Here is a 55,114-nt window from a genome sequence, read left to right as displayed (position 1 = left end):
ACCAAGGACGAGTCCGACCGCTACATCGTCTACGGCCAGGGCAAGTCCGCCATGATCTTCGCCGCCGCGTGGGAGGGCGCCACCGCCGAGGACCCGAAGAACGACAAGACCGGCAAGCTGAAGGGCAACCTCGAGAACTTCGTGATGCCCGGCCCGTCCGGCAAGAACATGCCCGTCTTCCTGGGCGGCTCCGACCTCGCCGTGCCGGTGAAGTCCGACGCGCAGGCCCTGGCCGCCGAGTGGATCAACGCGTTCACCGGCTCCTCCGGCCAGAAGGGCCTGATGGCCAAGGGCAACCTGCCCAACAACAAGACCGACCTCGCGACGCTCAAGAACGACCCGAAGACGGCCGTCCCCGCCACCGCGGCCGAGTCCAGCTGGTTCGTCCCGATGGCGCCCGGCTGGGGCCAGGTCGAGAAGGCCCAGGTCCTGCAGACCATGCTGCAGAACATCGGCACCGGCAAGAAGTCCGTCGAGGCCGCCGCCAAGGAGGCGGACGCCGCGATCGACAAGGTCATCAACACCAAGTGACCTGAGCGCAGGGCCCCGTCGCCTCCCCGCAGTCCTCGACGGGGCCCTGCATCTCGTACGGCCTGAGGGATCGTCAAGGAGCGCGCGATGAGTGCCGCAGAGACCACCACCACCGCCAAGGTGCCGCCACCGCGGCAGCCACCACCGCCGCCCCTGGAAAACCGGCGGCCCCGCGGACAGCGCACGCCGGGCGGGGCCTCGGTCCCCTGGCTGCTGCTCGCGCCCTGCCTGCTGATCCTCGCCCTGGTCATGGGCTATCCGCTGGCCCGCCTGGTCACCCTGTCCTTCCAGAAGTTCGGGCAGTCCCAGCTGTGGGGCTTCCAGCCGGCCGAGACGGTCGGGTTCGACAACTTCGCCAAGGTGCTGGGCGACGGCGAGTTCTGGGCCGTCGTCGTGCGCACCATCGTCTTCGCGGCCGGCGCCGTCGTCTTCACCATGGTGATCGGCATGGCGCTCGCCCTGCTGCTCCAGCGGGTCTCCGGCTGGCTGAAGATGCTCATCAACATCGTGCTGGTGGCGAGCTGGGGCATGCCGGTGATCGTGGCGACCACCGTCTTCAAGTGGCTCTTCGACTCGGACTACGGCGTCTTCAACGCGCTGCTCAGCAAGCTGCCCGGCGTCGACATGGTCGGCCACAACTGGTTCGCGAGCGGCCCCCAGGGGCTGGCCGTGATCATGCTGCTGGTGATCTGGGGAGCCGTGCCGTTCGTGGTCATCACCCTCAGTGCCGGTCTCACCCAGGTCCCGAAGGAGCTGGAGGAGGCGGCCCGGCTGGACGGCGCCGGCTCCTGGGGCGTGTTCCGGTTCGTCACCCTGCCCGTCCTCAAGCCGATCATCGTGATGCTCACGACCCTGTCGGTCATCTGGGACATGGGCGTCTTCCCCCAGGTGTTCGTCATGCGGGGCGGCCACCCCGAGCCGGAGTTCCAGGTCCTCAACACCTACTCCTACGACCGGGCGTTCGTGGTCAACGACTACGGCCAGGGCTCGGCCATCGCGCTGGTCACCGTCCTGCTGCTGCTCGGCGTGGTCGCCGTCTACATGCGGCAGATGCTGAAGATCGGAGAGGTCGAATGAGCACGCTCGCCGGAGCCCGCCGCCGCAGGAACCCGCGGCTCGGCTGGAACCTCCTCGGTCTCCTGGTCTTCCTCATCGCGGGCTTCCCGCTCTACTGGATGCTCAACACCGCGTTCAAACCCGCCAAGGACGCCATCGACCCGGATCCCAGCCTGCTGCCGACGGGCTTCACCCTGGACAACTTCGGCCGGGCGCTGGACATCGCCGACTTCTGGGGCCCGGTGGGCCGCAGCATGGTCGTGTCGCTGGCCGTGGTCGTCATCGGCATGGCCGTCGGACTGCTGGCCGCGCTCGCCATCTCCCGGTTCGCCTTCCGCGGCCGCAAGATCGTGATCGTGGGCATCCTCGCGGTCCAGATGGTGCCGCTGGTCGCCATGATCATTCCGGTGTTCCTGCTGCTCAACGACCTGGGCCAGTACGACCGGCTCACCGGCCTCATCATCACGTACCTGACCTTCATCCTCCCCTTCACGGTGTGGACGCTGCGCGGCTTCATCGTCAACATCCCGAAGGAACTGGAGGAGGCGGCCATGGTCGACGGCTGCTCGCGCACCGGCGCCTTCCTCCGGGTCGTCTTCCCGCTCCTGGCCCCCGGCATGGTCGCCACCTCGGTCTACGGTTTCATCCAGGCCTGGAACGAGTACCTGTACGCCCTGATGCTCCTCAGCCAGAAGAACCAGACCGCGACCGTCTGGCTCGGCAACTTCACCACCAAACACGGCACCGAATACGCCCCGATGATGGCCGGCGCCACGATGATGGCCGTGCCGATCGTCGCCCTCTTCCTCCTCGTCCAGCGCAAGATGGCCGCGGGCCTGACCGCGGGCGCAGTGAAGGGATGACCTCACCCGATGACGACACTCGCCGACGGCACCGACACGCTCACCCGCGATGCCCTGACGGTCCTCCAGCCCGGCTTCACCGGCACCACCGCCCCCGACTGGCTGCTGCGCCGGCTCGGCGAGGGCCTCGCCTCCGTCGGACTGTTCGGCCGCAACATCGCCTCGCCGGACCAACTGGCCGCCCTGACCGCCCAGCTGCGGGCCGAGCGTGACGACGTCCTCGTCGCGATCGACGAGGAGGGCGGTGACGTGACCCGCCTGGAGGTGCGCAGCGGATCCTCCGTCCCGGGCAACCACGCCCTCGGCGCGGTCGACGACGTGGAACTGACCCAGCAGGTCGCCCACGAACTGGGCCGGCGCCTCGCCGCCTGCGGCGTCAACCTCAACTGGGCCCCCTCCGCCGACGTCAACTCCGACCCGCGCAACCCGGTCATCGGTGTGCGCTCCTTCGGCGCCGACACCGAACTCGCCGCCCGGCACACCGCCGCCTACGTCACCGGTCTGCAGTCCGCCGGGGTCGCCGCCTGCACCAAGCACTTCCCGGGCCACGGCGACACCGCCGTCGACTCCCACCACGCCCTGCCCCGCATCGATGTCCGCGCCGAGGTGCTCGCCGAGCGCGAACTGAGCCCCTTCCGTGCCGCCATCGCCGCCGGAACCCGGGCCGTCATGAGCGCCCACATCCTGGTCCCCGCGCTGGACCCCGACCGCCCGGCCACCCTCTCCCGCCGCATCCTCACCGACCTGCTCCGCGAGGAGCTCGGCTACGACGGGCTCATCGTCACCGATGGCATGGAGATGCAGGCCATCGCCGGCACCTACGGCATCGAACGCGGCAGCGTCCTCGCCGTCGCCGCGGGCGCCGACGCGATCTGCGTGGGCGGCGGCCTCGCCGACGACGCGACCGTGCTGCGCCTCCGGGACGCCCTCGTCGGAGCCGTGCGGGCGGGTGAACTCCCGGAGGACCGCCTCGCCGAGGCCGCCGACCGCGTACGCGCACTGGCTCGCTGGGCGGGCACGTCGGCTCACCCGGCCGCGAACACCGCCGGCACCGGGATCGGCCTGCACGCCGCCCGCCGTGCCCTCACCGTGACCGCCGCACCCGGCCTCGGCAGTCCCGACACCTTCGAGCCCCTCACGGAACCGCCCTACGTCGCCGCGCTCACCCCCGTGGCCAACATCGCGGTGGGCGACGAGACCCCGTGGGGCATCGCCGCGGAGCTCGCGCACCTCCTGCCGGGCACGGTGACGGGCAGTTTCTCTGCAGGGGACGGCCCGGAGAGCGCGGCCGGCGAGAGCGCCGGCCGGGCGGCACTGGAGGCGGCCGGCCCGCGCCGCATCGTCGCGGTCGTCCGCGACGAACACCGCCACCCCTGGATGGCCTCCGCCCTCGACACCCTGCTGGCGGCCCGCCCCGACACCGTCGTCGTCGAGATGGGCGTCCCTCAGGCCGCCCCGCGCGGCGCCCTGCACATCGCCACCCACGGCGCGGCCCGCGTCTGCGGCCGGGCGGCGGCCGAAGTGATCGCCGGGGTCACAGGGCTGTAAGAGCGCGGGGGCGAACCGGCCGTGCCGTCCGATCCGTGCCGGCACGGATGGGGACGCGGATGGGGACGCCCTTCGCGACAGCGATGGGTTGCGGCCGGGCTTCGGCTCTCTCCTCGGGGCTGCCGCCACGGTGTCGCACACGACGCCGCGGCGGCACGGGACTCCCGCCGCGCCAGGGAACGATCCCGCGGGTCACTGCACCGAGACCCCTGTCGTCGGGCTGGTTCAGCTCCCCTGCCTGGCCGGTCGGTTCAGATCCCCTGCCAGTCCGGCTTGTTGGCGTAGGTGTGGCGGAAATAGTCCGCCAGCTTCAGCTTCGACGCGGCGGCCTCGTCGACGACGACCGTCGCGTGCGGGTGGAGCTGGAGCGCTGACGCGGGACACACCGCGGCGATCGGCCCTTCCACCGTCGCCGCCACCGCGTCCGCCTTGCCCTCGCCGGTGGCGAGCAGCACCAGATGCCGCGCCTCCAGGATGGTGCCGATGCCCTGCGTGATCACGTGGTGCGGCACTTGGGTGATGTCGCCGTCGAAGAACCGCGCGTTGTCGATCCGGGTCTGCTCGGTCAGCGTCTTGATCCGTGTCCGCGACGCCAGCGACGAGCACGGCTCGTTGAAACCTATGTGTCCGTCGGTCCCGATGCCGAGCAGCTGAAGGTCCACACCTCCCGCGTCCGACAGGACCTTGTCATAGGCCTCGCACGCCCCCTGCACGTCCGCCGCCGTGCCGTCCGGGCCCGTGAACTGCTCCATCCCGATCCCGAGCGGCTCCAGCACCTCCCGCCGCAGCACCGACCGGTACGACTCCGGATGATCGGAGGGCAGCCCCACGTACTCGTCGAGCTGCGCGATCCGCGCCCGCCCGACGTCCACCGCGCCGGAGCGCACCTTCGCCGCCAGCGCCTCGTAGACAGGCAGGGGCGTCGAGCCCGTGGCCACGCCGAGCAGGGCGTCGGGCTTGCGCCGGAGCAGCTGTGCCATGGCCTCGGCGATGAGCTCGCCGCCCGCCTTGGCGTCCGGAACGATGACAACTTCCACGCTGGGCCTGCCGATCTGAGAGGACTGCTCAACTGGGAGCCGACCCGGGAGGGGGTCTTGTGGTTTAGACCAATCTAACAGAGCGGTCCTGCCGCTCCCAGGGTGTGTACCGGTGCTCCCGCGCGGATGGCGCTGCAGCGCCGACCAGGTCACCAGAGGATGAACAGCACCGCTGCACAGGGTGCGGACATGCGATCTGGGCATCCCGGGCGGGCGGTGTCCGACCCGGGGGAGTGGAATGGGGTCTGCACCCGCCCCGCCCCCGGAAGGAACCCGCCATGACCGCCGCAGCCGCACCGGACCCCCTCAGCGAACTCCCGGGCCGGACCATGGCCCGTGAGATGGCGGAGCAGCCCGCCGTCCTGCGCCGGATCCTGTCCGAGGGCGCCCCCGCCATCCAGGACGTGGCCCGGCGGATCGCCGCCCGCACGCCCCGCTTCGTCCTGCTGACCGCCCGCGGCACTTCCGACAACGCCGCCCTGTACGCCAAGTACCTCCTGGAGATCCGGCTCGGCCTGCCCTGCGGACTCACCTCGATGTCCACCACCACGGCCTACGGCGCCCGGCCCGACCTCACGGACGTCCTGGTCGTCACCGTCAGTCAGTCCGGTGGCTCCCCCGACCTGGTCGCCTCGACCCGGGCCGCCCGTGAGGCGGGCGCCATCACGCTGGCCGTCACCAACAACCCGGACTCACCGCTCGCCGGTGTCTCCGAGTACCACATCGACATCATGGCCGGGCCCGAGAAGGCCCTCCCCGCGACCAAGACGTACACGGCCTCCCTTCTCGCGCTCTACCTCTTCGTCGAGGGCCTGCGGGGCGGCGACGGCGCTCCTGCGCGGGTGCTGCCGGAGCTCGCCGGGCAACTGCTCGCCCGCCAGGGGGAGGTGCGCACGCTCGCCGCCCGCTACCGCTTCGCCGAGCGCATGGTGATCACCTCTCGCGGTTACGGCTACCCCACGGCCAAGGAGGCCGCCCTCAAGCTGATGGAGACCAGCTACATCCCCGCCCTCTCCTATTCCGGCGCGGACCTGCTGCACGGACCGCTCGCCATGGTCGACAACGTCTCCCCGGTCATCGCCGTGGTCACCGACGGCAAGGGCGGCGAAGCCCTCCAGCCCGTCCTGGACCGGCTGCGCGGCCGCGGCGCCGACCTCGTCGTCATCGGGCCCCGGCACCAGGTGGAGCAGGCCTCGGCCGGCTTCGTGCTGCCCACCGACGGCGTGGCGGAGGAGGTCCAGCCCGTGCTGGAGATCATCCCCCTCCAGCTCCTGGCCTACGAGGTCACCATCGCCCGGGGCCAGGACCCGGACGCGCCCCGGGCACTGGCGAAGGTGACGGAGACCCGCTGAGGGCGAGGGAGGGGCGGGGCCCGCCCGCGTCCCTCCCCGCCGCGGTCAGGTGAGCGAACCCCCCGTCACGTCCACCCAACTCCCCGTTGTCCACCGCCCGCCGTCCGACACCAGGAAGGCCACCACGTCGGCGACTTCGGCGGGCCGGCCCACCCCGCCCAGCGCCGACAGTGCAGCGGCCTTCGCCCAGCCGTCGGGACTGCCGTGCAGCAGGGCCGCCGTGTTGTCCGTGTCTATGATCCCCGGGGCCACCGAGTTCACCGTGATGCCCCGGTGCCCCAGCACCTTGGACAGGTCCCGTGAGAGGACGTCCAGCGCGCCCTTCGTCATCGCGTACGCCACGTTGTCGGGCATCGCCGCCGTCCGGGCCAGCCCCGACGAGATGTTGACGACGCGGCCGCCGTCCCGCAGGCGCGCCATGCCGTGCTTGAGGATGAAGAACGGTGCCTTCACGTTCACCGCGAAGACCTCGTCGTACTCCCGCTCCTCCAGTCGATCGATGGGCCGCGTAGTGCCGATCGCCGCGTTGTTCACCAGGATGTCCAGCCCGTCGGCATGCCGGTCGAACTCTTCCCACAACGCCTCGGCGTCCCCGGGTGTGCCCAGTTCCACCCCCAGTGCGAACGCCGAGCCACCGGCCCTCTCGATCGCCGCGACCGTTTCCTTCGCCGCCGTCTCGTTCCTGCCGTAGTGCACCGCGACCCGGGCGCCGTCGCGCCCCAGCCGCTCGGCGATGCCTCGCCCGATGCCCCTGCTCGCCCCCGTGACGAGTGCCGTCCTGCCCGTGAGCACGCCCATGGCGGCGCCCCCTTCTCATTTTTCTAGCGGTCGCTACAGAAATGACCGTACAGCAGCCGGTCTTCATTTCTCTAGTGCCCGCTATAAAATGCACCCCATGGTGAACGAGGACGGAACCGCGAAGGCGCCGAAGGGGGCCGACACCACGGATGCGACGGCCGCCGGTCCGGCCAAGGCCAGGACCAGGCCCCGCGGTCGCCCCCGCTCCTTCGATCGCGAAACCGCACTCGAGAAGGCCCTCCTGGCCTTCTGGGAGCACGGCTACGAAGCCACGTCCGTCTCCGACCTCACCCGGGTCATGGACATCGGAGCCCCCAGCCTCTACTCCGCCTTCGGCGACAAGCGGTCCCTCTTCGAAGAGGTCGTCCAGGTGTACGGCACGCGATACGGCTCCTTCACCGAGCGCGCCCTCACCGAGGAGCCCACCGCCCGGGCCGCCGTGGAGCGCACCCTGCGCGAAGCCGCCACGGCGTACACCGAACCCGGCCACCCGCACGGCTGCCTCGTCGTCCACGCCGCCGCGAACTGCTCGAACCCGGAGGTGGAGCAGTCGCTGCGGGACCGCCGCAACGCCAACATCGCCGCGTTCGAAAACCGCATCAGGGCCGACGTCGCCGCCGGCGTGCTGCCGCCCGCCACCGACGCCGCCGCACTGGCCCGTCACACCGGAGCGATGATCCAGGGCATGTCACAACAGGCGCGCGACGGGGCGAGCAGGGAGGAACTGGAGGCGGTCGCGGAAATTGCCCTGTCCATCTGGCCCCGCACAGGAACCCACACGGGTTAGGCTGCCTGCTGGACTCCGCTGCGTCCGACGCGTCGCGGAAATGACAACAACGAACAACCTCCCACGCATGGACACCCCCAAGTGGTCTAGTCCACAATGCGTAACGAGAGCGCGAGTGCAACGCGCACCAGCCTCCGTCTTCCCCGCACAGGAAGGCGGACCGAGGAACCGAGGCTCTCTGCCCTGACTGCCCCGGCTCCTCATCCTTCGGCCGACCGGGACCGCACACCCCACGGCCGATGCTGCTCCGGGCTGCGGTGCCGGGAGGGTTGAGGGTCCCTCTCAGGCGCCGCGGCCCGCGGGTGTTTCAGGGCCGTACGAACCCCCGGGTACGCTCGCACACGTGCCCTCCATGAACGAACTCGTACGCCAGCACACCGCCCTCGACGACACCGATCTCGAGTGGCTGCACCTGCTGGTGTCGGAGTGGCAGCTGCTCTCCGACCTCTCCTTCGCCGACCTGGTCCTGTGGGTCCCCACCAGCGACGGCACCCGGTACGTCTCGGTCGCCCAGATGCGGCCCAACACCGGTCCGACCTCGTACCAGGACGACATGGTGGGCCACCTGGTCCCGCGCGGGCGCCGCCCGCTGCTGGACGCCGCCCTCGACGAGGGCCGCATCGTGCGCGAGGGCGACCCCGAGTGGCGCGAGGAGGTGCCCGTCCGGGTCGAGTCGATCCCCGTTCGGCGGGAGGGGCGCGTCCTCGGAGTCATCGCGCGCAACACCAACCTCCTCACCGTGCGCACCCCGAGCCGCCTGGAGCTCACCTATCTGCAGAGCGCCTCCGACCTGGCGCAGATGATCGCAGCCGGGTCCTTCCCGTTCGCCAACCAGCAGCTCGACATGGACGCCTCGCCCCGCGTGGGCGACGGTCTGATCCGGCTCGACGCCGACGCGATCGTCCAGTACGCCTCCCCGAACGCCCTGTCCGCCTACCACCGGCTCGGCCTCGCCTCCGACCTCGTCGGCCAGCACCTGGGCAGGACCACCGCCGAACTCGCCCCGACCCGGGGTCCGGTGGACGAGGCGCTCGCCAAGGTCGCCAGCGGCTGGGCGCCGCGCGAGTTCGAGATCGAGGCCAGTGACGGGGTCATCCAGTTCCGCGCGATCCCCCTCAAGCCGAAGGGCACCCGCATCGGTTCCCTCGTCCTGCTCCGGGACGTCACCGAACTGCGACGGCGCGAACGCGAGTTGATCACCAAGGACGCGACGATCCGGGAGATCCACCACCGCGTCAAGAACAACCTCCAGACGGTGGCGGCCCTGCTGCGCCTCCAGGCCCGGCGCATCGAGTCCGACCGCGGGCGCGAGGCCCTCGAAGAGGCGGTGCGGCGCGTCGGATCGATTGCGATCGTGCACGAGACGCTCTCCCAGAACCTGGACGAGCGCGTGGAGTTCGACGACATCGCCGACCGTGTCCTGGCGATGGTCGCGGAGATCTCCCCGGGCAAGGTGACGGGCCGGCGCACCGGCCGCTTCGGCATCCTCGATGCCGAGGTCGCCACGCCGCTGTCGATGGTGCTGACCGAGGTCCTGCAGAACGCGCTGGAACACGGTTTCCGCGAGGGCGACACCGGCACGGTCGAGGTGTCGGCGGTCCGCGGTGGCACGACCAAGGAAGCCCGACTGCTGGTCACGGTCCAGGACGACGGGGTCGGCCTGCCGGACGGCTTTGATCCGCACACCGCCGGCAATCTCGGCCTGCAGATCGTGCGGACCCTGGTGGAAGGCGAGTTGGGCGGCACCTTCGACATGGTCCCGGCGCCGGAGCGCGGCACCCGTGTGATCCTCGACATTCCGGTGCGGTCGCAGAAGTAGCGGAATCCGAGAACGCCGGTGCGGTCCCGGAAGTAGCGGGATCCGAGAACCCGCGCGGCGGTCCCGGAAGTAGCGGAATCCGGGAACCCGCGCGGCGGTCCCGGAACAGCAATGAGCCCCGGGCCATCAAGTGGCCCGGGGCTAAAGCTCGTTGCTGCTTTACTAAGCGCATCGGGGGAACTGCGCGCTGCGGCTCGGGGGCGGGAGATGCGTACGCGCTGTCTACGGAGTAATGCCGTGAGGCACACGCGCCGCCAAGCTCAGGCTGTCAGCAGGGGTGGGTTGTCAGGCGGAGGCCTGACGGGCCCGGTTGCGGGCGGCGCGGCGCTTCATGGCACGACGCTCGTCCTCGCTGAGACCACCCCAGACGCCGGAGTCCTGGCCGGACTCGAGCGCCCACTGCAGACACTGCTCCATAACCGGGCAGCGACGGCAGACGGCCTTGGCTTCCTCGATCTGCAGCAGCGCAGGACCGGTGTTGCCGATGGGGAAGAAGAGCTCGGGGTCTTCCTCGCGGCAAACGGCGTTGTGACGCCAGTCCATGGCTGCTACCTCTCCTTGGTATTACGTGCAGGTGCTTGTGAATGTGAACGCTTTCACGAATCCCTCAACAAGTGAAGGCCGACCATCAGGGTTACCTGACGAAGGTCCTGTGAGTTGGAGAGGGGTTCTGGTGATCAGTGGAGGCCGGTCTTGCGGGCCGTCCCGATCGCCACGTAGAGACTCGCAAACCTCAGCGGCGGATACAACCCCTTCTGGAAAGTTTTTTTTGATTCTTCGGTGTCGACTAGGTCACAGCCGTACTTCCATGGGGTGGATCCTGGCCTAAACGTTCGAGTGAAAGGACTTTAGCCAGTTCTGCTCACACAATCACACGCAGTGCACGGCGTACGCCTGTGAACGTCACGCTGGTCCGCAGCCCCAGGTGGTCACCGTCCATCTGGAGGGGGAGCGGGACCTTCGAATGCAAGGTGAACTCTGTCAAGTCATGCAGAGAGGTGGCGTGCTTGCCATGGGGTCCACGCTCGGGGGACGAAGTGAGCAACTGGGTGCCATACCGGGCAACCGCCGCAGTGGAGAGACGGCTGAGACCGAAGAGGTCGAGGCCGGTATCGAACGAGGCTTTAGGTGCCGCGTAGATCGGGCGATTCCCCAGAAACGTCCAGGGCGAGGTGTTCGAGACTATGGACAGCACCAGATCGGTGACCGGATCCTCGCCGGCCCGTTCCAAGGTGATCGTCCCGTTGCGGCGGTTCGGCTCGCCCAGGAGCTGGCGCATCACCTGGCGCACGTAGAGAGCGTGTGTGGATTTCCGGCCCCGCTCTCGATGCTGCTCCACACGACCCACCACACCGGCGTCGAAGCCGAGCCCCGCGTTGAAGGTGAACCAGCGGGCCGGCACCGACTCGTCCTCCGTGCCCGGCGTGCCCGAGGTCAGACCCAGGCCGACGGTTCGCTCGCTGCCGTCGCGCAGGGCGTCCAGCAGGGCGCCGGTCGCCTCCACGGCGTCGTTGGGCAGGCCCAGGGCGCGGGCGAAGACATTGGTGGAGCCGCCGGGGACCACGGCGAGGCCGGGCAGATGGCCCGGCGCGGGGCCGGCGTGCAGCAGGCCGTTGACCACCTCGTTGACCGTGCCGTCGCCGCCGAGGGCCACCACCAGGTCGATGTCGTCGCTGTCCGCCGCCTGCCGGCCGAGGTCGCGGGCGTGCCCCCGGTACTCGGTGGTCACCGCCTCCAGCTTCATCTCGCTGGCGAGCGCATGGATCAGTACGTCGCGTGTGCGCGCACTTGTGGTGGTTGCCGCCGGATTGACCACGAGGAGTGCACGCATGACTGGCAGCGTACCTACTGGGTGGTACCGGGCCCATACCGAGGTAGGGATCGGGTAAGAGAGCGGAGGTGAACGGCACCTCGGGGGGCGTGTACGACGAGGGCTACTCTTCAGGGGTGAGCAGCGAGCAGACCCCCACCACCGAGGAAACCACCGGCCCCCGCCCCCGGCGTGTGACGTACGCCGCGCTGCTGGCCGCGCTGGAAGGCCTCGCTCTGGTCGTCGGCGGGGTCTGGATCCTCGTCCTCGGCCTCACGGGGCATCCCGACGACCGGCAGCAGGCCGTGACCGGTGGCATCACGCTGGTCGTGCTCGCACTGCTGCCGCTGTTCGCGGCCCGCGGACTGCTCGCCCTGCGCAGCTGGAGCCGCGGCCCGGCCGTGATCACGCAGCTGATGGCGCTGCCGGTGGCCTACAACCTGCTGCAGGCCGACAGCATGGCCATTCCGGGCGGGATCGCCCTCGCGGCCGTGGCCGTCGCGTCGCTGGTGCTGCTGGTGAACCCCGAGACGACCCGGGCCCTCGGGATCCGCGGGCCCGGCAGCACCAGCAACCCGGAGAAGTAACCGTCACTCCTCGACGAGCAGCTTCTCCCGCAACTGCGCCAGCGTGCGCGCCAGCAGCCGGGAGACGTGCATCTGGGAGATGCCGACCTCCTGCGCGATCTGCGACTGCGTCATGTTGCCGAAGAACCGCAGCAGCAGGATCCGCTTCTCGCGCGGTGGGAGATCCTCCAGCAGCGGCTTGAGGGACTCCCGGTACTCCACGCCCTCCAGCGCCTCGTCCTCGGCGCCGAGGGTGTCCGCGACCGCCGGGGACTCGTCGTCGGTGTCGGGGACGTCCAGGGACAGCGTGGAGTACGCGTTGGCGGACTCCAGCCCCTCCAGGACCTCCTCCTCGGAGATCGCCAGCTTCTCGGCGAGCTCGTGAACCGTGGGGGAGCGGCCGTGCAGCTGCGAGAGCTCGGCCGTGGCCGTGGTCAGCGCCAGGCGCAGCTCCTGCAGCCGGCGCGGGACGCGCACCGCCCAGCCCTTGTCGCGGAAGTGCCGCTTGATCTCGCCGACGACCGTCGGAGTCGCGTACGTCGAGAACTCCACGCCGCGGTCCGGGTCGAAACGGTCGACCGACTTGATCAGCCCGATCGTGGCGACCTGCGTGAGGTCGTCCAGCGGCTCGCCCCGGTTTCGGAAGCGGCGGGCGAGATGCTCCACGAGCGGCAGATGCATCCGGACCAGCTGGTTGCGCAGCTCCGCGTACTCGGGACTGCCGCTGCTCAGCGTGCGCAGCTTGAGGAACATCTCGCGCGCCCCACTGCGGTCCGGCGAGCCGTGCTGCGCGCCCGGTGCGTGATGCGCGCGCGGCGTCTGATCCTCGGAGTGTCGCTCGTGCTCGCTCATCGTCCCGCCCGTCGCCCTTCCCCGAGCCCTCGCCTCCTCCGCCACTCTCGACTTCGCGGGAGTGGGGGGACCCCCCTGGGCCGGGGGTACGGCGATCCCCTCGCCCGCAGACGCGCTCGGCACGGCACCGTCCCGGTCCAGCCGCCCGCCGCCCGGGAGGACGGCCCCCGCGGAGTCGTCCTCGGGATGCGGGCGGGCCTGCTCGGGGATGCCGTCGATGCCGTCCGCCATGCGCCGGGCACCGGCCGGGCCGCTCGTGCCCGTGCCCTCGGCCGGCAGCTCTCGTGTGCCGCGCTCTTCGTCCCGCACCGGCCCGTCCTCGCTCCTCACGCCGGCCCGGGTCCCGCGCCGCGCTGTTTGTAGAGGCTGATCGAAACGGTTTTGTCCTTGTCCACGGCGGAGGAGACCTTGCCCGCCAGCGCGGACAGGACGGTCCAGGCGAAGGTGTCCCGCGAAGGGGCATGACCATCCGTGGTCGGCGCCGAGACGGTGACCTCGAGTGAGTCGTCGACGAGGCGGAAGACACAACTGAGCACCGAGCCGGGCACGGCCTGCTGAAGCAGGATCGCGCAGGCCTCGTCCACCGCGATGCGCAGGTCCTCGATCTCGTCGAGGGTGAAGTCCAAACGGGCCGCGAGACCGGCCGTGGCCGTACGCAGCACCGACAGGTAGGCCCCCGCGGCCGGCAGCCGGACTTCCACGAAGTCCTGCGTCGCGGGCTCGCCTGCGATCTGGGACACCCTCACCTCCATGGTGGTACAAGCGTTTCAGGGCCGAGGGTCGCCCCTCGGGATAACGCGATACGTGGTTCAGCGGTGACGCTACCGCGCTCTCGACGGTCCTGTCCCCGGGACCCCAACCCCTTGTCGTTACTCACAGTAAACCTGTGGATACGCTCCGTGTCTAGGGGTTGGGCGGGCCCAAATGGGAAGAGCGCGCGCCGGGTTGACGTACCCAGACGTCAGACGGTCGAACCGTCCGCCGCCGGGGCCCTGTCGCGTCACACCAGGACGTGGTCGACGAAGCACCAGCGCCAGGTCTCTCCGGGTTCGTGGGTCCGCATCACCGGGTGACCGGACTCCTTGTGGTGCTCCGCCGCATGCCGTCCCGGCGACGAGTCGCAGCAGCCGACGTGACCGCAGCTGAGGCACAGCCGCAGTTGCACCGGATCCATGCCCTCGGCCAAGCACTCCGGACACGTCTCGCTGAGCGGGCCGGGTTCGGGATGCGGCAGCGCGTCGGCATGCGTGCACTGTTTCATGATTGCCAGGTTACGACGGTCGGGCGGAAGACCGTGTCGAAAATTGAGGGCGGGCGAGAACGATGGACGTGATGCCACTGCTGCTGCTCGTGGCGGGCAGTGCCGCGACAGCCGCGGCCGCGCGGCGGACCCCGGTGCCGGCGCCGCTGCTGCTGGTGGCCGTGGCGCTGGCCGTCAGCTACGTTCCGGGGGTACCCGAGTACACGCTCGACCCGCACGTCGTCCTGCCGCTCATCCTGCCCCCGCTGCTGCACACGGCCGCGACCGACAGCTCCTACCTCGACCTGCGGGCGCAGCTGCGGCCGGTCGCGATGCTGTCCGTCGGGTACGTGCTGTTCGCGACCTTCGTCGTCGGCTGGGCCCTGTACGTGATCGTGCCGGGGATACCGCTCACCGCTGCCTTGGTCTTCGGCGCGGTGGTGGCGCCCCCGGACGCCGTCGCGGCCACGGCGGTCGCCCGCCGGGTGGGGCTGCCGTCACGGATCACCACGATCCTCCAGGGCGAGTCCCTGCTGAACGACGCCACCGCGATCACCGCCTACCGGGTGGCCCTGGCCGCCGCCGTCGGCGAGGGCGCGACCTGGGCCGGGGGCATCGGCGAGTTCCTGCTCGCGGCGGTCGGCGGTGTCGTGGTGGGCCTGCTGCTGATGGCGCCGATCCACTGGCTGCGCACGCACCTGAAGGAGGCGCTGCTGCAGAACACGCTGTCCCTGCTGATCCCCTTCGTCGCGTACGCCGTCGCCGAGCAGCTCCACGCCTCCGGCGTCCTCGCGGTCGTGGTCGTCGCGCTCTACCTGGGACACCGCGCATGGGAGGTCGATTTCGCGACCCGTCTGCAGGAGGAGGCGGTCTGGAAGATGGTCGCCTTCGTCCTGGAATCAGCCGTGTTCGCGCTGATCGGCCTCCAGCTGCCGGTGGTGCTGAGGGGACTCGGGGAGTACGAGGGTGTCGACGCCGCCTGGTACGCGATCGCCGTGTTCCTGGTCGTCGTCGCCACCCGGTTCGTCTGGGTGTATCCCGCCACCTTCCTGCCCCGGCTGCTGTCGGCCCGAGTGCGCGAACGGGAAGAGAACCCGACATGGAAGGGGCCGTTCGTGATCGCGTGGGCCGGAATGCGGGGGGTCGTCTCGCTGGCCATCGCCTTCTCCATCCCGCTCACCCTGCACGGCGGGGAGGAGCCCTTCCCGCAGCGCAACCTCATCCTCTTCCTGACCTTCACGACGGTCATCGGGACCCTGGTGGTGCAGGGCCTGACCCTGCCGCCGCTCATCCGGGTGCTGAAGTTCCCCGGGCGGGACGCCCAGACCGAGACGCTGGCCGAGGCCAACGCCCAGGCACAGGCCTCCCGGGCCGCCGAACGGCGCCTGGACGAACTCCTCGCCGACGAGCGCAACGCCCTGCCCGCCCCGCTCGCCGACCGGCTGCGCATCGTGCTGGAGCGCCGCCGCAACGCCGTCTGGGAGCGGCTCGGCCAGGCCAACCCGGTCACGGGGGAATCCGTCGACGACACCTACCGCCGGCTGTCGCGCGAGATGATCAGCGCCGAGCGCGAGGTGTTCGTCAGGCTCCGGGACGGCCGTTACATCGACGACGAGATGCTGCGGACCCTGCTGCGCAGGCTGGACCTGGAAGAGGCGGCGGCGTTCCGGGAGGCGGCGTGACGGCGGGCCGTCGCCGCAGGGAGAGACGGACAACCGCCCTCACGGCAAGAGCGGAGCGGCAGAGCGGCACTTCGAGGAGAGGGGGCAAAGGGGAAGCGGCGCCTCAAGGGAAAGGAGCGCCTCAACGGGGATGGGGCGCCTCAAGGGGATGGGGCGCCTGGAGGGGAAGCGGCGCCCCAGTGGCAGCGGCGCCCCGGGGGGAGCGGCGTTTCACGGGAAGGGGCGACCGGTGATCACGGCCACGACCGCCGTCCCGCGCGGGAAGGCACCCTCACCGGCCAGCGTGACGAGTCCGTACAGCAGCTTGGCGACATACAGACGCTCCACGGGCAGGCCGTGCCGTTGCTCGAAGTCCGCCGCGAAGGCGTCGAGCTCGGCGGGCACGCGCGCGTAGCCACCGAAGGAGAAGCGCTCGTCCAGGCTCCAGGTGCCACACCGGCCACCGAACGCCTCACGCTGCAGGGCCTCCGTCTCTGCGGTCAGGAAGCCGCCCTTGAGCACCGGCACGCCCAGGGCGCGCGCGCCGGGGCCGAGACCGGCGGCCAGCCCCGCGAGCGTGCCACCGGTGCCGCAGGCCACGGCGGCGACCGCGGCCAGGCCCCGCAGCTCGGTGCCGAGCGCGCGGCACCCGCGTACGGCCTCGGCGTTGCTGCCGCCCTCGGGGACGACGTACGCGTCCTCGGCGTCGGCCGCGCGCAGGATGCCGACCAGGTCCCGGGGCGAGGACTTGCGGCGGTAGGCCGCCCGGTCGACGAAGTGCAGCCGCATGCCGTCGGACGCGCAGCGCGTCAGGGAGGGGTTGAGGGGTCGCCCGGCCAGCTCGTCGCCGCGTACGACACCGACCGTGGGGATGCCGAGCAACCGGCCGGCCGCGGCCGTCGCGCGCAGATGGTTGGACCAGGCACCGCCGAAGGTCACGACGGTACGGCCGGCCGCCGCGGTCAGGTTCGGCCCGAGCTTGCGCCACTTGTTGCCGATCAGTTCCGGGTGGATCAGATCGTCCCGCTTCAGCAGCAGCCGGACGCCCCGGTGCTCGAATCGCTCGTCCATGACTTCCTGCACCGGCGACGGCAGCCGGGGACGCAGCGCGGCGAGTCCGGGCGGGTCGGTGCTGGTCATCGAACCATTGTCACCCGCACGTGGAAAGGAGGCGGGCGCGGGGCTGACGCCATCGGTGCCCCCGGGTACCCGGTCCGCATCCTCCGCATCCTCCGCATCCCGGAATCCCGGAATCCCAAAACCCGGAATCCCGGACGCGCCGCTGCCCCGACAGCGGCTTCGAACGCCGTGACGGGTCCCCCTGCCCAGCAACGCGAAGATCCATTCCCGCTCTTTCGGGTAATAGCACCGCCCGGTCGCGTGCGGAAGGCTTGCGGGTGCACATCGATGCCCGAGGCATGGGGCGTCGATCACAACCGGGGAGGGCAGTTCTCTATGTCGGTAGGCGAAGAGGTCCGCACGGAGCAGACCAAGCCGCAGCAGAGTCTCGGCACGGCGGCCGCGCGGAACCTGGCCACCACGACCAAGTCCGTGCCGCAGATGCAGGAGATCAGCTCGCGCTGGCTGCTGCGGATGCTGCCCTGGGTCGACATCCAGGGCGGCACGTACCGGGTGAACCGCCGGCTCACGTTCGCCGTGGGGGACGGCCGGGTGACGTTCGTGAAGACCGGCGACCGCGTCGAGGTCATCCCGGCGGAACTCGGGGAGCTGCCGGCGCTGCGGTCGTACGAGGACGAGGAGGTGCTCTTCGAGATCTCCCGCCGCTGCGAACAGCGGGAGATCCCGGCGGGCGAGGTGATCGCTTCCTTCGGCAGCCCGACCGACGAGGTGTACCTCCTGGCGCACGGCAGGGTGGAGAAGGTCGGCACCGGCCCCTATGGCGACGACGAGTCCCTCGGAGTCCTCGCCGACGGCGCCTACTTCGGCGACGAGGCGCTGCTCGATGAGGACGCGATCTGGGAGTTCACGGCCCGCGCCCTCACCGCGTGCACCGTGCTCGTGCTGCCCCGCCAGGAGTTCGAGCAGATCGCGGAGCGCTCGGACACCCTGCGCGAGCACCTCCGGCAGCGCCGCTCGATCCCCTCGCAGCGCTCCAACCGGTACGGCGAGAAGGAGATCGACCTCGCCGCCGGTCACTCCGGCGAGCCGGACATCCCCCACACGTTCGTCGACTACGAGGCCCGCCCCCGTGAGTACGAACTGAGCGTCGCCCAGACCGTGCTGCGCATCCACACGCGCGTGGCCGACCTCTACAACCAGCCCATGAACCAGACGGAGCAGCAGATCCGGCTGACCGTCGAGGCCCTGAAGGAGCGGCAGGAACACGAGCTCGTCAACAACCGGGACTTCGGGCTCCTGCACAACTGCGAGTACGACCAGCGGATCCAGCCGCACGACGGCGTGCCCAGCCCGGACGACCTCGACGAGCTGCTCAGCAGGCGCCGCGGCACCAAGATGCTCCTCGCCCATCCACGTGCCATCGCCGCGTTCGGCCGCGAACTCAACAAGCGCGGGCTCGTGCCCGAGACCATCGACATGACCGGCAACCGCATCCCGACCTGGCGCGGTGTGCCGATCTTCCCGTGCAACAAGATCCCGGTCTCGGAAGCCCGTACGACATCCATCATCGCCCTGCGTACCGGCGAGGCCGACCAGGGCGTCATCGGTCTGCGAGCCTCCGGCATCCCGGATGAGATCGAGCCGAGCCTGTCGGTGCGCTTCATGGGCATCAACGAACAGGCCATCATCAAGTACCTGGTCACGGCGTACTACTCCGCGGCGGTCCTGGTACCGGACGCGCTCGGCGTCCTGGAGAACGTCGAGATCGGCCGCTGGCGGTGACAGTGCCGACAGGCCGGCCGTGTCCCCGCCCGTCCAGGCGGGTACATCCTCGGGGCACGCACCCGGCGACAGCGGAAGCGCCACCCTCCGCTCATCCTTCGAGGCGGTCCCATGGGTGAGTCCCTCACGGAGTCCGGGACGGAGACGACGCCGCCCGCCCCGGGCGGGCGGCGGCGAGCCGAGCCCCGGCAGGCCGCCGGGACACCGGAAGGACGAGGGACCATCGGGACGCAGCGGGCCGGCCGGCCGGCACCGGCCGAGGGACACGAGGCGGTCGTGCTGCTGGAGCGGGCCCGGGCCGAGGTCGATCCGGTGCTGCGGACCGCGCTCGGCTCGCTGCCGGGGCCGATGCGCCGGATCGCGCTCTACCACTTCGGCTGGGCTCAGGCCGACGGCACTGCTGCGGAGGGGAGCTCCGGCAAGGCCATCCGGCCCGCGCTGGTCCTCGCCGCTGCGGCGGCCGGCGGCGGGTCCGAGGCGCGGGAGGGGGCGGTTCGGGCAGCGGCCGCGGTGGAGCTCGTCCACAACTTCACGCTCCTGCACGACGACGTGATGGACCGGGACACCGCCCGTCGCCATCGCCCCACCGCGTGGACCGTGTTCGGCGACGCCGACGCCATTCTCGCCGGGGACGCCCTGCAGGCGCTGGCCCTTCGGCTGCTCGCCCAGGACCCGCATCCGGCGGCCCGGGCCGCCGCCGTCCGGCTCGCGGACTGCGTGGTCGAACTGTGCGCGGGGCAGCACGCGGACACGGCGATGGAACGCCGCGCTCCGGCGGAGGTCACGCTCGACGAGGTGCTCGCCATGGCGGAGGCCAAGACGGGCGCCCTGCTCGGGAGTGCCTGCGCCATCGGCGGTCTGTACGCGGGTGCCTCGGAGGCGGAAGTGACGGCGCTGGAGGCCTTCGGCCGGGAGGCCGGGCTGGCCTTCCAGCTCATCGACGACGTCATCGGCATATGGGGCGACCCGAGCCGCACCGGCAAGCCCGTCGGTGCCGACCTGGCCGCCCGCAAGAAGTCGCTGCCGGTGGTGGCGGCCTTCGCCTCCGGCCACCCGGCGGCGGCCGAACTCGCCGCGCTGTACGCACGACCCAGCGAGACGGACGACCTGGAGCACATCGCCCTGGCAGTGGAGCGCGCGGGCGGCCGTGACTGGGCCCAGGTCCAGGCGGCCGACCGGATGGCCCGGGCGATGCAGCAACTGGCCCGTGCGGTGCCGGACCCGGAGGCGGCGGGCGGTCTGCTGGCCCTCGCCGAGTTCGTGACCCGACGGACCGGTTGACGCCCCCCGGCAGGCGGCGGCCGTCAGCGTGCCGACGAGCGGCAGCATCAGCGACGCACCTCGGGCCACCGAAGGGCAAGACCCCGGAGCGCCCGGGGCCGTGCGGCTCCTGACCCCGCACGGTCACCGGCCTCCGGTCGGCGGGTCCCGCACTGCCCCACGGTGTGCGGGGCCCGCCTCCCTCCCGGAAACGCCTGCCGGAGCGCCCCATGGACCGACGCCCGGAGCGACGCCCGGAGCGACGCCCTGATCCGACGCCCGGACCGATCCGCTGGACCGACTCCCGAAGCGGTCGAGTTTGAGCAGACGTTCGACTGAATCCCGCCAAGATCCCGCTCGCATCGCCCCGTTCCGGCCAACCCCTCTACGATCAGGGCCCGTCGAGACGAGCGAAGGGGCGGGGCATGGGTGTGGCCATCCGGACGGCGGGCGCGGGGGACAGGGAGCTGATCGTCCGGCTGCTGGACGAGGCGTTCCAGGACGACCCGGTGAGCGGCTGGGTGTTCCCCGGAACCGAGGAGCGCCGTGCCAAGCACCCCGGGCTCATGGCCGCCTTCACCGACATCGTGCTGGAGGCCGGCCGCATAGATGTCACCGAGGACGGCTCGGCCTGCGCCCTGTGGCTCTCCATGCCCGCCGAGGGGGACCACGACGACCCCGCCGGCCGTGACGGCGCCGCCGAGGACGAAGGTCCGGCCCAGGTACGGGAGGCCGTCGACCCCGACAACGAGCGCATCGAGATGATCGGCCGGCTGACGGCCGCCATCCATCCCGCCGGGCGGGCACACGAATACCTGTGGATGATCGGCGTGGCACCCGGCCGCCAGGGCGAAGGCCTCGGCACGGCGCTCATCGAGAGCGTCCTCGACCGTTGCGACCGGGAGGCCCTGCCCGCCTACTTGGAGGCCAGCAGCGCCCGCAGTCGCAAGTTGTACGAGCGCCTCGGCTTCGAACTCGTCGGCCCGGTACTCGACCTCCCGGACGGCCCGGCGATGTGGCCCATGTGGCGCGAGCCCGGACCGCAACGGCGGCCGGCCTAGGCCAGAACGGAGAAAGCGCGGCGCGCTGCGCTGCACTGACTGCGGCGGCACCGGCGCCCGCCCCCCCACCTGGCCGCTCCCGGCAGCACCTTTCCCGGCTCTCCTCCGCCCGGTCTCCCGGGCAACACCGGTGAAGGCCTCCTCCGCCCGGCCTTCTCCCGGCGACACCGGCCCTGGCTCTCCGCGCTCAGCTCCGCCCGGCCCTCCTCCGGCAGCACCGCCGCCACGATCCGTTCCACGAGCCCCTCCGGTACGCCCACCCCGGGCAGGGCGCCCTCCAGGACGCCCGGCAGGGTCAGATGCTCCAGGAGCAGCCCGAGCATGGCCGGATACAGCACGGCGACGGACTCGTCGCCGCCGGGAAGTCCGGCCGTGCGGTGGAACGCCATGGCCTCCTCCAGGTCGCCACGCACCGACTCGGTGTGGGAGGTGAGCAGTTCGGGGCGGCGCGTGGCCTCCAGGCGTAGCCGCCTGAGGGCCAGGTAGCCCGTGCGGTCGCGGGTCGCCCGGGCCATGAGGTCGTACATGAAGGCCGTGACCGGTGCGCGGTCCTTCGGCCGGGTCAACAGGTGGGCGACCACCTCGGGGTCGGGCGCGAGCCGTAGGTGCAGCCGGGTGTCGATCTGGCGCAGCGGGTCGGCCCGCCCCGTGAGGTAGTCGGAGGCGGTGCCCACGGCCACACCGGCCTCGGCGTCCACCGCGCGCAAGGTCAGCCCACGCGCCCCCTCACGCGCGAGCACCTCGACACCGGCGTCGACGAGCGTGGCCCGGCGCCCGGGGTCGCCGACCATGCGGAGTCCCTTCTCTCACTTGCGCTGTCTCCGGGTCGACCCCTTGAAACCACTACATAAGAAGTACTACAACTGAAGTTGTTACAGCGACGGCCTACGGAAAGAGACCGGTTTGCGAAAGCTCACGTACTACATCGCCTGTTCCCTCGACGGCTTCATCGGCGACCCGGGCGGCGACGGTACGGCGATGATGAGCCTCCTCGACGAGGAGTTCCTCGACTTCCTGAAGACGGAATACCCGGAGACCATCCCCACCCACGGCCGCCGGGCCATGGGCATCGACGACCTGCCGAACAAGCGGTTCGACACCGTCATCCAGGGGCGCGGCAGTTACGCCCTCGCCCTCGACGAGGGCATCACCAGCCCCTACGCCCATCTGCGGGAGTACGTCGCCTCCAGCACCCTGAAGGAGTCGCCCGACCCGAACGTCGAGATCATCGCGGACGACCTGGTCGGAAGGGTCCGCGAACTGAAGGCGGAGAAGAGCGGGTTCGACATCTACCTCTGCGGTGGCTCGCGGGTCGCGGGGGAACTGCGCGACGAGATCGACGAGCTCGTCATCAAGACCTACCCGCTCGTCTACGGCGCCGGCATGCCGATGTTCGGCTCCGGGTTCACGATCTCGGAGTTCACCCTGGAGTCGGTGCGCACGTTCGGCAACGGAGCTCTGGTGCGCACGTACAGCAGGAAGCGCTGAGCGTCCGACCGGCCTACGCTGAGGGCATGGGCAGCGAAGAACACGTCTGTCCCGACTGCGGACAGCCAGTGGACACGGTCGTCCGGCGTCACAAGACGCTGGGCACGTGGGTTCCCCGATGGGTGGCGGGCCCGTGCCGCAACCCGGAGTGCGGGTCCTACGACACGGAAGCCGCCGAAAGCGGCCGCCCGGCCGAAGGCGGTCGCAGCGGGGCGGCCCCCGCGACCTCCGGGGAGTCCACCCCGGACGGGCCCGGAACGGCCCCCGGGGACACCGTCGCGAAGAATTCCTGAGCCCGTGTCGAAAGGCGCCGCCCGGCTCCGACGTCCCCTGTGAGAGCCGCCCACCGGGGCGGTGAGAGCCGAAGGAGCGGACTGATGAAGTACCTGGTCACGGTGCAGGGCACGCAGGCGGACTACGAAGCCATGCGGGGTGAGGCGTCGGCGGACTCCCCGGCCTGGAGCGAGCAGGATGTGCAGACCATGTTCGCCTACATGGGCGCCATCAACGAGGACCTCTCCGAGAGCGGTGAGCTCGTCGACGCGCAGGGCCTGGCCGAGCCCGCACAGACCCGGCACGTCACCCTCGGTGACGACGGCAAGGCCGTGATCACCGACGGGCCGTACAGCGAGACCAAGGAGCTGCCGGCCGGCTACAGGGTCCTGGAGTGCGAGAGCCTGGAACGGGTCACGGAGATCGCCGACCGCGTCTCCCGCTGCCCCCAGCCGGCCGGTGCCCCCGCCCATCCGGTCGTGATCCGCCCGATCATGGACGGCTCCGGAGACCTCTGAGGGGCGGCCGGCACCGACGGACACGCCCGTGAGGAACACACCCGCGATCGAGGGCATGCTGCCCGGCAGTGCGCCGCAGGTCCTCGGCGCGCTGGTCCGGCGGTACGGGCACTTCGGCGCCGCCGAGGGACGCCGTGCGGGAGGCGCTGCTCGCGGCGGCCGCGCAGTGGCCGGAAGCGGGCGGGCCCGGCAACCCACGCGGCCGGCGGATCAGGGTCGCCTCGCGGCGGCTCACCGACGCCCGGGCCTCATCGAAGTCGAGGCCTTGGCAGACGAGTTGCGGGGCCACCGCCTGGACGCCGTACGAGGCCACCTCGTGGCGCGCGCGGGCGAGCCCGAAGCCGCCCGGGCCGCCTACGAGTCCGCGGCGGCGCAGACCCTCAGCCTGCCCGGGCAGGGCTATCTCCTGGCCCGGGCAGCCCGGTTGGGCGACTAGCGTGTGAGGCATGGGTGTACTGGGGGAGCGGCGACGCAGAGTGTGGCGCGGGCTGGTGATCGGGTGGGCGCTGCTCGTGGCGGTCGCGGGCTGTCTGACGCTGTGGATGCAGGACTCGGCGGAGCCGAAGGGGCCGTACGTCTGGCAGGAGGCCGATCCCGGCGAGTATCCGGACCTGCCGCCCTGCCCGAAGACCGGAGAAGGCGAACGCGTCGCCTGTGCTTACATCGGCACTCCCTGACCGCGCGACCGGCCCGTCACCGGATCCCGGGTCGTCAGGCAGTACGTGCCACCCGACGGGTCGCGCATCACCGTCCAGCCGGAGAAACCGGCCACGAAGGCGGCCCCGAGTCGCTCGTGGTGGGCCCGGGTCGCCGTGACGTCCGCGCAGGCGAGGTCGAGGTGGGCCGAGGCCGGCCGCTCGTCGCCGAGACGTTGCAGGAGCAGCCGGACCGGCAGGCCGGGCGGCGGCTCGACCACGTGGAACTCCGGCAAGGAGCCCGGCAGCGACTCCCAGCCGTCGAGCAGCGCACTCCAGAAGGCCACCTCGCCCTCGTAGGCCGAGGACGGGACGTCCACGCACACCTGGTCGAGACGGCTGCCCCGCACGACACCCGGCCGCGACGACTGACCGCGCCAGGGATCCGCGCAGAACGACTGCCCGCCGGGTGAACGCAGCACGACGAGTGACCCGAGGTCGGCCACCACACCCGCGCCGAGCCGTACCGCCGCGGCGGCGAACTCCGTCACGTCGTCCACGCAGAAGTCGAGGTGCGCACCGCCGGAACCCGGGCCGACCGCCTGCACTTTCACGCACGCATCGGCGTCATCGGGGAGCAGGGTGACGAACTCGTCGTGTGCGCCGCGCAGTTCGGACAGCCGGGTGCCCGTGACCGCCGTCCAGAAGTCGCAGGCGGCGCCGAAGTCCTCACGCGGGCGGTCGATGAAGGCGTACGTCCATCTGATCCTCATGGGCGCGATCGTAGAGGGGCGCACCACCGCCACCTGCGTGAACCTCGACCGGCCTCCGCCGCACCGATCCCGCTCCGCCCGTCCGCGCTGTTTGCATGCAGCAATGGACCACATCACGTTCCTCGTGGCGGCCGTCATCATCACGGCACTCGCCTTCGACTTCACCAACGGTTTCCACGACACGGCGAACGCGATGGCCACCTCCATCGCCACCGGCGCGCTCTCACCCCGTACGGCGGTCCTGATCAGCGGTGTCCTCAACGTCGTCGGCGCCTTCCTGTCCACCGAGGTCGCCAGGACCGTCTCGGGCGGCATCGTGGACGACACCCTCGTCTCCCCGGGCATGATCTTCGCGGGGCTGGTCGGCGCCATTCTGTGGAACCTGCTGACCTGGCTGATCGGTCTGCCCTCGAGCTCCTCGCACGCCCTGTTCGGCGGGCTGATCGGGGCCGTGTGGGTCGGCGCGGGCAGCCACGGGGTCGACTTCGGCAAGGTCCTCGAGAAGGTGCTGGTGCCGGCGGTGGCCTCACCCGTCGTGGCCGGTGTCGCCGCGCTGCTCGCCACCCACCTCGCCTACCGGCTCACCGACCGGACCGGCGGGGACCGCGTCACCCGGGGCTTCCGCGTCGGCCAGATCGCCTCCGCCTCGCTGGTCTCCCTCGCCCACGGCACGAACGACGCGCAGAAGACCATGGGCGTCATCACCCTCACGCTGATCTCCGCCGGTGCCCTCGGTCACCATGCCGACCCGCCTCTGTGGGTCGTCGCGTCCGCCGGCCTGGCCATCGGCCTCGGCACCTACCTCGGCGGCTGGCGGATCATCCGCACGCTGGGCAAGGGCCTCGCCGAGATCCGGTCACCGCAGGGCTTCGCCGCCGAGACCGCCTCCGCGACCGTCATCCTGACCTCCACGCACCTCGGCTTCGCGCTGTCCACCACCCAGGTGGCCTCGGGCAGCATCCTGGGGGCGGGTCTCGGCCGCAGGCTCGCGGAGGTCCGCTGGGGCGTCGCGGGCCGGATGGCGGTCGCCTGGGCGGTCACCCTGCCCGCCGCCGCGCTGGTCGGCGGACTCGCCGCCGCGATCGTGCGCATCGGCGGCGACATCGGCACAGCTGCCGTCGCCCTGACCGGCGCGGCCCTCGCCGTGGGCATCGTCGCCCTCTCGCGCCGCGACCCGGTGCACGCGCGCAACGTCAATGACGTGCGGGACAACACTCTTCACACCGAGCCGTCGGCCAAGGTCGGCACGGCCGCCTGAGCGACGGGGACCGGACCCGCCCGCGAACCGGACCGCCGCGGACAGAGCCCCGCACCGCAGACCGGTGAACGGTCCTCAGCGACGGCCAGGGACCCGAGCGGGAAGGGACCCGAGCGTGGAGGACCTCCATCTGGCCGGTGCCCGGCGAAGCCGCAACGCCGAAAAGGGGCCCGGCGGTCCGGGGAAGCAGGAAGAGCGCAGGCCCCGTACCCGGCGAGGGGTACGGGGCCCACCGTCCTCTGTCACCCCACCCGCGCCATCGCGGGCCGGGCGACCTGGAGGAAGATCAAGCCTTCTTGGTCTCCCAGAAGATCTTGTCGATCTGGGCGATGTAGTCCAGCGCCTTCTGGCCGGTGGCCGGGTCGGTCGAACCCTTGGCGGCCGAGAGGGCCTTCAGGGTGTCGTTGACCAGCTGGTGCAGCTCCGGGTACTTCTCGAAGTGCGGCGGCTTGAAGTAGTCGCTCCAGAGCACCGAGACGTGGTGCTTCGCGAGCTCGGCGCGCTGCTCCTTGATGACGGTGGCGCGCGCCTGGAAGTGCGGGTCGTCGTTGGCGGCCATCTTCTCCTGCACGGCCTTCACCGACTCCGCCTCGATGCGGGCCTGGGCGGGGTCGTACACACCGCAGGGAAGGTCGCAGTGGGCACTGACCTTGACCTTGGGGGCAAACAGGCGGGAAAGCATGGAGCATTCCTTCCTCGTGATCGTCTTCTCACAGGGGACATTACTCCGTGAGGGACGGCTTTTCGCGGGTGCCCCCATGGGCTTAGGACAAAAGTCCGGGGTGAGACTGAGACTGGTGGAGGAAGAACCGGGGAGGTGCCGGGTGATGCCGGAGCTGTCGCAGGAGTCCGGGCGGGGGAGGCCGGCCCCGCCCTTCGGGGTGGCCGAGGTCACCGGGCCGTCCATGGTGCCCACGCTGTACCACGGGGACCGGCTCCTGGTGCACTACGGAGCCCGGATCAGGCCCGGCGACGTCGTCGTGCTGCGGCACCCCTTCCAGCAGGACCTGCTGGTCGTCAAGCGGATCGCCCAGCGCCGTGACGGCGGCTGGTGGGTGCTCGGGGACAACGCGTACGCCGGCGGCGACAGCACCGACTACGGCGTCGTGCCCGACGATCTGGTGCTGGGGCGGGTCCGGTTCCGTTACCGGCCGCGCAGCTCCGGTCGGCGGTCGCCCTGGGCGCTGGCCGGCTGGGCGCTGTCGGCGGCCAGGCCCGTGCTCTCGGGGAGGTCGGGCCGGGTGGCCTCCAGACGTTTGCGGGCCCGGTAGGCCGCGACGTTGGCGCGGGTCGCGCAGCGGTCGGAGCAGTAGCGCCGGGAGCGGTTGGTGGAGGTGTCGAGGTAAGCGTTGCGGCAGGGCGCGGCCTCGCACAGACCGAGGCGGTCCACGCCGTACTCGGTCAGGTGGAAGGCCAGACCCATCGCGGCGATCGCCGCGAAGCCCGCCGTCGCGTTCGACGGGTGGTCCGCCAGGTGCATGTGCCACAGGGGACGGCCGTCGTCGTCGCGGACGTCGTGCCCGGAGATCTGCGGGCTCACCGGGAACTCCAGCAGCAGCGAGTTCAGCAGGTCGACGGCGAGCCTCTCCTCGCCGGTGTCGGCCGCCTCGAAGACGGCACGCAGCCGGGCCCGCACCGAGCGGAAGCGGGTCACGTCCGCGTCGGTGGCGCGGCGGGCCGCCGACTGACTGGGCCCGAACAGATCGCGGACGGCCTCCACCGACGTCAGGGCGTCCTTGCCCCGGGCCGGTTCCTCGGTGTTGACGAGGCGCACGGCATAGTCCGAGTAATAGGCCAGTTCCACTTGTAGTCCTTACGGTGGGGCTTTAGGGTCGAGGGCACGCACGTGTAAGAGCTGATGACGCTTCCAGGGTATTACGAGGGAGAGGCTCGATGACGGACGCCGACACCACCACGGCCACCGCCGACTGGCACGCCTGGCAGGAGAGCTGGGACCGGCAGCAGGAGTGGTACCTGCCCGACCGCGAGGAGCGGTTCCGGATCATGCTCGACATGACGGAGGCTCTCGTGGGCACCGCCCCGCGCGTCCTCGACCTCGCCTGCGGCACCGGCAGCATCACCGCCCGGCTGCTCGCCCGCTTCCCCGACGCCACCAGCACCGGCGTCGACCTCGACCCGGCACTCCTCGCCATCGCCGAGGGCACCTTCGCCGGTGACGAACGGGTCGGCCTGGTCACCGCCGACCTCAAGGACCCCGACTGGGCGTCGAAGCTGCCGTACGACTCCTACGACGCCGTCCTGACCGCGACGGCCCTGCACTGGCTGCACCGGGAACCCCTCGCGGACCTCTACGGCCAGATCGCGGGACTCGTCCGCGCCGGCGGTGTCTTCATGAACGCGGACCACATGATCGACGAGACGACGCCCCGGATCAACGCGGCGGAGCGCGCACAGCGGCACGCCCGCATGGATCAGGCCAGACGGGACGGCATCCTCGACTGGGCCGAGTGGTGGCAGCTCGCGGCGAAGGACCCGGTCCTCGCGGAGCCCACCGCCCGGCGCCACCAGATCTACGGCGAGCACGCGGACGGCGACGCACCGTCGGCCCAGTGGCACGCGCGCGTGCTGCGCGAGAAGGGCTTCGGCGAGGCCAGGCCGGTGTGGTGCTCGCCCTCGGACACCCTGCTGCTGGCCCTCAAATAACGCAGACGGAGGGGGCGGTACGGACACTCCGTACCGCCCCCTCGCCGTGCGTACCGTCAGAGCACCTTGGACAGGAACGACTTCGTCCGCTCGTGCTGCGGGTTGGTCAGCACCTCGCGCGGGTGACCGGATTCGACCACCACACCGCCGTCCATGAAGACCAGGCTGTCGCCCACCTCGCGGGCGAAGCCCATCTCGTGGGTGACGACGATCATCGTCATGCCGGACTCGGCCAGGTCACGCATGACGTCCAGGACGTCACCGACCAGCTCCGGGTCGAGCGCCGAGGTCGGCTCGTCGAACAGCATCAGCTTCGGGTCCATGGCCAGGGCCCGGGCGATGGCGACGCGCTGCTGTTGACCGCCGGAGAGCTGGGAGGGGTAGTTGCCCGCCTTGTCGGCCAGGCCCACCCGGTCCAGGAGCTCCAGGGCGCGCATGCGCGCCTGGCTCTTGCTCACGCCCTTGACCTGGACCGGTGCCTCCATGACGTTCTCCACGGCCGTCATGTGCGGGAACAGGTTGAAGCGCTGGAAGACCATGCCGATGTCCCGGCGCTTGACCGCGACCTCGCTGTCCTTCAGCTCGTAGAGCTTGTCGCCCTTCTGCCGGTAGCCGACCAGCTCGCCGTCGACGTACAGACGGCCGGCGTTGATCTTCTCCAGGTGGTTGATGCACCTCAGGAAGGTCGACTTGCCGGAACCGGAGGGGCCGATGAGGCAGAACACCTCGCCGGACTTCACCTCCAGGTCGATCCCCTTGAGGACTTCTACGGGACCGAAGGACTTGTGGACGCCCTCGGCCTTGACCATGGCGGTCATGCGGTGCCTCCCGTCGACGAGCGGTTGGACAGGGACAGCACGTTCGCCTTGATCTTCTGGAACGGGGTGGCCGGCAGCGACCGGCTCGAGCCACGCGCGTAGTACCGCTCCAGGTAGTACTGGCCGATGCTGAAGACCGAGGTCAGCAGCAGGTACCAGGCCGCGGCCAGGAACAGCATCTCTGCGGGGGCGCCGGAGGTCTGGCCGATGTCCTGGGCCGCGCGCAGCAGCTCGGGATACTGGACGACCGACACCAGCGAGGTCGTCTTCAGCATGTTGATGACCTCGTTGCCCGTCGGCGGCACGATCACACGCATCGCCTGCGGGATGACGATCCGGCGCAGCGTCCTGGTGTGGCTCATGCCCAGGGCGTGCGACGCCTCGGTCTGGCCCTCGTCGACCGAGAGCAGACCGGCGCGGCAGATCTCCGCCATGTAGGCGGCCTCGTTCAGGCCGAGTCCCAGCAGTGCCGTCAGGAACGGGGTCATGAAGTCCGACCACTCGTCCTTGTAGAACGGCCCGAGGTTGATGTACTCGAAGACCAGGCCCAGGTTGAACCAGACGATCAGCTGGACCAGGACCGGGGTGCCGCGGAAGAACCAGATGTAGAACCACGCGATCGACGAGGTCACCGGGTTCTTCGACAGGCGCATCACGGCGAGCAGGACGCCGCCGATGACGCCGATCGCCATGGACAGGACGGTCAGCAGGAGGGTCTTGCCGACGCCGTCCAGGATGCGGTCGTCGAAGAAGTAGTCCGGGATCGCGTCCCAGTTGATCTTGCCCTGGGAGAACGCGTACACGATGCCGCCCAGCAGGGCGAGCGCGACGACGGCGGAGACGTACCGCCCGTAGTGCCGGACCGGAATGGCCTTGATGGCCTCCGGTCCGGCCGGGGGCGTGTCGGCCGGCGTCTTGTCGATGTCAACAGTCACGGGTGTTGCCTTTCAGTGCCGCTAGGGCGCGGTCACTTGCCGCCGTTGATGGTGGCTTCCTGCACGGAGCCGTCCGTGACGCCCCACTTCTTCATGATCTTCTCGTACTCGCCGCTCTTGATGACGGCGTCGAGCGCGGCCTTGAGCGCGTCCCGCAGCTGCGTCTGGTTCTTGGCGACCGCGATGCCGTACGGGGCGGCCTCGACCTGCTCGCCGACGATCTGGAAGTCCTTGCCGCCGCCGGAGGTCTTCACCGCGTACGCGGCGACCGGGAAGTCGGACGAACCGGCGTCGGCGCCGCCCGCGCGCAGACGGGTCTGGGCCTGCTGGTCGTTGTCGAAGGGCTCGATCGCGATCTTCTTGCCCGCCGGGCACTTCTTCGACTCCGCCTTGGCGAGGTCCTCGGAGACGGTGCCGCGCTGCAGCACGATCTTCTTGCCGCACAGGTCGGACCAGCCCTTGATGCCCTGGTCGTCACCCTTCTTGGTGTAGATCGACACGCCGGCGGTGAAGTAGTCCACGAAGTCGACGCCCTCACCGACCTTCTTGCCGGTGTCGGAGTCGATGCCCTCCTGGCGGTCCTTGGTGTCGGTCATCGCGGACATGGCGATGTCGTACCGCTTGGAGCGCAGACCCGTGATCAGCGTGTCGAAGGTGCCGTTCTCGAACTGGAAGTCGACCCCGAGCTGCTTGCCCATGGCAGCGGCGAGGTCCGGGTCGATGCCGACCACCTTGCCCGAGTTGTCCTTGAACTCGACCGGGGCATAGGCGATGTCGGAGCCGACCTTGATGACGCCCTTGTCTCGGATGGCCTGCGGCAGCTTGTCCGCGAGCGGGGCGGAGGCCGCGGTGTCGCTGGAGCCGGTGTCCTTGGTCTGGTCACCGCATCCGGTGAGCATCAGCGCGCCTGCGACCGCGATCGCACCGACCGCTGCTAGCCGGGAGTGCGCGGCGGTCGTACGACGGGTGGAGCTTGCGGTCATGGTGGGTTCCTCCGGCGGATGGGTGGAGTTGCCGATGGGGCGGGCCGCCGCCGATGGGTTCGGCACGGCCGTGGCACGCCGAAGGTTTCGGCAGTGCCGTGGGTCGACGAGAGCACACCTCTTCGAGTGTCGCGACCTCGTGTGATTACGGCATCTTGCCATTCGGACTGCGCGATTCTGGGGGCCAGCCATGTCAAAATCGGATAACGGGCGACCCCCGAACCGCACCACTCCGGTACATCACGGCCGGACCTTCTATGGGAATCACCCGTTCCGGCCGGAAGATCTTCGGTAAATCCCGAGATTTCGCTACGGGCACCGCGGACTTCGCAGATGGTTGAGTGGGTGTGGCTGGTTTGTCCAGGTCTTGTCCTGATTTTGGACGAAGGGTCAGGGCCCTGTCATGTGACCTTCGCGTTATGGACTCGTCCCCGATGCCGTCCGTCCGGTAAGAAGGGTCTTTACACCCCTCATCCGGGGCTCAGGGCGCGTGTGCGGCGCGCCCGTCGCGTACGCGCCCGTACGGATACCCGTACAAGCACGACATGGGTCTACGCGGTGCCCGCCCACCCCTCACCAGGAGTGGCCACCCTCAAAACAATGAAGATTTAAGGGGTAAAACGAAGTGGCAGCGGAGATCGTCAATCCTCGCAGCGAGAGCAAGACCGGCGATACGGATCACGAGGGCAGTGCGGAGCCCCTCGACTCCTTCGACCCGGCGTTCGCGCTGCACCGCGGCGGCAAGATGGCCGTGCAGGCCACCGTGCCGGTCCGCGACAAGGACGACCTGTCCCTGGCGTACACGCCCGGCGTCGCGAAGGTGTGCAGCGCGATCGCGGAGCAGCCGGAGCTCGTGCACGACTACACGTGGAAGTCGTCGGTCGTCGCCGTCGTGACGGACGGTACGGCCGTGCTGGGGCTCGGTGACATCGGGCCCGAGGCCTCCCTCCCGGTCATGGAGGGCAAGGCGATTCTGTTCAAGCAGTTCGGCGGTGTGGACGCGGTTCCGATCGCTCTGAACTGCACGGACGTCGACGAGATCGTCGAGACCGTGGTGCGGCTCGCGCCGTCGTTCGGCGGCGTCAACCTGGAGGACATCTCGGCACCCCGGTGCTTCGAGGTCGAGCGGAAGCTGCAGGAGCGGCTGGACATCCCGGTCTTCCACGACGACCAGCACGGTACGGCCGTGGTGACGCTGGCGGCCCTGCGGAACGCCGCGCGGCTGAGCGGGCGGGCCCTCGGGGAGCTGCGGGCCGTCATCTCCGGCGCCGGTGCGGCCGGTGTCGCCATCGCCAAGATGCTGGTCGAGGCCGGTATCGGGGACGTCGCGGTGGCCGACCGCAAGGGTGTCGTGTCGGCGGACCGGGACGACCTCACGGCGGTCAAGCAGGAGCTCGCCGGGTTCACGAACAAGGCCGGGATCACCGGGTCGCTGGAGGCGGCGCTGGAAGGGGCCGATGTGTTCATCGGCGTCTCCGGTGGCACGGTCGCGGAGTCCGCGGTGGCGACGATGGCCGAGGGCGCGTTCGTCTTCGCCATGGCGAACCCGAACCCCGAGGTGCACCCCGAGGTCGCGCACAAGTACGCGGCGGTCGTCGCGACCGGGCGGTCGGACTTCCCGAACCAGATCAACAACGTGCTGGCCTTCCCGGGGATCTTCGCCGGGGCGCTGCAGGTGCGGGCCTCCCGGATCACCGAGGGGATGAAGCTGGCCGCCGCGGAGGCGCTGGCGGCCGTGGTCGGGGACGATCTCGCCGCCGACTACGTCATCCCGTCGCCGTTCGACGAGCGGGTCGCTCCGGCGGTCACGGCCGCGGTGGCGGCGGCTGCCCGGGCCGAGGGTGTGGCCCGGCGCTGACGCCGATGACGGTTCGAGGTGACCCCGTCCGGGATCGGGCGGGGTCATTTTTTTGCCTTCGGGTGGCGCTGTTCGGGTGGTGCGGGCCGTGTCGTCCGTGGCTGCTTCGGTCGGGGCGCGCGTCTGCGCCTGCTCGCCGGGAGTGGGTCGGGGCCGTGCCGGGGGTGTCCGTCCTCGGAACGTCGCGATGGGGTCCGACGCCGACTGACTGTTCGTTGACGCGACAACCGCTGCGGGCGGACGCCCCCCGACGCGGCCCCTTCTCGCCGTGAGCGGGTGTGGGTGCGGCGTGGCTCGTGCCGCAGGCGCACAGCACCGCCGCTCGCCTGGCAAGAGGGCGTGTCTCACAGCGGCGGATGGTTCCTTCGGTCCCTCGCGGAACCTATCGTCAAGGTCATGTTCGCTGTCTACGCCGCCCGAATCGACCGCGACCAGCCGCTGTCCGGCCTGGAGTTGGGGGAGCGTCCGGCTCCCGAGGCCCGTCCCGGCTGGAGCACCGTCACGGTCAAGGCCGCCTCCCTCAACCACCATGACCTCTGGTCCCTGCGGGGCGTGGGCCTCGCGCAGGACAAGCTGCCGATGATCCTCGGCTGTGACGCCGCCGGTGTCGACGAGGACGGCAACGAGGTCGTCCTGCACTCAGTGATCGGACAGAGCGGGCACGGGGTCGGTCCGAAGGAACCCCGTTCCATCCTCACCGAGCGGTACCAGGGCACCTTCGCCGAGCAGGTCTCCGTGCCGACCTGGAACCTCCTGCCCAAGCCCAAGGAGCTCTCCTTCGCGGAGGCCGCCTGTCTGCCGACGGCGTGGCTGACCGCGTACCGGATGCTGTTCACCAACGCGGGGGTACGACCCGGGGACTCCGTGCTGGTGCAGGGCGCCGGTGGTGGTGTCGCCACGGCGGCGATCGTGCTGGGGAAGGCCGCGGGGCTCCGGGTCTTCGCCACCAGCCGGGACGAGGCCAAGCGGAAGCGGGCCCTGGAGCTCGGGGCCGTGGAGGCGCTGGAGTCGGGGGCGCGGTTGCCGCAGCGGGTGGACGCCGTCATCGAGACCGTCGGGGCCGCCACCTGGTCGCATTCGGTGAAATCGCTGAAGCCCGGCGGCACGCTGGTCATCTCCGGCGCCACCAGCGGCGACCGGCCCTCGCACGCCGAGCTGACCCGGATCTTCTTCCTCGAACTCAAGGTCGTCGGGTCCACCATGGGCACCAAGGACGAGCTGGAGGACCTGCTGTCGTTCTGTACCGCGACCGGGGTGCGGCCGGTCATCGACGAGGTCATGCCGATGGACCGGGCGCGTGAGGGCTTCGAGCGGCTGGCTTCGGGAGAGCAGTTCGGGAAGGTCGTGCTGACGAATCCCTGAGTTCCTTCCGAGGTGCGTTGACGGTCGGTCCCGCGCGGGCCGGCCGTCTTCGTTTGTCAATTATGGTTGACGCGGGCGGGATGTCAACGTAGGTTGACTTCATGACCGAAGCAACGGATCTGGCCGAGCGTGCGGGTGACCGTGATCCACGGGTCGGCCTGCGGGCCGTCGCCGCGCTGCGCCGGCTGCTGGAGCAGCTGGAGGCCGTGCAGGTGCGCAATGCGCGCAACCAGGGCTGGTCGTGGCAGGAGATCGCCACCGAACTCGGTGTGAGCAGGCAGGCCGTGCACAAGAAGTACGGGAGGCATTGATGTTCGAGCGGTTCACCAAAGACGCCCGCGATGTGGTGAAGAGCGCTTACGCGTATGTGGACGGGAGCGGTGGGGGCGGGCGGTGCGTGGAGCCCGAGCACCTGCTGCTGGCCCTGCTGGACAGGGAGGGGAGCCGGGGGTCCTTCGCGCTCGGCGCTCTCGGGCTCGGAGAGGGCCGGGAGTCCGTGCGCGAGGCGCTGCGTGAGGCGCGGCGGCGGGCCGGGCTGACGCAGGCCGAGACCGATGCGCTCGCGGGGCTGGGGATCGACGTGGCGGAGATCGTCGCCCGGGTGGAGGAGACGCACGGGGTCGGCGCCCTGTCCGGCGACCGGACGGACAAGCGGTGGTGGTCGGGGCGTACCTCCTTCGGGCGAGGGGCCAAGGACGTGCTCGAGCGGTCCTTGCGGGTCGCTCTCGCCCAGCGGGACCGGCACATCGGGGACGAGCACATCCTGCTGGCCCTGACCGTTCGCCCCGGAGTGCCGGCCGAGGTCCTCGCCGGTCATGGGGTGACCTACGCGTCTTTGACGCGGGTGCTGTACGGGAGCGGCGGCGAGGCCAAGGCCGGCTGACGTGCCGCGCCCCGGCGCCTACTTCTGCTGTGCGCGCAGGAGGGCCCCTATGTGTGCCGCCGCCGTCGACAGATGGCGGCGGGCGTCGCGCAGCTGGCCGGGGGTGACGCCGTGGTCGCGGGCCGCGTCTCGGATGTCGTCCCGGAAGCGGTCGAGGAGACGGTCCAGGTCGCGGGCCGGGTCGCCGGTGGAGTCCGCGGTGTCCTCGTGGGCCCAGGCCGGTTCATAGGAGGCCGGGAAGTCCTCCGAGGGCTGGGCGTGGGGCGGCTCCGCGGCGGGCTTGCCGGTGCCGGGCCAGTCGAAGCCCAGGTCCTTGCCGAAGTCCTTGCCGTAGTCCTTCCCGAACTCGCCCACCTCCTTGACCAGTTCGCTCAGGCCCTCACGCAGACCCGTCGGCCAGTCGCCGCGGGCGAAGTGGTCCTGCATCTGCTCCTGGACGCGGCGGGTGATGCGCTGCACCTGCTCCTGAGCCTGGACCCGGGCCTGCTCCTGGGCCTCCTTCGCCTGGCGGCGGGCACGCTGTGCGTCCTCGCGGGCGCGGCGGCTCTCGTCCTTGGCACGCCGGGCCTGTTCCTTCCACTCCTGCCGGGCGCGGCGCATCTCCTCCTTGGCGATGCGCCAGGCCTCCTTGTCGCCGTGCTGCGAGAAGTCCCCATAGGGGGTGCCCGTCGTGCCGTCGGCCGGGGCGCCGTTGCCCCGGCGGGCCTCCGTCGCCGCCGCGCGCATCTCGCGGCGCAGGTCGCCGGCGGCTCCGCGCACGTCGGCCTGGATCTCCGCGGCCAGCTCCGCGACCGACTCCCGGATCTCCAGCTCCAGGTCGGCCAGCTCGCCGCCGCGGTCGGCCAGCTCGGCGCGGCCCGCGTCCGTGATCGAGTAGACCTTGCGGCCGCCCTCGGTGGTGTGGGTGACCAGGCCCTCGGCCTCCAGCTTGGCCAGCCGCGGGTAGACCGTGCCCGCCGAGGGCGCGTACAGCCCCTGGAAGCGCTCCTCGAGGAGGCGGATCACCTCGTAGCCGTGGCGGGGCGCCTCGTCCAGCAGCTTCAGCAGGTAGAGGCGGAGGCGGCCGTGGGCGAAGACGGGAGGCATGTCAGAGCACCTTCTTGTCGGTTGTGCCGTCGGCCGGGGCGGTGGTGGGGGCATCGCCCGGGCCGGAGACGGAATTGTCTCCCGAGCCCTCCCGGGGGCCGCTCGCCGGGGCTGCCGCCGCGTCGCTGCTGCCGGGCCGGGTGCCCCGTGGCTCGCCGTCGTGATCGTCCTCTCCGGCGGGGCGACGGAGCAGGGCGATCGAACCGGAGACGGTGGTGGCCCGCAGTTTGCCGGTGCCCGCGCCGAGCCGGCCCGTGATCTTGTGGGCTCCCCACTGACCGTGTACACGCAGGCCGTCGAAGGCGTTGGAGAGGGCGCCGCTCGCGGTGTTCGCCTCGACCTCCGCGTCCGCCGGGTACGGCAGCCGGATGGCGATCTCACCCGAGACACTGGTCAGCCGGACGTCCGTCGGGCCGTTCGGGTCCAGGTCGACGATCATCGAGCCGCTGACCGTCTCCGCCCGCACGGAGGGGCCGGAGCCCTCGATCACCGTGAGGTCGCCGGAGACCGAGTTGAACCGCAGGTCGCCGGTCACGCCCTGGGCCTCCAGGCCGCCGGAGACCGTCTCGGCGCGCACCGGGCCGGACAGGCCCACCAGTGTCGTGTCGCCGGTGACGCCCTTCATCACCGTCGGGCCGTGGGTCCCCGAGATCACGGCGGCCGCGCCCACCACGCCCACCTCCACGCGTGTGCCGGCGGGGACGGCCAGGGAGACCACCGCGCTGCGGCGCCAGCCCTTGCGGTCCAGCCACTTCAGGAAGCCCTTCCAGGGCAGGTCCTCGTAGGCCACCGTGAGGACGCCGTCCTGCTGGGTCACCACCAGGGGCGGCCCGTCGATCTCGGAGATCTCCAGGCGGGCGGAACCTTCGTCCGTGCCCACCACGTTCACCGTTCCGTTGACGAGACGTACCCGCAGGTCGCTCACGGGCTCGTCGAAGGTGAGCTTCCTCGGTTCTGTGACGGACCACTCGGACATGGTGGAGACCTCCCCGATTCGACGCGCCATATCGCGTCCTCTCGTAATCACGATATATCGCGGTCGGGGAAAGTCAAGCCACCCATTCCGGGGAGGGGTGGACGGGTATAAGTGCTCAGATACTGACAATTCGCCCTAGCGTGTGACCATGTCGACGGAAGCTGTCCGCTCCGGACCCGCACCCGGGGCGCTGTTGTTGTGCCGGGCGGCGCCCGGGTCCGTGGCCCCCGTTGCCGATCTGCTGCGCGAGCCGATGCGGCTGACGCGCGCCGGCGAGGCGTGGAGCGTGCTCGTCCCCGAGGGCCGGCCCTGGCGGGACGGCGCCGAACCCGTCGACCGCGTGGCCACCGGCTGGGCGACGGCCCTCGCCGTCGGCGCTCCCTGGCCCGTCCTCGCCCTGTGGTGGGACACCGACCACGCGGGCTTCACGCTCGCCTCCGGCTTCCGCCGCCCGGTCGGCTTCGTGTGGCTCGCCGGCGGCGTGCCGGTGGGGGAGGCCGAGGCTCTGCACACCTTCGCCGCCCGCTTGGGTCTCGACCCTCTCCTGGACGTCCAGACCCTCGAGGAGCTGGCCGAACCCGACTCCGCAGCCGACGCCGGCACCCGTCTGCGCGGGCTGCTCGCGGTCCTCGCGCGGGTGGGGGTCGTCCTGCCCGCCGGACTCGCTCCCGGCGAATCAGTCGAACGCCTGTTGGAGGCCGCCGCCCGCACGCCGGACAGCGTGGCCGTCGAAGGGCCGGGCCGACGTGACGCGGCCGCGGCACGCGACACCGTCGACCTCGGTCGCCTCGGCCCCTGGACGCCCTGGACCGGCGGCCCCGGCGCACGTGCACTGGCCCTGGCGCAGGTGGCGGCGGGCGTACCGCTGCTGTCCTGGGGTCTGCGCAGGCGCAGCGGCGGCTGGGGCTGGGTCACGGCCGGCACCCTGCTTCTCGCACACGGCGCGCTGGGTCTGACCTACGCCCTCACGCACCCGCGCGACTGACGCCCCGGAGCTGCCGGATCAGGTCCGGCTCGTTGTCCTCGCCGCTGCTGGATCCGGTCTCTGCTCGCTGTCCTCGCCGCGGCCGGAGCCGGTCGCGCTCGTCGCCGTCATCGCAGTGGGCCGGTCACGCTCGCCGTCCTCGCCGAGGCGCGCACCCGTCCCTGCTCGTCGTCCTCGCCGTGGCCGGAGTCGGTCCCGCTCGTCGCCGTCATCGCAGTGAGCCGGTCCCGCTCGCCGTCCCCGCTGAGGCCCGCACCCGTCCCTGCTCGTCGTCCTCGCCGTGGCCGGAGTCGGTCCCGCTCGTCGCCGTCATCGCAGTGAGCCGGTCCCGCTCGCCGTCCCCGCCGAGGCCCGCACCCGTCCCCGCTCGTCGTCCTCGCCGTGGCCCGAGCGGGTCCCGCTCGCCGTCCTCGCAGCGGCCGAATCCGGTCCCGCTCGTCGTCCCCGCCGCGGCCCGTACCCGTCCCTGCTCGTCGTCCCCGCCGCGGCCGGAGCCGGTCCCGCTCGTCGCCGTCATCGCAGTGGGCCGGTCCCGCTCGCTGTCCTCGCCGAGGCGCGCAGCCGTCCCGGCTCGTCGTCCTCGCGGTGGCCCGAGCGGGTCTCGCTCGCAGTCCTCGCAGCGGCCGAAGCCGGTTCCGCTCGCCGTCCTCGCCGAGGCCCGCACCCGTCCCCGCTCGTCGTCCTCGCCGTGGCCCGAGCGGGTCTCGCTCGCAGTCCTCGCAGCGGCCGAATCCGGTCCCGCTCGTCGTCCCCGCCGCGGCCCGTACCCGTCCCTGCTCGTCGTCCCCGCCGCGGCCGGAGCCGGCCTACTCGTCGTCCTCGTCGTCCAGCCGCGCCAGCCACGTGGCCAGACGCTCCACCGGCACCTCGAAGTCGGGGTTGAGATCGACGAACGTCCGCAGCTGCTCGGCGAGCCACTCGAAGGTGACTTCCTCCTCGCCGCGCCGCTTCTCCAGTTCCTCGATGCCACGGTCCGTGAAGTACATGCCTCAAGGATAGGTGCGCGAAAACGGCCGGGCCGCACCCCCGGAGTGGGGGTGCGGCCCGGCCACGCGGGGGGCGCGAGAGCGGTTACGCCTCGAACACCTCACGCACCAGCTGCTCCTGCTCGGCCTGGTGACGCTTCGCGGAACCCACCGCGGGGGACGAGCCGTGCGGGCGCGAGATGCGCCGCAGCCGCTCGCCGTGCGGGACGTCCGCGCCGACCGCCAGGTCCAGGTGGTCGATCAGGTTGAGCGCGATGAACGGCCAGGCACCCTGGTTCGCCGGCTCCTCCTGGGCCCACAGGTACTTCTCGGCGTTCGGGTACTTCTTGATCTCCGCCTGGAGCTCGGCACCCGGCAGCGGGTACAGGCGCTCGATGCGGATGATCGCCGTGTCCGTGACGCCGCGCTTCTGACGCTCGGCCTCCAGGTCGTAGTAGACCTTGCCGGCGCAGAAGACGACCTTCTTGACCGCGGCCGGGTCCACCGACCCGTCGCCGATGACCGGCTGGAACTGGCCCGTCGTGAACTCCTCCGCCTTCGCCGCCGCCGCCTTCAGACGCAGCATCGACTTCGGCGTGAAGACCACCAGCGGCTTGTGGTGCGGGTTGTGCACCTGCCACCGCAGGAGGTGGAAGTAGTTCGACGGCGACGTCGGCATGGCGACCGTCATGTTGTTCTGCGCGCACATCTGCAGGAAGCGCTCCGGGCGGGCCGAGGAGTGGTCCGGGCCCTGACCCTCGTAGCCGTGCGGCAGCAGCAGGACGACGCCGGACGTCTGGGCCCACTTCTGCTCGGCCGACGAGATGAACTCGTCCACGACCGTCTGGGCGCCGTTGACGAAGTCGCCGAACTGCGCCTCCCACATCACGAGCGCCTCGGGGCGGGCCAGCGAGTAGCCGTACTCGAAGCCCATCGCCGCGTACTCGGAGAGGAGGGAGTTGTAGACGTTCAGCCGCGCCTGGTCCTCGGAGAGGTACTGCAGCGGCGTGTACTCGTCGCCCGTGCTGCGGTCGATGATCACCGCGTGGCGCTGGCCGAACGTACCGCGCTGCGAGTCCTGGCCCGCCAGACGGACCGGGACACCCTCCAGCAGGAGGGAACCGATGGCGAGGGTCTCGCCCATGCCCCAGTCGATCGTGCCGTCCTCGACCATCGACGCCCGGCGCTGCAGCTGCGGCAGCAGACGCGGGTGGACGGTGATGTGGTCGGGGATGTTGACCTGGGACTCGGCGATCCGCTTGACGACCTCCGTGGTCACCGCGGTGTTCACGGCGACCGGGAACTCGGCCTGCGGGTCCGAGGACTCGACCGTGCCCGGCTGGGACGTGGCCTCACGGACCTCGGTGAAGACCTTCTCCAGCTGGCCCTGGTAGTCCTGCAGCGCCTGCTCGGCCTCTTCCAGGGTGATGTCGCCGCGACCGATGAGGGACTCGGTGTACAGCTTGCGCACCGAGCGCTTCTTGTCGATCAGGTCGTACATCAGCGGCTGGGTGAAGGCCGGGTTGTCCGACTCGTTGTGACCGCGGCGGCGGTAGCAGATGAGGTCGATCACCACGTCCTTGTTGAAGGCCTGGCGGAACTCGAAGGCGAGCCGCGCGACGCGGACCACGGCCTCCGGGTCGTCGCCGTTCACGTGGAAGATCGGGGCCTCGATCATGCGGGCCACGTCCGTCGCGTACATGGAGGAACGCGAGGACTCGGGGGCCGCGGTGAAGCCGACCTGGTTGTTGATGACGATGTGGACCGTGCCGCCGGTGCGGTAGCCGCGCAGCTGCGACATGTTCAGGGTCTCGGCCACCACGCCCTGGCCCGCGAAGGCCGCGTCGCCGTGGATCGCCACCGGCAGGACCGTGAAGTCCGTGCCGCCCTTGTTGATGATGTCCTGCTTGGCGCGCGAGACGCCCTCCAGGACCGGGTCCACCGCCTCCAGGTGCGAGGGGTTCGCGACCAGGGAGACCGCGATCTGCTCGCCGTCGAGACCGGTGAAGGTGCCCTCGGCGCCCAGGTGGTACTTCACGTCACCGGAGCCGTGCATCGACTTCGGGTCGAGGTTGCCCTCGAACTCACGGAAGATCTGCGCGTACGACTTGCCGACGATGTTGGCGAGGACGTTCAGCCGGCCGCGGTGGGCCATGCCGATGACGACCTCGTCCAGCCGGGACTCGGCGGCCGAGTCCAGCACGGCGTCCAGCAGCGGGATGACGGACTCGCCGCCCTCCAGGGAGAAGCGCTTCTGGCCGACGTACTTGGTCTGCAGGAACGTCTCGAACGCCTCGGCGGCGTTCAGGCGGCGCAGGATGCGCAGCTGCTCCTCGCGCTCCGGCTTGGAGTGCGGGCGCTCCACGCGGTCCTGGATCCACTTGCGCTGCTTCGGGTCCTGGATGTGCATGAACTCGATGCCGGTGGTGCGGCAGTACGAGTCGCGCAGGACGCCGAGGATGTCGCGCAGCTTCATCATCGACTTGCCGGAGAAGCCGCCGACGGCGAACTCGCGCTCCAGGTCCCACAGCGTGAGGCCGTGCTCGGTGATGTCCAGGTCGGGGTGCTTGCGCTGCTGGTACTCCAGCGGGTCGGTGTCGGCCATGACGTGGCCGCGGACCCGGTAGGAGTGGATCAGCTCGAAGACGCGGGCGGCCTTGGTGACGTCGTCGTCGTGGCTGGCGTCGATGTCCTTGAGCCAGCGGACCGGCTCGTAGGGGATGCGCAGCGCCTCGAAGACGTCGTCGTAGAAGCCGTTCTCACCAAGCAGCAGGTTGGCGACGATCCGCAGGAACTCGCCGGAGGCGGCGCCCTGGATGACCCGGTGGTCGTAGGTCGACGTGAGCGTCATGACCTTCGAGATGCCGAGCTTGTTCAGGGTGTCCTGGGAGGTGCCCTGGAACTCCGCCGGGTAGTCCATGGAGCCGACGCCCATGATCACCGACTGGCCGGGCATCAGACGCGGCACGGAGTGGACGGTGCCGAGGCCGCCGGGGTTGGTCAGGGAGACCGTGACGCCGGTGAAGTCGTCCATGCCCAGCTTGCCGTCACGGGCGCGGCGGACGATGTCCTCGTAGGCCTGCCAGAACTCGAAGAAGTTCAGCGTCTCGGCCTTCTTGATGCCCGCGACCACGAGCTGGCGGTCGCCGTTGGGCTTGACCAGGTCGATGGCGAGGCCGAAGTTGACGTGCTCCGGCTTGACCAGGGTCGGCTTGCCGTCCTTCTCCGCGAAGGAGTAGTTCATCGACGGCATGGCCTTGATGGCCTGCACCATCGCGTAGCCGATCAGGTGCGTGAAGGAGATCTTCCCGCCCCGGGCGCGCTTCAGGTGGTTGTTGATGACGATGCGGTTGTCGAACAGCAGCTTCACCGGGACCGCGCGCACGGACGTGGCCGTGGGCACCTCCAGGGAGGCGTTCATGTTCTTGGCGACCGCGGCGGCGGGGCCGCGCAGCACGACCTGCTCGGGGCCCGAGGGGGCCTCGGCGGCGGGCTCGGCCTTCTTCGCCGCGGCAGCCGGCTTGGCGGCGGGCTTCGCGGCCGGGGCGGCCTGCGCCGGAGCGGGGGCCTTGGCCGGGGCGGGGGCCTGCGCGGGGGCCGGGGCCTGCGCGGCGGGCTTCGCCTGGGCCGGAGCCGGGGCGGGGGCCGGTGCTGCGGCGGGCTTCTCGGCCGCCGGGGCGGAGGCCTGGGCGGGAGCGGCCGGAGCGGCCGCATGAGCGGTGGTGGTCCCCGCGGCCCCCGCGGCCGCGGTACCCGCCGGAGCCGGGGCGGCAGCCGCCCCTGGCTTGTAGTCGGCGAAGAAGTCCCACCAGGCTCGGTCTACCGAGTTCGGGTCCTGGAGGTACTGCTGATAGATCTCGTCGACGAGCCACTCATTGGCACCGAACGACGCGGCGGGGTTCTTCCCCGCTTGGTCGGTGTCGGTCGAGATGCTCGAGTTACTGGGGGACTGTGGCGACACGGCGGCAACCGCCCTCTTCCGCTTCACAAGATGATGGACAGCGGGAATCAAGGCTACGCCCCTCGGAGGGGGAAGGTCAGGCCGGGCCCGTTCAACGTCGTGCACATCACATCTGGAACCGTGTTTCGGGGCTTGAAATGGCGGGAAACAAGCGTGGTTCCGCTTCATGAGGCAAGAGCGGGGGAGGGCCCAGGGCGCCGATGGCGCGGGCCCGTGCCTGATCACACGTGTCCGTCAGCGCGGACGCCCGTGGATCTTGATGTTCCGCTTCGAACTTTACGTCAACTTGGCACAGATGACAGTCCCGGAAGAGTGACAAGAATCCGGCAACCCCGCTCGGATTCGGCCACTCCGATCCGGCCCCCGTGCAGGTCCACGGCCCAGCGGGCGATAGCAAGGCCGAGGCCCGTGCCGCCGTCACTGCCCGGCCCCTGCGGCCGCTTGGCGCTGCCGCGGTTGAACCGCTCGAAGACACGGTGCCACTCGGACTTCGGAATGCCGGGGCCCTCGTCCAGGACCTCCAGCTCCAGCGACTCCGGCAGGGCACCGCGCCGCGCCTTGACCGTCACCCGGCCGTGCGGCGGGCTGTGCTTGACCGCGTTGTCGATGAGATTGGCGACGACCTGGTGGATGCGCTCCGGATCGGCGTGCGCGGTCAACTCCGGTGGATGGACGTCGAGATGCAGATGGACGTCCGTACGGGTGTGACTGCCCGAGCCGGTGGCGATGCCCGCGCGTACGGAGGCGACCATGTTGGCCTCCTTCAGCACGCCGGACAGGTACGGCCAGACCTCGAACCGCCGCTGTTTCAGCGGTACGACGCCGTTGTCCAGGCGGGACAGGTCCAGCAGCGTCTCCACCAGCCGCCCGAGGCGCTCGGTCTGCTTCAGGGCCGTGCGCATGGTCTCCGGGTCGGCCTGCGTGACACCGTCGACGATGTTCTCCAGTACCGCCCGCAGACCCGCGATGGGCGTGCGCAGCTCGTGCGAGACATTCGCCACGAGTTCCTTGCGCTGGCTGTCCTGGGCCTCCAGCTCGTCGGCCATGGCGTTGATCGTCACGGCCAGGTCGCCCAGCTCGTCACGGCGGTTCTCCCGCGTGCGGCGGGTGTAGTCGCCCTGCGAGATGGAACGCGCGACCGCGGTCATCTCGTCCAGCGGTGCGGTGAGTGAATGGGCCACGAACTGCGTAATGAGAAGCGTGGCGATCATCGAGAAGACCGTGATGAAGCGCAGCTCCGTCTTCGTGTGCACCGCGATCACCGACAGGCCCGTGGTGATCAGCACCGAGATGACGACCAGCGCGCCCAGCTTGGTCTTGATCGAGAACGGGCTCACCCCGCCCCAGGGGTTCTTCCCGGGGTTTCTCCGTGCGGCCGGCCCGCCGCTCATGGCGTCGGGGTCTCCAGGGCGTAACCCACGCCGTGCACCGTGCGGATCCGCTCGGCGCCGATCTTCCGGCGCAGGGCCTTGATGTGGCTGTCGACCGTACGGGTGCCGGAGGCGTCCGCCCAGTCCCAGACCTCGGCGAGCAGCTGCTCACGGGAGAGCACCGCGCGCGGGGTGTTGGCCAGGCACACCAGCAGGTCGAACTCGGTGGGCGTGAGGTGGACGTCCTCGCTGCGCACCCGGACCCGGCGCTGTGCGTGGTCGATCTCCAGTTCGCCGAGACGCAGGATGCCGGAGCGGGGGGTGGCCGCCGCGATGGCGGCCCGTTCCACCCGGCGCAGCAGGACGTGCACGCGCGCCGCCAGCTCCCGCATCGAGAACGGCTTGGTCATGTAGTCGTCGGCGCCGACCCCGAGGCCGACCAGCATGTCGGTCTCGTCGTCGCGCGCGGTGAGCATCATCACCGGCACCGGGCGGGCGGCCTGCACGCGCCGGCAGACCTCCAGGCCGTCGAAGCCGGGCAGCATGATGTCGAGGATCAGCAGGTCGGGCTGCCACGCCTCGGCCGTGTCGACCGCGGCCGGGCCGTCGCCCGCCGTTTGCACGAGGAATCCCTCGGCCCGCAGGCGGGTCGCGATGGCGTCCACGATCGTCGCGTCGTCCTCGACCACCAGGACCCGGCGCTGCGCGCCCGGAGTAGCCGTCGCCGAACCGTTGTGGGAGGTCTGTGTCTGCTCCATCGCCCGCCCCTGGGGTGTGCTTTCCGGAATCAGTGGGGTGATTCCTTCTGACTGGCTATGCCTGCGCATGGTTGCGATTGACGCTTGAATGATCGGCGTCAGGGGAGCAGCGTACGGGGAGTCAGTACGCCTTTGCTATCCAGGGCTGATGGCGAGGTGTACGACGTCCGGAACGCCCCGGGCAACCGGGATCTCTTCGGTACGCACCTGTTGGAACCCGGCATTCCGCAAGGTTCCCTCGAATTCCGGAGACGGCTGGGCGGACCAGACGGCCAGAACCCCGCCCGGTCTCAACACCCTTGCGCAGCTTGCCAGTCCGGCTTCCCGGTAGAGATTCCCGTTGCCCTCGGTGACGGTCCAGCCGGGTCCGTTGTCGATGTCGAGACACAGGGCGTCGTACGTGTCGGATGTCTCATTGACGTGTGCGACGAGATCGGCCTCGACGATGCGGGTGCGGGGGTCCGCCAAAGCCTGGGCGGAGAGCGGGGAGAGCGGGCCGTCGCGGTGCCACTCGACGATCGCGTGCTCGCGTTCCACCACCGTGATCCGTCCCCAGCGCGGGTCCGCCGCGGCGTGCGCGAGGGAGAAACCGACGCCGAGTCCGCCGATCAGGACGTCGGGGCGGTCCCGGCCGGCCAGGGCGTCCAGTGCCGCGTCGACCAGCCGCCGCTCCGAGCGGCCGTCGGAGGTGTCCATCAGGAAACAGCCGTTGGCGATGATCTCCAGCCGGTCACCGTGCCGCCGCAGTGCCACCTCACCGTGGGGGCCCTCGCGACGGTCCAGAACATCGGGAATGTCGTACGAGGAAGACATGGGGGCATCCTGACAGGGGCGGAGGGTGTGGCGCCTCGTCATTCCCGGGCCTCGCGGGGGACGCAGAACGTGGCTCAAGGGTTGCTGTGAATCGGCCCTCGCGTGGCGAGGGTCACAGACAGCGGAGCGTCCGGAGCGAAGGCTGGGACGTGACGGAAGGAGTGTCCGTGGTCGAACGCACCGCGCCGCCCCGCGGGACGGCCGCGCCGACGCCCACGGGTGCGCCGGACGCCGATGTGCGAGGGCTGCTCGCCGGGGTGCCGCGGCAGCGCGGCCCGGGTGAGCGGGCCACCGGGGGAGTACCGCGGCCCGGTCCGGCGGCGGGGCCCCGGCGGCGACCGCGTCCCTGGCGGCTGCTGCCCACCCCCACCGGGACTCCCTTCACCTTCGGATACGCGCTCCTGCTCTGCCTCACCTCCCTGGTCTCCGCGTACGCGCATCCGGCCCTCGTGCACGCCCTGCTCCAGGGCTCCAGCACGGACGTGACGCACCTGGTGCGCACTCCGGAGCTGGTGCTGGTGGGCAGCGCGCTGTGGGTCGCGGGCGGTCCGACCTCGCCGTTCGCGCTCGCCTTCGTGCTGGTGCTGACCGCGCTGGAGCGGCGGATCGGGGGCGTGCGCACGGCCGGTGTCTTCCTGCTCGGGCATGTCCTCGCCACCCTCGCGACCGAGGTCCCGGTGGGTCTCGCGGTCCTGGCCGGGCACCTTCCCGACACGTCCCTGCACCGCCTCGACTACGGCGTCAGCTTCGGCGTCGCCGCCGGCATCGGCGCCCTGTCCGGCCTGCTGCCGCTGTGGCAGCGTCTGCCGCTGCTGGCCGGGTTCGGCTGGATGCTGCTGCAGGACCTGCTCGCCTACACCGATCCGATGACGAACTGGGGGCACCTCATCGCCCTCGGCATCGGGATCGCGACCTGGCCGGTGGCCAGGCGGTGGTACGCGGCACGCCTCGGCGTGGCCGGGCCCTGACCGCGGCCCCTCAGGCCCGGACCGAGGTCGGCGGGTCGTGCCGGGCGCTGGTCAGCGTGGCCACCACGCCCCAGCCCAGCGCCTCGTAGAGCCCGCGCCCCGCGGGGGTTCCGGCCAGGACGCCGGTCCGCGCCCCCTGCCGGGCGGCGGAGTTCTGCAGCGTCCTCATGACGAGGCTGCCCAGGCCCCTGCGGCGGTGTTCGGGGGCGGTCTCGATCTGGTCGGCGACGGCGGTCTCGCCCCTCGGGGCGATCTGGCCCCGCGCCGCCAGCGACCCGTCCGGCGCGGCCACCATCAGACGGGTGACCCCGCCGCGTGACCACTCGCGCAGCCGGTAGCCGGCCGGGGCGGCCGGGGCTTCCTCCGCCGCCAGGGGGACGGTCATCAGGTAGCCCGGCTCGGGGTCGATCCACCAGCTGTCGTCCAGCCAGCCGGAGACCACCGACGGGTCCCGGAACGCCTTCAGCCACACGCCGTGCCCGGTCACCGCGCCGGCCACCTTGCGGACGGTCGTCTCGTCGAGGTCCTCGCCCGTGGCGCCGAACACGTGCCGCGTGACGTGCCCGTACAGGCCCATGTCGATCGTCCAGCCCCACGGCTCGGCCGTGGGCGGCGCGGCTCCGCGCGACACGACCCACCCGTTCACCCATGCCTGCACGGTTCCGTCCACGCGTCCCCCCGTAATGGCTGCAATGGCCGTTCGTCCATTACCGAAGAGGAGCCTACGCGCCCTTCCGCTCCTCGTGACACCGATGATCGCTGACAGCGAACAGCGGAGGGGGAACATCCGGGGCTGCCCGAGCATTGAGTCGGCATAACTCAACTTGACTGCCGAAGGGGAGATCATGGCTGCTGAGTCCACGGCGTTCACACCGCTCACCCTGCCCGTGCTGCCGCTCGACGACGAGGTCGTGCTGCCCGGGATGGTGGTCCCGCTGGATCTGAGCGACTCCGAGGTCCGTGCCGCGGTGGAGGCCGCCCAGGCCGCTGCCCGTTCAACGCCCGGGAAGCCCCGGGTACTCCTGGTGCCGCGCATCGACGGGACATACGCGAACACCGGTGTGCTCGGCACCGTCGAGCAGGTCGGCCGGCTGGCCGACGGCGATCCGGGCGCGCTGATCCGCGGCCGGGGGCGGGTGCGGATCGGTGCGGGGACCACGGGTCCCGGTGCGGCCCTCTGGGTCGAGGGCACCAGCGTCGACGAGACTGTTCCGGAGCCGCTGCCCGGCCAGGTCGCCGAACTGGTCAAGGAGTACAAGGCCCTTGCCACCGCCTGGCTGCGCAAGCGCGGTGCCTGGCAGGTCGTCGACCGGGTCCAGGCCATCGACGACGTCTCGGCGCTCGCCGACAACTCCGGCTACTCGCCGTTCCTCACCACCGACCAGAAGGTCGAACTGCTGGAGACCGCCGACCCGGTGGCCCGGCTGAAGCTCGCCACCCAGCAGTTGCGCGACCACCTCGCCGAACAGGACGTGGCCGAGTCGATCGCCAAGGACGTCCAGGAGGGCGTCGACAAGCAGCAGCGCGAGTTCCTGCTGCGCCGTCAGCTGGACGCCGTGCGCAAGGAGCTGCGCGAGCTCAACGGCGAGCAGGAGGGCGAGGAGTCCGACGACTACCGCGCCCGCGTGGAGGCCGCCGACCTGCCCGGGAAGGTCCGCGAGGCCGCCCTCAAGGAGGTCGACAAGCTGGAGCGGTCCTCCGACCAGTCGCCCGAGGGCTCCTGGATCCGCACCTGGCTCGACACGGTCCTGGAGATGCCGTGGAACGAGCGCACCGAGGACGCCTACGACATCCAGGGCGCCCAGGCCGTCCTCGACGCCGAACACTCCGGGCTGGAGGACGTGAAGGAGCGGATCACCGAATACCTGGCGGTGCGCAAGCGGCGTACCGCCCGGGGACTGGGCGTGGTCGGCGGGCGGCGCGGCGGTGCCGTGCTCGCGCTCGTCGGACCGCCCGGCGTCGGCAAGACCAGCCTGGGCGAGTCCGTCGCCCACGCCATGGGCCGCAAGTTCGTCCGCGTCGCCCTCGGCGGCGTGCGCGACGAGGCAGAGATCCGCGGCCACCGGCGCACCTACGTCGGTGCCCTGCCGGGCCGGATCGTCCGGGCCGTCAAGGAGGCCGGCTCGATGAACCCGGTCGTGCTGCTCGACGAGATCGACAAGGTGGGCTCGGACTTCCGGGGCGACCCGGCCGCCGCCCTCCTCGAAGTGCTCGACCCGGCGCAGAACCACACCTTCCGGGACCACTACCTGGAGGTCGAGCTGGACCTGTCCGACGTCGTCTTCCTCGCGACCGCCAACGTCCTGGAGGCGATCCCGGAGGCCCTGGCCGACCGGATGGAGATCGTCCGGCTGGACGGCTACACCGAGGACGAGAAGGTCGTCATCGCCCGTGACCACCTGCTCCCGCGCCAGCTGGAGCGGGCCGGGCTCGGCGAGGACGAGGTGACCATCGACGAGGGCGCGCTGCGCAAGCTCGCCGGGGAGTACACCCGCGAGGCGGGCGTGCGCACCCTGGAGCGGTCGGTCGCGCGGCTGCTGCGCAAGGTCGCCGCCCAGCACGAACTGGGGGAGCGGAAGCTGCCCTTCACCGTCCGGGACGAGGACCTGCGCGAGCTGATCGGCCGGCCGCACCACGTGCCCGAGTCCGCCCAGGACCCGGCCGAGCGGCGCACGTCCGTCCCCGGCGTGGCGACCGGGCTGGCGGTGACCGGAGCGGGCGGTGACGTCCTGTACGTGGAGGCGTCCCTGGCCGACCCGGAGACGGGCGCGGCCGGACTGACCCTGACCGGTCAGCTGGGCGACGTGATGAAGGAGTCCGCGCAGATCGCGCTGAGCTTCCTGCGCTCCCACGGCGCCGAGCTGGAACTTCCGGTGGCGGATCTGAAGGACCGGGGCGTGCACATCCACTTCCCGGCGGGCGCGGTCCCCAAGGACGGCCCGAGCGCCGGCATCACCATGACGACGGCCCTCGCGTCCCTGCTGTCCGGCCGGCTCGTCCGCACGGACGTGGCGATGACCGGCGAGGTCTCGCTGACCGGGCGGGTGCTGCCGATCGGCGGTGTGAAGCAGAAGCTGCTCGCCGCGCACCGGGCCGGTGTCACCACGGTGATCATCCCCAAGCGCAACGAGCCCGACCTGGACGACGTCCCGGCGGAGGTGCTGGACAAGCTCGACGTCCACGCCGTCACCGACGTACGCCAGGTCCTGGAACTGGCGCTCGCGCCCGCGACCAACGGGGCGGCGCCGGAGGTTCCGGTGGCCGCGTGACGGAGGTCATCGGATGAGGGAAGGCCCGGGTTCTCGTGAGGGAGGCCCGGGCCTTCACCGTGTGGTGGCCCTGTGGACACGGACGTCCTGACCTGCGGAATACTGGCCGAACTGCGCCGATGAGGGCGGGTGGCGGAAAATTCAGGTACCGGCGTTCTCACGACCGGCGACGACCGAGGCAGGGGCTGACGTGCACGAGGGCGGCAACGACGACGGACACCGCGACGCCGGTGTGGCCGGAACCGGTGTGGACCAGCCCGCCTTCCTGGCGCTGGAGCGCGAGCTGACCGTGCTGCTGCGGCGCGCCCGGGCCAGCCAGGGCGAGATGGCCCGCGAGGTCCACCCCGACCTGGAGTCGTCCGCGTACGGCCTGCTCGTGCGGCTGGACGAGTACGGCAAGCAGCGGGCGACCGAGCTGGCCGCCTACATCGGGGTCGGCAAGGCGACGATGTCCCGCCAACTGCGCGCCCTGGAGGAACTCGGGCTGGTCGCGCGCGAACCCGACCCGGCCGACGGACGCGCCTGGCTCGTCGCCCTCACCCCGGAGGGCCACGACCGCGTCCGCCGGGTCCGGGAAGCCCGCCGCGCCCGCTACGCCGGCCGCCTGGCCGACTGGGACTCCCGCGAGGTCACGGAACTGGCCCGGCTGCTGCACCAGCTCAACCGCGGCATGGAGAAGTAGGCCGGGCGAGCGCCGGGGACTCAGAACTCGACGAAGACCGCCGTCGCGTCGTCGTGCTTCTTGCTCCGGCCCAGGAACGTCGTGGCGGCGTCGGACCGCTCCAGTGCCCGGACGCGGTCCACCAGGGCCTGGGGGCCCTCCTTGCGGATCAGGCGGAAGCAGTCCGTCCAGTCGCCCTCCTCGAACCGCTCGACCCAGCGCGTCGCCCCGTCCGTCAGCGCGGCCAGGGCGCGGACCTCGCGACGGTGCACGGTTCCGGTCACCGCCCGGGCCGCCACCGACGGGTCGGCGGCCGCCGTGAAGAAGCCGCCCTCCATGTTGCGGAGCGTGGAGTCCACCAGCGCGTCCGTGGCCAGCGCCGAGCGGGGGAGCAGGGCCAGCCGGTCGTCGAGGAGGGGTGTCACCGCGCCGTCCGGCGATTCCACGAGCAGGGCCGAGTCGGACAGGATCAGGTACTCGACCGTGTCCGGATTCCATCGGGCCACGACCACCGTCGCCTGCGGAGTTCGAGGGTGAGAAAGGTCACAGGTTGCGGCGTGCGCCTCGGAGGTACGCGCGATGGCGCGGGACAAGGCGTCGACCAGGGGGACATCCGAGAGTGAAACGGTCAGTTCGAGCAGCGCTCCACCGAGGCGTGCGGTGAACCAGGGAACGGAATGCAGACAGCCCGTCCCGGTCCTCGGCGGCGTGACCCCGTCCAGGACGACGACCGAACCGCCCTGCCCCGAGGCCGGTAGTCCGACACCGGCGAAGTCCTCGTTGGGGCGGTCGGCGTCTCCCGGCTCCGAGGCGAGTTCAGTACGCATCCAGCCAGTCTGCACGAGCCCTTCACAACGACCGCAAGAGACCGGCAATGGTCGCCGGACCGGCGCAGTAGCGCAGGTCAGGCGCCGGGTTTGGCAGGGAATGATTTGTTCCGGGAAGGCGCGGTGGCGAATACTGCCACCGGCCGTCGCCGTCGTCCAACCGGCCTGCCGCGCAAGGTCGCTGCACTGGCCTGCGGAACTTGCCCCTCAACTCCCCTCCGGGGTTCACTCCTTCGGGTGGCGGGTCAGGTGATGCGCGTGCGCTGCCCACCGGCGCTGGGAGGGTCGGGAAGTGTACCGGGAGTGCGCACCAGTTGACGGAGCGTCACCCGGGCCCAAGGGTTCACGAGTCAGGAATGCGAGCACCGGTGCAGAAGACGCGGCCTCGTCGCACAGGCAAGCAGAAGGCCCCCGTTCAGGGCGCTGAGCCGACGCCCCCCACCGGCACGGGCCGCCCCACGCACGTGCGCAACCGGCTGATCGTGGCCGTCGCCGTGGTCGCCGCAGCCATAGCCGGGGCCGGCACCCCGTCCGTCCTGGCCGCCTCCGGGCAACTCCACGACTCACAGAACCTGGTGACGCAGGCGGAGCAGACGCAGGACGCGCTCGCCCTCGCGCACTCCCTCGCCGACGAACGCGACGACGTCACCTCGTACATCGCCGCCGGGCGCCCCAAGTCCAAGGCGCCCTCCGAGCAGCACAGCGCCCGGGTGGACCGGCAGGTCGAGGAGCTGCGCTCCGACACCGACACGCCCGCCTCGCTCCGCTCGGACCTCGACGGCATAGCGGCCGTGCGCAGGGCGGCGCTCACCGGCAAGAGCAGCGCCCTCGAGGCGCACCAGGCGTACTCCCGCGCCATCACCGAACTCCACGACCTCGCCGAGCAGCTGGCGCAGCGGACCCCGCCGCGCGCGGGTGCCGGCGGTTACGCGCTGGCCGAGCTGGACTCCGCCGTCCAGCAGGCCGCCGCGGCCCGCGGACTGCTGCTCGCCGCGCTGAGCGTGCCGCGCAGCACCGAAACGGTCATCGACCCCGTCACCGGCCTGCCGACCCAGACCTCCGCCTCCTCGGACGCCGACGCCCGGCAGCGCGACGCCCTCAGCGCCGCAGCCCAGCAGGCCCGGCTGCGCTCCGACGCGGCCCTGGCCGACTTCCGCGACACCGCGCCCAAGCCGGCCCGAGCCTCCTTCGACTCCACGGTCACCGGCACCGAGGTCAACTCCGCCGACAAGTACCTGGCCACCCTGACCGACCAGCCGACGCTCTCCCGCACCGACCTCGCCACCAGCACCAAGAGGCTGGACGCGGCCCTGTCCGCCCGCGTCGACCTGATGCGCGGCGTGGAGTCGGCCCTCTACGAACGCCGCACCAAGGACCTCGAGGCGCTGCGCGACGACGACGTCACGGCGCTGGAGATCCGCATCGCCGTGCTCGGCGCCCTCATGCTGCTCGCCGTCGGCGTCGCCACGGGCATGGCCCGCAGCCTCACCCGCCCCCTCGCCGTCCTGCGCCTGGGCTCCAAGCGCCTCGCCGAGGCCGACGACCCGGCGGCCGAGGAGCCGGTGAAGTTCACCGGCCGCAACGACGAGTTCGCCCAGGCCGTCCGCTCCGTCAACGCCCTGCACGCGCACGCGGCCGCCCTCACCGAGCGGATCACCACCCTGGAGTCCGACCGCAAGCACCTCGTCGGGCAGCGCCAGAAGATGGCCGACGCGCGCGAGGAACTGCGCGGCGAGCTCGCCGAGTCCGCCGCCCAGCTGGAGCGGCTGCGCACGGCCATCGGCGGGACGTTCGTCAACCTCGCCCTGCGCACCCTCGGCCTGGTCGAGCGGCAACTGGCCGTCATCGAGAACCTGGAAGAGCGCGAGCAGGACCCGGACCGGCTCGCCACGCTCTTCAAGCTCGACCACTTCGCCACGGTCATGCGCCGGCACAGCGAGAACCTCCTCGTCCTGGCCGGCACCGAGCACGTCCAGCACGCCGCCGGGCCGGTGCCGCTGGTGGACGTCGTCCGGGCCGCGGTCAGCGAGATCGAGCGCTACGAGCGGGTCCGGATCGCCGCGCTGCCGCCGCACGCGCACATCGCCGGGTTCGCCGCGGACGACCTGTCCCATCTGCTGGCCGAACTCATGGAGAACGCCACCTCGTTCTCCCCGCCCGACCTGCCCGTCGAGATCTCCGGCTGGCTGCTGGAGAACGGCGAGGTCATGCTCTCCGTCCAGGACGAGGGCATCGGCATGACCGAGGAGCGGCTGGAGCGCCTCAACTCCCGCCTCGCCGACTTCGACCCCGAGGCGCCCTACGACCAGGAGGGCGAGGACGGTCTCGGCCTCGGCCTGTACGTCGTGGCCCGGCTCGCCCACCGGCACGGCGTGCGCGTCCAGCTCCGCGAGCAGAAGCAGGGCGGTGTCGCGGCGGTCGTCGTCCTGCCGCGCACGCTCCTCGCCGCCGCGCCGCCCGTGGCCGTCCCGACCTCCGGCCCCCTCACGGGTACGGCCCACTCCTACTCCTTCCCGGGCGCCGACGCCGAGGCCAACTCCAACGTCCTGCACGGCCGCGCCTCCGGCGACGACCCGTTGGTGGCCCTGGCGGAGAAGGCGGTACGCCAGGACGAAGCCGCGGACACCACGACGGCCGCCGGCCACCCGGAACCGGCCGGGGAGTCAGAACCGGCGGAGAGGTCCGAGCCGTCCGGGGCGCCCACAGCGCTGGAGCTGCCGGAGCCGTCCGGGACGGCGACCCCGGCGACACCGGCCGCGCCGGCCAGGTCCGATGAGCCGGGGACCCACGCCGACCCGGGGGCACACGCCGGTCCGGCGGCACACCTCGACCCGGTGGCGTCGGACGCCCCGGCAGGGTCCGGTGATCCGGCCGGCCACGTGTCCCCGGCAGGGTCCGGTGATCCGGCCGGCCACGTGTCCCCG

General features: G+C 71.1%; 51 protein-coding genes and 3 pseudogenes (1 of these 54 only partly in view). 29 read left to right on the top strand and 25 right to left on the bottom strand.

Features of this window, described 5'->3' with window-relative positions:
- From AB0F04_RS11255 to AB0F04_RS11240, 4 genes are all read left to right on the top strand, one after another.
- Positions 1–531 carry the end of an extracellular solute-binding protein gene (locus tag AB0F04_RS11255; RefSeq protein WP_362040082.1) on the top strand. 750 nt of this gene lie to the left of the window's left edge, so 531 of the gene's 1,281 nt are visible here — the last part of the coding sequence; its start codon lies off the left edge, out of view; its stop codon occupies positions 529–531.
- A gap of 87 nt (positions 532–618) precedes the next feature.
- Positions 619–1,608: a sugar ABC transporter permease gene (locus tag AB0F04_RS11250; protein ID WP_362040080.1), complete on the top strand. Its 990-nt coding sequence runs from the start codon at positions 619–621 to the stop codon at positions 1,606–1,608.
- Positions 1,605–2,450 (top strand): carbohydrate ABC transporter permease, encoded by an 846-nt coding sequence (locus AB0F04_RS11245; RefSeq protein WP_362040078.1) that lies wholly within the window; start codon positions 1,605–1,607, stop codon positions 2,448–2,450. The genes AB0F04_RS11250 and AB0F04_RS11245 overlap by 4 nt, the downstream gene beginning before the upstream one ends.
- 9 nt (positions 2,451–2,459) lie before the next feature.
- Positions 2,460–3,998, top strand: a complete 1,539-nt coding sequence (locus tag AB0F04_RS11240) for a glycoside hydrolase family 3 protein (RefSeq protein ID WP_362040076.1) — start codon at positions 2,460–2,462, stop codon at positions 3,996–3,998.
- Positions 3,999–4,249: 251 nt separating this feature from the next.
- Here AB0F04_RS11240 and nagB read toward each other — a convergent pair whose 3' ends face one another.
- Positions 4,250–5,035: a glucosamine-6-phosphate deaminase gene (nagB, locus tag AB0F04_RS11235; protein ID WP_362040073.1), complete on the bottom strand. Its 786-nt coding sequence runs from the start codon at positions 5,033–5,035 to the stop codon at positions 4,250–4,252.
- Between the two features lie 278 nt (positions 5,036–5,313).
- Here nagB and AB0F04_RS11230 point away from each other — a divergent pair, with 278 nt between their 5' ends.
- Positions 5,314–6,387 (top strand): SIS domain-containing protein, encoded by a 1,074-nt coding sequence (locus AB0F04_RS11230; RefSeq protein WP_362040071.1) that lies wholly within the window; start codon positions 5,314–5,316, stop codon positions 6,385–6,387.
- A 45-nt stretch (positions 6,388–6,432) separates the two neighbouring features.
- Here the strand turns inward: AB0F04_RS11230 and AB0F04_RS11225 are convergent, their stop codons facing one another.
- A complete protein-coding gene (locus AB0F04_RS11225) occupies positions 6,433–7,185 on the bottom strand; it encodes an SDR family oxidoreductase (RefSeq protein ID WP_362040069.1) in 753 nt (250 codons plus the stop codon).
- 97 nt (positions 7,186–7,282) lie between these two features.
- Here AB0F04_RS11225 and AB0F04_RS11220 point away from each other — a divergent pair, with 97 nt between their 5' ends.
- Together AB0F04_RS11220 and AB0F04_RS11215 are read left to right on the top strand one after the other, a co-directional pair.
- Positions 7,283–7,972 (top strand): TetR/AcrR family transcriptional regulator, encoded by a 690-nt coding sequence (locus AB0F04_RS11220; protein WP_362040067.1) that lies wholly within the window; start codon positions 7,283–7,285, stop codon positions 7,970–7,972.
- Between the two features lie 352 nt (positions 7,973–8,324).
- The gene (locus tag AB0F04_RS11215) at positions 8,325–9,791 is read left to right on the top strand and encodes a PAS domain-containing sensor histidine kinase (RefSeq protein ID WP_362040803.1); all 1,467 of its coding nucleotides are present in this window, start codon (positions 8,325–8,327) and stop codon (positions 9,789–9,791) included.
- 285 nt (positions 9,792–10,076) lie between these two features.
- On the opposite strand, the gene AB0F04_RS11210 is transcribed toward AB0F04_RS11215, so the two are convergent.
- Complete coding sequence (locus tag AB0F04_RS11210) at positions 10,077–10,334, bottom strand: WhiB family transcriptional regulator (protein ID WP_016639615.1); 258 nt, start codon at positions 10,332–10,334, stop codon at positions 10,077–10,079.
- Between the two features lie 319 nt (positions 10,335–10,653).
- Positions 10,654–11,622: a diacylglycerol kinase family protein gene (locus AB0F04_RS11205; RefSeq protein WP_053672412.1), complete on the bottom strand. Its 969-nt coding sequence runs from the start codon at positions 11,620–11,622 to the stop codon at positions 10,654–10,656.
- Positions 11,623–11,738: 116 nt separating this feature from the next.
- On the opposite strand from AB0F04_RS11205, the gene AB0F04_RS11200 reads away from it, so the two are divergent.
- Entirely contained in the window at positions 11,739–12,188 is a 450-nt protein-coding gene (locus tag AB0F04_RS11200) for a hypothetical protein (RefSeq protein WP_362040066.1), read from the top strand.
- Between the two features lie 3 nt (positions 12,189–12,191).
- On the opposite strand, the gene AB0F04_RS11195 is transcribed toward AB0F04_RS11200, so the two are convergent.
- The 3 genes from AB0F04_RS11195 to AB0F04_RS11185 all read right to left on the bottom strand — a co-directional run bounded on the left by AB0F04_RS11195 (position 12,192) and on the right by AB0F04_RS11185 (position 14,280).
- Positions 12,192–13,328 carry an RNA polymerase sigma factor SigF gene (locus AB0F04_RS11195; protein ID WP_362040063.1) on the bottom strand — a complete coding sequence of 379 codons (1,137 nt, stop codon included), beginning with the start codon at positions 13,326–13,328 and terminating at the stop codon, positions 12,192–12,194.
- A gap of 17 nt (positions 13,329–13,345) precedes the next feature.
- Positions 13,346–13,759 carry a hypothetical protein gene (locus AB0F04_RS11190; RefSeq protein WP_003992877.1) on the bottom strand — a complete coding sequence of 138 codons (414 nt, stop codon included), beginning with the start codon at positions 13,757–13,759 and terminating at the stop codon, positions 13,346–13,348.
- A 260-nt stretch (positions 13,760–14,019) separates the two neighbouring features.
- Positions 14,020–14,280, bottom strand: a complete 261-nt coding sequence (locus AB0F04_RS11185) for a UBP-type zinc finger domain-containing protein (RefSeq protein WP_053672413.1) — start codon at positions 14,278–14,280, stop codon at positions 14,020–14,022.
- A 62-nt stretch (positions 14,281–14,342) separates the two neighbouring features.
- Here AB0F04_RS11185 and AB0F04_RS11180 point away from each other — a divergent pair, with 62 nt between their 5' ends.
- Positions 14,343–15,941, top strand: a complete 1,599-nt coding sequence (locus AB0F04_RS11180) for a Na+/H+ antiporter (RefSeq protein WP_362040061.1) — start codon at positions 14,343–14,345, stop codon at positions 15,939–15,941.
- A gap of 210 nt (positions 15,942–16,151) precedes the next feature.
- On the opposite strand, the gene AB0F04_RS11175 is transcribed toward AB0F04_RS11180, so the two are convergent.
- Positions 16,152–17,060: a pyridoxal-phosphate dependent enzyme gene (locus AB0F04_RS11175; protein WP_362040059.1), complete on the bottom strand. Its 909-nt coding sequence runs from the start codon at positions 17,058–17,060 to the stop codon at positions 16,152–16,154.
- 315 nt (positions 17,061–17,375) lie between these two features.
- Between AB0F04_RS11175 and AB0F04_RS11170 the strand changes: the two genes are divergently transcribed.
- The 3 genes from AB0F04_RS11170 to AB0F04_RS11160 all read left to right on the top strand — a co-directional run bounded on the left by AB0F04_RS11170 (position 17,376) and on the right by AB0F04_RS11160 (position 21,103).
- Positions 17,376–18,782 carry a family 2B encapsulin nanocompartment shell protein gene (locus AB0F04_RS11170; protein WP_362040056.1) on the top strand — a complete coding sequence of 469 codons (1,407 nt, stop codon included), beginning with the start codon at positions 17,376–17,378 and terminating at the stop codon, positions 18,780–18,782.
- Between the two features lie 111 nt (positions 18,783–18,893).
- A complete protein-coding gene (locus tag AB0F04_RS11165) occupies positions 18,894–20,063 on the top strand; it encodes a family 2 encapsulin nanocompartment cargo protein polyprenyl transferase (protein ID WP_362040055.1) in 1,170 nt (389 codons plus the stop codon).
- Between the two features lie 404 nt (positions 20,064–20,467).
- Positions 20,468–21,103 (top strand): GNAT family N-acetyltransferase, encoded by a 636-nt coding sequence (locus AB0F04_RS11160; RefSeq protein ID WP_362040053.1) that lies wholly within the window; start codon positions 20,468–20,470, stop codon positions 21,101–21,103.
- A gap of 206 nt (positions 21,104–21,309) precedes the next feature.
- Here AB0F04_RS11160 and AB0F04_RS11155 read toward each other — a convergent pair.
- Positions 21,310–21,894: pseudogene (locus tag AB0F04_RS11155) on the bottom strand (TetR/AcrR family transcriptional regulator); the annotation flags it as partial.
- A gap of 112 nt (positions 21,895–22,006) precedes the next feature.
- Between AB0F04_RS11155 and AB0F04_RS11150 the strand changes: the two are divergent.
- From AB0F04_RS11150 to AB0F04_RS11130, 5 genes and pseudogenes are all read left to right on the top strand, one after another.
- Positions 22,007–22,591, top strand: a complete 585-nt coding sequence (locus tag AB0F04_RS11150) for a dihydrofolate reductase family protein (RefSeq protein WP_362040051.1) — start codon at positions 22,007–22,009, stop codon at positions 22,589–22,591.
- A 26-nt stretch (positions 22,592–22,617) separates the two neighbouring features.
- Positions 22,618–22,884: a hypothetical protein gene (locus tag AB0F04_RS11145; protein ID WP_362040049.1), complete on the top strand. Its 267-nt coding sequence runs from the start codon at positions 22,618–22,620 to the stop codon at positions 22,882–22,884.
- Positions 22,885–22,968: 84 nt separating this feature from the next.
- Positions 22,969–23,382 (top strand): YciI family protein, encoded by a 414-nt coding sequence (locus tag AB0F04_RS11140; RefSeq protein ID WP_362040047.1) that lies wholly within the window; start codon positions 22,969–22,971, stop codon positions 23,380–23,382.
- A 55-nt stretch (positions 23,383–23,437) separates the two neighbouring features.
- Positions 23,438–23,645 (top strand): annotated as a pseudogene (locus AB0F04_RS11135) (RNA polymerase sigma factor); the annotation flags it as partial.
- A 183-nt stretch (positions 23,646–23,828) separates the two neighbouring features.
- Positions 23,829–24,059 carry a hypothetical protein gene (locus AB0F04_RS11130; RefSeq protein ID WP_362040045.1) on the top strand — a complete coding sequence of 77 codons (231 nt, stop codon included), beginning with the start codon at positions 23,829–23,831 and terminating at the stop codon, positions 24,057–24,059.
- Here AB0F04_RS11130 and AB0F04_RS11125 read toward each other — a convergent pair.
- Positions 24,041–24,790, bottom strand: coding sequence for a VOC family protein (locus tag AB0F04_RS11125; protein ID WP_362040043.1), 750 nt, complete (start codon positions 24,788–24,790; stop codon positions 24,041–24,043). The two genes, AB0F04_RS11130 and AB0F04_RS11125, sit on opposite strands and share 19 nt — an antisense overlap.
- A gap of 103 nt (positions 24,791–24,893) precedes the next feature.
- Here AB0F04_RS11125 and AB0F04_RS11120 point away from each other — a divergent pair, with 103 nt between their 5' ends.
- Positions 24,894–26,048, top strand: a complete 1,155-nt coding sequence (locus AB0F04_RS11120; protein WP_362040041.1) for an inorganic phosphate transporter — start codon at positions 24,894–24,896, stop codon at positions 26,046–26,048.
- Positions 26,049–26,334: 286 nt separating this feature from the next.
- On the opposite strand, the gene sodN is transcribed toward AB0F04_RS11120, so the two are convergent.
- Entirely contained in the window at positions 26,335–26,730 is a 396-nt protein-coding gene (sodN, locus tag AB0F04_RS11115; RefSeq protein WP_031140564.1) for a superoxide dismutase, Ni, read from the bottom strand.
- Here sodN and sodX point away from each other — a divergent pair.
- Positions 26,642–27,175 (top strand): annotated as a pseudogene (sodX, locus tag AB0F04_RS11110) (nickel-type superoxide dismutase maturation protease); the annotation flags it as partial. The gene sodN and the pseudogene sodX overlap by 89 nt on opposite strands.
- Positions 27,176–27,192: 17 nt before the next feature.
- Here the strand turns inward: sodX and AB0F04_RS11105 are convergent.
- Positions 27,193–27,852: a CGNR zinc finger domain-containing protein gene (locus AB0F04_RS11105; RefSeq protein ID WP_362040039.1), complete on the bottom strand. Its 660-nt coding sequence runs from the start codon at positions 27,850–27,852 to the stop codon at positions 27,193–27,195.
- A gap of 89 nt (positions 27,853–27,941) precedes the next feature.
- Between AB0F04_RS11105 and AB0F04_RS11100 the strand changes: the two genes are divergently transcribed.
- Positions 27,942–28,712, top strand: coding sequence for a class I SAM-dependent methyltransferase (locus tag AB0F04_RS11100; RefSeq protein ID WP_362040037.1), 771 nt, complete (start codon positions 27,942–27,944; stop codon positions 28,710–28,712).
- Between the two features lie 56 nt (positions 28,713–28,768).
- On the opposite strand, the gene AB0F04_RS11095 is transcribed toward AB0F04_RS11100, so the two are convergent.
- The 3 genes from AB0F04_RS11095 to AB0F04_RS11085 are packed head-to-tail and all read right to left on the bottom strand — an operon-like array spanning position 28,769 to position 31,448.
- The gene (locus AB0F04_RS11095; protein ID WP_053672427.1) at positions 28,769–29,530 is read right to left on the bottom strand and encodes an amino acid ABC transporter ATP-binding protein; all 762 of its coding nucleotides are present in this window, start codon (positions 29,528–29,530) and stop codon (positions 28,769–28,771) included.
- Positions 29,527–30,465, bottom strand: coding sequence for an amino acid ABC transporter permease (locus AB0F04_RS11090; RefSeq protein ID WP_362040036.1), 939 nt, complete (start codon positions 30,463–30,465; stop codon positions 29,527–29,529). Before AB0F04_RS11090 ends, AB0F04_RS11095 begins: the two co-directional genes overlap by 4 nt.
- A 32-nt stretch (positions 30,466–30,497) precedes the next feature.
- Complete coding sequence (locus AB0F04_RS11085) at positions 30,498–31,448, bottom strand: ABC transporter substrate-binding protein (protein ID WP_362040034.1); 951 nt, start codon at positions 31,446–31,448, stop codon at positions 30,498–30,500.
- 625 nt (positions 31,449–32,073) lie between these two features.
- Here AB0F04_RS11085 and AB0F04_RS11080 point away from each other — a divergent pair.
- The 4 genes from AB0F04_RS11080 (at position 32,074) to AB0F04_RS11065 (ending at position 35,551) form a co-directional block, all read left to right on the top strand.
- Positions 32,074–33,306, top strand: coding sequence for an NADP-dependent malic enzyme (locus AB0F04_RS11080; RefSeq protein ID WP_362040031.1), 1,233 nt, complete (start codon positions 32,074–32,076; stop codon positions 33,304–33,306).
- A 396-nt stretch (positions 33,307–33,702) separates the two neighbouring features.
- Entirely contained in the window at positions 33,703–34,668 is a 966-nt protein-coding gene (locus AB0F04_RS11075) for a zinc-binding dehydrogenase (RefSeq protein ID WP_362040029.1), read from the top strand.
- Positions 34,669–34,769: 101 nt separating this feature from the next.
- A complete protein-coding gene (locus AB0F04_RS11070; RefSeq protein ID WP_003992902.1) occupies positions 34,770–34,979 on the top strand; it encodes an HTH domain-containing protein in 210 nt (69 codons plus the stop codon).
- Entirely contained in the window at positions 34,979–35,551 is a 573-nt protein-coding gene (locus AB0F04_RS11065; protein WP_362040028.1) for a Clp protease N-terminal domain-containing protein, read from the top strand. Before AB0F04_RS11070 ends, AB0F04_RS11065 begins: the two co-directional genes overlap by 1 nt.
- Before the next feature lie 18 nt (positions 35,552–35,569).
- Here the strand turns inward: AB0F04_RS11065 and AB0F04_RS11060 are convergent, their stop codons facing one another.
- Positions 35,570–36,637 carry a helix-turn-helix transcriptional regulator gene (locus tag AB0F04_RS11060; protein ID WP_362040026.1) on the bottom strand — a complete coding sequence of 356 codons (1,068 nt, stop codon included), beginning with the start codon at positions 36,635–36,637 and terminating at the stop codon, positions 35,570–35,572.
- A gap of 1 nt (position 36,638) precedes the next feature.
- A complete protein-coding gene (locus tag AB0F04_RS11055) occupies positions 36,639–37,613 on the bottom strand; it encodes a hypothetical protein (RefSeq protein WP_362040801.1) in 975 nt (324 codons plus the stop codon).
- A 148-nt stretch (positions 37,614–37,761) separates the two neighbouring features.
- Between AB0F04_RS11055 and AB0F04_RS11050 the strand changes: the two genes are divergently transcribed.
- Positions 37,762–38,598, top strand: a complete 837-nt coding sequence (locus tag AB0F04_RS11050) for a hypothetical protein (RefSeq protein ID WP_362040024.1) — start codon at positions 37,762–37,764, stop codon at positions 38,596–38,598.
- Between the two features lie 208 nt (positions 38,599–38,806).
- Here AB0F04_RS11050 and AB0F04_RS11045 read toward each other — a convergent pair whose 3' ends face one another.
- The 6 genes from AB0F04_RS11045 to AB0F04_RS11020 all read right to left on the bottom strand — a co-directional run bounded on the left by AB0F04_RS11045 (position 38,807) and on the right by AB0F04_RS11020 (position 46,465).
- Positions 38,807–39,115, bottom strand: coding sequence for a hypothetical protein (locus tag AB0F04_RS11045; RefSeq protein WP_362040023.1), 309 nt, complete (start codon positions 39,113–39,115; stop codon positions 38,807–38,809).
- Positions 39,116–39,404: 289 nt separating this feature from the next.
- On the bottom strand, positions 39,405–39,584 hold the full coding sequence (locus AB0F04_RS11040) for a DUF6104 family protein (RefSeq protein WP_003992906.1): 180 nt from the start codon (positions 39,582–39,584) through the stop codon (positions 39,405–39,407).
- 85 nt (positions 39,585–39,669) lie between these two features.
- Complete coding sequence (locus AB0F04_RS11035; protein WP_362040021.1) at positions 39,670–43,524, bottom strand: multifunctional oxoglutarate decarboxylase/oxoglutarate dehydrogenase thiamine pyrophosphate-binding subunit/dihydrolipoyllysine-residue succinyltransferase subunit; 3,855 nt, start codon at positions 43,522–43,524, stop codon at positions 39,670–39,672.
- A 281-nt stretch (positions 43,525–43,805) separates the two neighbouring features.
- The gene (locus AB0F04_RS11030; RefSeq protein ID WP_053670647.1) at positions 43,806–44,915 is read right to left on the bottom strand and encodes a HAMP domain-containing sensor histidine kinase; all 1,110 of its coding nucleotides are present in this window, start codon (positions 44,913–44,915) and stop codon (positions 43,806–43,808) included.
- Positions 44,912–45,652: a response regulator transcription factor gene (locus AB0F04_RS11025; RefSeq protein WP_030851757.1), complete on the bottom strand. Its 741-nt coding sequence runs from the start codon at positions 45,650–45,652 to the stop codon at positions 44,912–44,914. The genes AB0F04_RS11030 and AB0F04_RS11025 overlap by 4 nt, the downstream gene beginning before the upstream one ends.
- A 135-nt stretch (positions 45,653–45,787) precedes the next feature.
- Entirely contained in the window at positions 45,788–46,465 is a 678-nt protein-coding gene (locus AB0F04_RS11020) for a spermidine synthase (RefSeq protein ID WP_362040019.1), read from the bottom strand.
- Positions 46,466–46,632: 167 nt separating this feature from the next.
- On the opposite strand from AB0F04_RS11020, the gene AB0F04_RS11015 reads away from it, so the two are divergent.
- Positions 46,633–47,433 carry a rhomboid-like protein gene (locus tag AB0F04_RS11015; RefSeq protein WP_362040017.1) on the top strand — a complete coding sequence of 267 codons (801 nt, stop codon included), beginning with the start codon at positions 46,633–46,635 and terminating at the stop codon, positions 47,431–47,433.
- 10 nt (positions 47,434–47,443) lie between these two features.
- On the opposite strand, the gene AB0F04_RS11010 is transcribed toward AB0F04_RS11015, so the two are convergent.
- Complete coding sequence (locus AB0F04_RS11010) at positions 47,444–48,103, bottom strand: GNAT family N-acetyltransferase (protein WP_362040015.1); 660 nt, start codon at positions 48,101–48,103, stop codon at positions 47,444–47,446.
- A gap of 175 nt (positions 48,104–48,278) precedes the next feature.
- Here AB0F04_RS11010 and lon point away from each other — a divergent pair, with 175 nt between their 5' ends.
- Both lon and AB0F04_RS11000 read left to right on the top strand, forming a co-directional pair.
- Positions 48,279–50,702 (top strand): endopeptidase La, encoded by a 2,424-nt coding sequence (gene lon, locus AB0F04_RS11005; RefSeq protein ID WP_362040013.1) that lies wholly within the window; start codon positions 48,279–48,281, stop codon positions 50,700–50,702.
- A gap of 190 nt (positions 50,703–50,892) precedes the next feature.
- Positions 50,893–51,384, top strand: coding sequence for a MarR family transcriptional regulator (locus tag AB0F04_RS11000; protein ID WP_362040011.1), 492 nt, complete (start codon positions 50,893–50,895; stop codon positions 51,382–51,384).
- A 20-nt stretch (positions 51,385–51,404) separates the two neighbouring features.
- Here AB0F04_RS11000 and AB0F04_RS10995 read toward each other — a convergent pair whose 3' ends face one another.
- Positions 51,405–52,190 (bottom strand): protein phosphatase 2C domain-containing protein, encoded by a 786-nt coding sequence (locus AB0F04_RS10995; RefSeq protein ID WP_362040010.1) that lies wholly within the window; start codon positions 52,188–52,190, stop codon positions 51,405–51,407.
- 368 nt (positions 52,191–52,558) lie between these two features.
- On the opposite strand from AB0F04_RS10995, the gene AB0F04_RS10990 reads away from it, so the two are divergent.
- The coding region (locus tag AB0F04_RS10990; protein ID WP_362040008.1) for a nitrate- and nitrite sensing domain-containing protein at positions 52,559–55,114 on the top strand (2,556 nt) is incomplete at its 3' end.

This window comes from Streptomyces sp. NPDC029041, from assembly GCF_040637515.1.
In the GTDB taxonomy this organism is placed as follows: Bacteria; Actinomycetota; Actinomycetes; order Streptomycetales; family Streptomycetaceae; genus Streptomyces.
This window is presented reverse-complemented; position numbering and strand designations above follow the sequence as displayed.

What these genes read in the sequence shown, in the direction of transcription:
- AB0F04_RS11160 (WP_362040053.1), top strand. Translation starts at nt 20,468, where the DNA reads ATGGGTGTGGCCATCCGGACGGCGGGCGCGGGGGACAGGGAGCTGATC.
- AB0F04_RS11215 (WP_362040803.1), top strand. Translation starts at nt 8,325, where the DNA reads ATGAACGAACTCGTACGCCAGCACACCGCCCTCGACGACACCGATCTC.
- AB0F04_RS11085 (WP_362040034.1), bottom strand. Translation starts at nt 31,448, where the DNA reads ATGACCGCAAGCTCCACCCGTCGTACGACCGCCGCGCACTCCCGGCTA.
- AB0F04_RS11120 (WP_362040041.1), top strand. Translation starts at nt 24,894, where the DNA reads ATGGACCACATCACGTTCCTCGTGGCGGCCGTCATCATCACGGCACTC.
- AB0F04_RS11210 (WP_016639615.1), bottom strand. Translation starts at nt 10,334, where the DNA reads ATGGACTGGCGTCACAACGCCGTTTGCCGCGAGGAAGACCCCGAGCTC.
- AB0F04_RS11020 (WP_362040019.1), bottom strand. Translation starts at nt 46,465, where the DNA reads ATGTCTTCCTCGTACGACATTCCCGATGTTCTGGACCGTCGCGAGGGC.
- AB0F04_RS11175 (WP_362040059.1), bottom strand. Translation starts at nt 17,060, where the DNA reads ATGACCAGCACCGACCCGCCCGGACTCGCCGCGCTGCGTCCCCGGCTG.
- AB0F04_RS11045 (WP_362040023.1), bottom strand. Translation starts at nt 39,115, where the DNA reads ATGACGGCGACGAGCGGGACCGGCTCCGGCCGCGGCGGGGACGACGAG.
- AB0F04_RS11245 (WP_362040078.1), top strand. Translation starts at nt 1,605, where the DNA reads ATGAGCACGCTCGCCGGAGCCCGCCGCCGCAGGAACCCGCGGCTCGGC.
- AB0F04_RS11140 (WP_362040047.1), top strand. Translation starts at nt 22,969, where the DNA reads ATGAAGTACCTGGTCACGGTGCAGGGCACGCAGGCGGACTACGAAGCC.
- AB0F04_RS11125 (WP_362040043.1), bottom strand. Translation starts at nt 24,790, where the DNA reads ATGAGGATCAGATGGACGTACGCCTTCATCGACCGCCCGCGTGAGGAC.
- AB0F04_RS11040 (WP_003992906.1), bottom strand. Translation starts at nt 39,584, where the DNA reads ATGTACTTCACGGACCGTGGCATCGAGGAACTGGAGAAGCGGCGCGGC.
- AB0F04_RS11145 (WP_362040049.1), top strand. Translation starts at nt 22,618, where the DNA reads ATGGGCAGCGAAGAACACGTCTGTCCCGACTGCGGACAGCCAGTGGAC.
- AB0F04_RS11100 (WP_362040037.1), top strand. Translation starts at nt 27,942, where the DNA reads ATGACGGACGCCGACACCACCACGGCCACCGCCGACTGGCACGCCTGG.
- AB0F04_RS10995 (WP_362040010.1), bottom strand. Translation starts at nt 52,190, where the DNA reads ATGCGTACTGAACTCGCCTCGGAGCCGGGAGACGCCGACCGCCCCAAC.
- AB0F04_RS11055 (WP_362040801.1), bottom strand. Translation starts at nt 37,613, where the DNA reads ATGTCCGAGTGGTCCGTCACAGAACCGAGGAAGCTCACCTTCGACGAG.
- AB0F04_RS11205 (WP_053672412.1), bottom strand. Translation starts at nt 11,622, where the DNA reads ATGCGTGCACTCCTCGTGGTCAATCCGGCGGCAACCACCACAAGTGCG.
- AB0F04_RS11030 (WP_053670647.1), bottom strand. Translation starts at nt 44,915, where the DNA reads ATGAGCGGCGGGCCGGCCGCACGGAGAAACCCCGGGAAGAACCCCTGG.
- AB0F04_RS11180 (WP_362040061.1), top strand. Translation starts at nt 14,343, where the DNA reads ATGGACGTGATGCCACTGCTGCTGCTCGTGGCGGGCAGTGCCGCGACA.
- AB0F04_RS11060 (WP_362040026.1), bottom strand. Translation starts at nt 36,637, where the DNA reads ATGCCTCCCGTCTTCGCCCACGGCCGCCTCCGCCTCTACCTGCTGAAG.
- AB0F04_RS11070 (WP_003992902.1), top strand. Translation starts at nt 34,770, where the DNA reads ATGACCGAAGCAACGGATCTGGCCGAGCGTGCGGGTGACCGTGATCCA.
- sodN (WP_031140564.1), bottom strand. Translation starts at nt 26,730, where the DNA reads ATGCTTTCCCGCCTGTTTGCCCCCAAGGTCAAGGTCAGTGCCCACTGC.
- AB0F04_RS11130 (WP_362040045.1), top strand. Translation starts at nt 23,829, where the DNA reads ATGGGTGTACTGGGGGAGCGGCGACGCAGAGTGTGGCGCGGGCTGGTG.
- AB0F04_RS11170 (WP_362040056.1), top strand. Translation starts at nt 17,376, where the DNA reads ATGTCGGTAGGCGAAGAGGTCCGCACGGAGCAGACCAAGCCGCAGCAG.
- AB0F04_RS11220 (WP_362040067.1), top strand. Translation starts at nt 7,283, where the DNA reads ATGGTGAACGAGGACGGAACCGCGAAGGCGCCGAAGGGGGCCGACACC.
- AB0F04_RS11095 (WP_053672427.1), bottom strand. Translation starts at nt 29,530, where the DNA reads ATGACCGCCATGGTCAAGGCCGAGGGCGTCCACAAGTCCTTCGGTCCC.
- AB0F04_RS11050 (WP_362040024.1), top strand. Translation starts at nt 37,762, where the DNA reads ATGTCGACGGAAGCTGTCCGCTCCGGACCCGCACCCGGGGCGCTGTTG.
- AB0F04_RS11250 (WP_362040080.1), top strand. Translation starts at nt 619, where the DNA reads ATGAGTGCCGCAGAGACCACCACCACCGCCAAGGTGCCGCCACCGCGG.
- AB0F04_RS11025 (WP_030851757.1), bottom strand. Translation starts at nt 45,652, where the DNA reads ATGGAGCAGACACAGACCTCCCACAACGGTTCGGCGACGGCTACTCCG.
- AB0F04_RS11185 (WP_053672413.1), bottom strand. Translation starts at nt 14,280, where the DNA reads ATGAAACAGTGCACGCATGCCGACGCGCTGCCGCATCCCGAACCCGGC.
- AB0F04_RS11165 (WP_362040055.1), top strand. Translation starts at nt 18,894, where the DNA reads ATGGGTGAGTCCCTCACGGAGTCCGGGACGGAGACGACGCCGCCCGCC.
- AB0F04_RS11065 (WP_362040028.1), top strand. Translation starts at nt 34,979, where the DNA reads ATGTTCGAGCGGTTCACCAAAGACGCCCGCGATGTGGTGAAGAGCGCT.
- AB0F04_RS11230 (WP_362040071.1), top strand. Translation starts at nt 5,314, where the DNA reads ATGACCGCCGCAGCCGCACCGGACCCCCTCAGCGAACTCCCGGGCCGG.
- AB0F04_RS11225 (WP_362040069.1), bottom strand. Translation starts at nt 7,185, where the DNA reads ATGGGCGTGCTCACGGGCAGGACGGCACTCGTCACGGGGGCGAGCAGG.
- AB0F04_RS11240 (WP_362040076.1), top strand. Translation starts at nt 2,460, where the DNA reads ATGACGACACTCGCCGACGGCACCGACACGCTCACCCGCGATGCCCTG.
- lon (WP_362040013.1), top strand. Translation starts at nt 48,279, where the DNA reads ATGGCTGCTGAGTCCACGGCGTTCACACCGCTCACCCTGCCCGTGCTG.
- AB0F04_RS11075 (WP_362040029.1), top strand. Translation starts at nt 33,703, where the DNA reads ATGTTCGCTGTCTACGCCGCCCGAATCGACCGCGACCAGCCGCTGTCC.